49 protein-coding genes (2 of these 49 cut by a window edge) are annotated in these 57,671 nt (G+C 45.3%); 22 read left to right on the top strand and 27 right to left on the bottom strand.

Going from position 1 to position 57,671, the window contains the following annotated elements; genetic code table 11:
• Window positions 1-942, top strand: partial view of an AEC family transporter gene (locus tag PK654_RS17335; protein ID WP_271700279.1) — the 3' portion only. It extends 24 nt beyond the left edge of the window; the window shows 942 of its 966 coding nt (coding positions 25-966); its start codon lies beyond the left edge, outside the window; its stop codon occupies window positions 940-942.
• A 210-nt stretch (window positions 943-1,152) separates the two neighbouring features.
• On the opposite strand, the gene PK654_RS17330 is transcribed toward PK654_RS17335, so the two are convergent.
• From PK654_RS17330 to PK654_RS17315, 4 genes are all read right to left on the bottom strand, one after another.
• Window positions 1,153-1,602, bottom strand: coding sequence for a MuF-C-terminal domain-containing protein (locus tag PK654_RS17330; protein ID WP_271700277.1), 450 nt, complete (start codon window positions 1,600-1,602; stop codon window positions 1,153-1,155).
• A gap of 220 nt (window positions 1,603-1,822) precedes the next feature.
• Window positions 1,823-4,003 carry a 1,4-alpha-glucan branching protein GlgB gene (gene glgB, locus PK654_RS17325; RefSeq protein WP_271700275.1) on the bottom strand — a complete coding sequence of 727 codons (2,181 nt, stop codon included), beginning with the start codon at window positions 4,001-4,003 and terminating at the stop codon, window positions 1,823-1,825.
• 307 nt (window positions 4,004-4,310) lie between these two features.
• Entirely contained in the window at window positions 4,311-6,491 is a 2,181-nt protein-coding gene (gene malQ / locus PK654_RS17320; protein ID WP_271700274.1) for a 4-alpha-glucanotransferase, read from the bottom strand.
• Between the two features lie 148 nt (window positions 6,492-6,639).
• Window positions 6,640-9,093, bottom strand: coding sequence for a glycogen/starch/alpha-glucan phosphorylase (locus PK654_RS17315; RefSeq protein ID WP_271700272.1), 2,454 nt, complete (start codon window positions 9,091-9,093; stop codon window positions 6,640-6,642).
• 566 nt (window positions 9,094-9,659) lie between these two features.
• On the opposite strand from PK654_RS17315, the gene malT reads away from it, so the two are divergent.
• The 5 genes from malT (at window position 9,660) to PK654_RS17290 (ending at window position 15,476) form a co-directional block, all read left to right on the top strand.
• Entirely contained in the window at window positions 9,660-12,368 is a 2,709-nt protein-coding gene (gene malT / locus PK654_RS17310; protein WP_271700270.1) for an HTH-type transcriptional regulator MalT, read from the top strand.
• Window positions 12,369-12,891: 523 nt separating this feature from the next.
• On the top strand, window positions 12,892-13,806 hold the full coding sequence (locus PK654_RS17305) for a DUF368 domain-containing protein (protein WP_271700269.1): 915 nt from the start codon (window positions 12,892-12,894) through the stop codon (window positions 13,804-13,806).
• A gap of 142 nt (window positions 13,807-13,948) precedes the next feature.
• Entirely contained in the window at window positions 13,949-14,386 is a 438-nt protein-coding gene (locus PK654_RS17300) for a hypothetical protein (RefSeq protein WP_271700268.1), read from the top strand.
• Window positions 14,383-14,994, top strand: coding sequence for an SCO family protein (locus tag PK654_RS17295; RefSeq protein ID WP_271700267.1), 612 nt, complete (start codon window positions 14,383-14,385; stop codon window positions 14,992-14,994). The genes PK654_RS17300 and PK654_RS17295 overlap by 4 nt, the downstream gene beginning before the upstream one ends.
• 35 nt (window positions 14,995-15,029) lie before the next feature.
• Entirely contained in the window at window positions 15,030-15,476 is a 447-nt protein-coding gene (locus PK654_RS17290) for a copper chaperone PCu(A)C (RefSeq protein ID WP_271700266.1), read from the top strand.
• A 215-nt stretch (window positions 15,477-15,691) separates the two neighbouring features.
• Here the strand turns inward: PK654_RS17290 and PK654_RS17285 are convergent, their stop codons facing one another.
• Window positions 15,692-16,162, bottom strand: coding sequence for a L,D-transpeptidase family protein (locus PK654_RS17285; RefSeq protein WP_271700264.1), 471 nt, complete (start codon window positions 16,160-16,162; stop codon window positions 15,692-15,694).
• A 451-nt stretch (window positions 16,163-16,613) separates the two neighbouring features.
• Between PK654_RS17285 and PK654_RS17280 the strand changes: the two genes are divergently transcribed.
• Window positions 16,614-16,991, top strand: coding sequence for a hypothetical protein (locus PK654_RS17280; protein WP_271700262.1), 378 nt, complete (start codon window positions 16,614-16,616; stop codon window positions 16,989-16,991).
• A 160-nt stretch (window positions 16,992-17,151) separates the two neighbouring features.
• Here PK654_RS17280 and PK654_RS17275 read toward each other — a convergent pair whose 3' ends face one another.
• A complete protein-coding gene (locus PK654_RS17275) occupies window positions 17,152-18,009 on the bottom strand; it encodes a LysR family transcriptional regulator (protein ID WP_271700261.1) in 858 nt (285 codons plus the stop codon).
• Window positions 18,010-18,170: 161 nt separating this feature from the next.
• Between PK654_RS17275 and PK654_RS17270 the strand changes: the two genes are divergently transcribed.
• The 3 genes from PK654_RS17270 to brnA all read left to right on the top strand — a co-directional run bounded on the left by PK654_RS17270 (window position 18,171) and on the right by brnA (window position 19,844).
• Complete coding sequence (locus tag PK654_RS17270; protein ID WP_271700259.1) at window positions 18,171-18,410, top strand: hypothetical protein; 240 nt, start codon at window positions 18,171-18,173, stop codon at window positions 18,408-18,410.
• Window positions 18,400-19,038, top strand: coding sequence for an HAD family hydrolase (locus PK654_RS17265; RefSeq protein WP_271700257.1), 639 nt, complete (start codon window positions 18,400-18,402; stop codon window positions 19,036-19,038). Before PK654_RS17270 ends, PK654_RS17265 begins: the two co-directional genes overlap by 11 nt.
• 557 nt (window positions 19,039-19,595) lie before the next feature.
• Entirely contained in the window at window positions 19,596-19,844 is a 249-nt protein-coding gene (gene brnA / locus PK654_RS17260; RefSeq protein WP_271700713.1) for a type II toxin-antitoxin system BrnA family antitoxin, read from the top strand.
• Between the two features lie 109 nt (window positions 19,845-19,953).
• Here brnA and PK654_RS17255 read toward each other — a convergent pair whose 3' ends face one another.
• On the bottom strand, window positions 19,954-20,565 hold the full coding sequence (locus tag PK654_RS17255) for a TetR/AcrR family transcriptional regulator (RefSeq protein WP_271700255.1): 612 nt from the start codon (window positions 20,563-20,565) through the stop codon (window positions 19,954-19,956).
• 143 nt (window positions 20,566-20,708) lie between these two features.
• Between PK654_RS17255 and PK654_RS17250 the strand changes: the two genes are divergently transcribed.
• Window positions 20,709-20,846, top strand: coding sequence for an entericidin EcnAB (locus PK654_RS17250; protein ID WP_271700254.1), 138 nt, complete (start codon window positions 20,709-20,711; stop codon window positions 20,844-20,846).
• Window positions 20,847-20,955: 109 nt separating this feature from the next.
• Here PK654_RS17250 and gnd read toward each other — a convergent pair whose 3' ends face one another.
• From gnd to zwf, 3 genes are read right to left on the bottom strand one after another with little or no spacing between them, the layout of a single operon-like run.
• On the bottom strand, window positions 20,956-22,404 hold the full coding sequence (gene gnd, locus PK654_RS17245; protein WP_271700253.1) for a decarboxylating NADP(+)-dependent phosphogluconate dehydrogenase: 1,449 nt from the start codon (window positions 22,402-22,404) through the stop codon (window positions 20,956-20,958).
• Complete coding sequence (pgl, locus tag PK654_RS17240) at window positions 22,404-23,129, bottom strand: 6-phosphogluconolactonase (RefSeq protein WP_271700252.1); 726 nt, start codon at window positions 23,127-23,129, stop codon at window positions 22,404-22,406. The genes gnd and pgl overlap by 1 nt, the downstream gene beginning before the upstream one ends.
• 3 nt (window positions 23,130-23,132) lie before the next feature.
• Entirely contained in the window at window positions 23,133-24,653 is a 1,521-nt protein-coding gene (zwf, locus tag PK654_RS17235; RefSeq protein ID WP_271700251.1) for a glucose-6-phosphate dehydrogenase, read from the bottom strand.
• 635 nt (window positions 24,654-25,288) lie between these two features.
• Here zwf and PK654_RS17230 point away from each other — a divergent pair.
• The 3 genes from PK654_RS17230 to PK654_RS17220 all read left to right on the top strand — a co-directional run bounded on the left by PK654_RS17230 (window position 25,289) and on the right by PK654_RS17220 (window position 29,491).
• Window positions 25,289-26,629, top strand: coding sequence for a dicarboxylate/amino acid:cation symporter (locus PK654_RS17230; RefSeq protein WP_271700250.1), 1,341 nt, complete (start codon window positions 25,289-25,291; stop codon window positions 26,627-26,629).
• A 181-nt stretch (window positions 26,630-26,810) separates the two neighbouring features.
• A complete protein-coding gene (locus tag PK654_RS17225; RefSeq protein WP_271700249.1) occupies window positions 26,811-27,515 on the top strand; it encodes a DUF445 domain-containing protein in 705 nt (234 codons plus the stop codon).
• A 311-nt stretch (window positions 27,516-27,826) separates the two neighbouring features.
• Complete coding sequence (locus PK654_RS17220) at window positions 27,827-29,491, top strand: methyl-accepting chemotaxis protein (protein WP_271700247.1); 1,665 nt, start codon at window positions 27,827-27,829, stop codon at window positions 29,489-29,491.
• An 83-nt stretch (window positions 29,492-29,574) separates the two neighbouring features.
• On the opposite strand, the gene PK654_RS17215 is transcribed toward PK654_RS17220, so the two are convergent.
• Window positions 29,575-30,957 carry a sodium-dependent transporter gene (locus PK654_RS17215; RefSeq protein ID WP_271700245.1) on the bottom strand — a complete coding sequence of 461 codons (1,383 nt, stop codon included), beginning with the start codon at window positions 30,955-30,957 and terminating at the stop codon, window positions 29,575-29,577.
• A gap of 264 nt (window positions 30,958-31,221) precedes the next feature.
• On the opposite strand from PK654_RS17215, the gene PK654_RS17210 reads away from it, so the two are divergent.
• On the top strand, window positions 31,222-32,439 hold the full coding sequence (locus PK654_RS17210) for an aromatic amino acid transport family protein (RefSeq protein ID WP_271700244.1): 1,218 nt from the start codon (window positions 31,222-31,224) through the stop codon (window positions 32,437-32,439).
• 89 nt (window positions 32,440-32,528) lie between these two features.
• Here the strand turns inward: PK654_RS17210 and PK654_RS17205 are convergent, their stop codons facing one another.
• The 3 genes from PK654_RS17205 to fusA all read right to left on the bottom strand — a co-directional run bounded on the left by PK654_RS17205 (window position 32,529) and on the right by fusA (window position 36,583).
• Entirely contained in the window at window positions 32,529-33,212 is a 684-nt protein-coding gene (locus tag PK654_RS17205) for a DNA-3-methyladenine glycosylase I (protein WP_271700242.1), read from the bottom strand.
• Window positions 33,212-34,438 carry an alpha/beta hydrolase gene (locus PK654_RS17200; protein ID WP_271700240.1) on the bottom strand — a complete coding sequence of 409 codons (1,227 nt, stop codon included), beginning with the start codon at window positions 34,436-34,438 and terminating at the stop codon, window positions 33,212-33,214. The genes PK654_RS17205 and PK654_RS17200 overlap by 1 nt, the downstream gene beginning before the upstream one ends.
• Before the next feature lie 126 nt (window positions 34,439-34,564).
• The gene (gene fusA / locus PK654_RS17195) at window positions 34,565-36,583 is read right to left on the bottom strand and encodes an elongation factor G (RefSeq protein WP_271700238.1); all 2,019 of its coding nucleotides are present in this window, start codon (window positions 36,581-36,583) and stop codon (window positions 34,565-34,567) included.
• Window positions 36,584-37,025: 442 nt separating this feature from the next.
• Between fusA and PK654_RS17190 the strand changes: the two genes are divergently transcribed.
• Entirely contained in the window at window positions 37,026-38,009 is a 984-nt protein-coding gene (locus PK654_RS17190) for a Gfo/Idh/MocA family protein (protein ID WP_271700236.1), read from the top strand.
• A gap of 74 nt (window positions 38,010-38,083) precedes the next feature.
• On the opposite strand, the gene PK654_RS17185 is transcribed toward PK654_RS17190, so the two are convergent.
• Window positions 38,084-40,069, bottom strand: coding sequence for a peptidase U32 family protein (locus PK654_RS17185; RefSeq protein ID WP_271700235.1), 1,986 nt, complete (start codon window positions 40,067-40,069; stop codon window positions 38,084-38,086).
• Between the two features lie 161 nt (window positions 40,070-40,230).
• On the opposite strand from PK654_RS17185, the gene PK654_RS17180 reads away from it, so the two are divergent.
• From PK654_RS17180 to PK654_RS17170, 3 genes are all read left to right on the top strand, one after another.
• Window positions 40,231-41,061 (top strand): AraC family transcriptional regulator, encoded by an 831-nt coding sequence (locus tag PK654_RS17180; RefSeq protein WP_271700233.1) that lies wholly within the window; start codon window positions 40,231-40,233, stop codon window positions 41,059-41,061.
• Window positions 41,062-41,130: 69 nt separating this feature from the next.
• Window positions 41,131-41,892, top strand: coding sequence for an AzlC family ABC transporter permease (locus PK654_RS17175; protein WP_271700232.1), 762 nt, complete (start codon window positions 41,131-41,133; stop codon window positions 41,890-41,892).
• Window positions 41,889-42,200 carry an AzlD domain-containing protein gene (locus tag PK654_RS17170; RefSeq protein WP_271700230.1) on the top strand — a complete coding sequence of 104 codons (312 nt, stop codon included), beginning with the start codon at window positions 41,889-41,891 and terminating at the stop codon, window positions 42,198-42,200. Before PK654_RS17175 ends, PK654_RS17170 begins: the two co-directional genes overlap by 4 nt.
• 301 nt (window positions 42,201-42,501) lie before the next feature.
• Here PK654_RS17170 and PK654_RS17165 read toward each other — a convergent pair whose 3' ends face one another.
• On the bottom strand, window positions 42,502-43,452 hold the full coding sequence (locus tag PK654_RS17165) for a sensor domain-containing diguanylate cyclase (protein WP_271700229.1): 951 nt from the start codon (window positions 43,450-43,452) through the stop codon (window positions 42,502-42,504).
• Between the two features lie 306 nt (window positions 43,453-43,758).
• Between PK654_RS17165 and PK654_RS17160 the strand changes: the two genes are divergently transcribed.
• Window positions 43,759-44,109, top strand: coding sequence for a c-type cytochrome (locus tag PK654_RS17160; RefSeq protein ID WP_271700227.1), 351 nt, complete (start codon window positions 43,759-43,761; stop codon window positions 44,107-44,109).
• A gap of 57 nt (window positions 44,110-44,166) precedes the next feature.
• On the opposite strand, the gene PK654_RS17155 is transcribed toward PK654_RS17160, so the two are convergent.
• Both PK654_RS17155 and dhiT read right to left on the bottom strand, forming a co-directional pair.
• Complete coding sequence (locus tag PK654_RS17155; protein ID WP_271700226.1) at window positions 44,167-44,862, bottom strand: DUF2442 domain-containing protein; 696 nt, start codon at window positions 44,860-44,862, stop codon at window positions 44,167-44,169.
• A complete protein-coding gene (dhiT, locus tag PK654_RS17150) occupies window positions 44,859-45,125 on the bottom strand; it encodes a type II toxin-antitoxin system toxin DhiT (RefSeq protein ID WP_443088760.1) in 267 nt (88 codons plus the stop codon). The genes PK654_RS17155 and dhiT overlap by 4 nt, the downstream gene beginning before the upstream one ends.
• Window positions 45,126-45,274: 149 nt before the next feature.
• Between dhiT and PK654_RS23050 the strand changes: the two genes are divergently transcribed.
• A complete protein-coding gene (locus PK654_RS23050) occupies window positions 45,275-45,391 on the top strand; it encodes a c-type cytochrome (RefSeq protein WP_443088759.1) in 117 nt (38 codons plus the stop codon).
• A gap of 107 nt (window positions 45,392-45,498) precedes the next feature.
• On the opposite strand, the gene PK654_RS17145 is transcribed toward PK654_RS23050, so the two are convergent.
• Window positions 45,499-46,047 (bottom strand): helix-turn-helix transcriptional regulator, encoded by a 549-nt coding sequence (locus PK654_RS17145; RefSeq protein ID WP_271700225.1) that lies wholly within the window; start codon window positions 46,045-46,047, stop codon window positions 45,499-45,501.
• Between the two features lie 566 nt (window positions 46,048-46,613).
• Window positions 46,614-47,678 (bottom strand): PLP-dependent cysteine synthase family protein, encoded by a 1,065-nt coding sequence (locus PK654_RS17140; RefSeq protein ID WP_271700711.1) that lies wholly within the window; start codon window positions 47,676-47,678, stop codon window positions 46,614-46,616.
• A 472-nt stretch (window positions 47,679-48,150) separates the two neighbouring features.
• On the opposite strand from PK654_RS17140, the gene PK654_RS17135 reads away from it, so the two are divergent.
• Window positions 48,151-50,292 (top strand): CHASE3 domain-containing protein, encoded by a 2,142-nt coding sequence (locus tag PK654_RS17135; protein ID WP_271700224.1) that lies wholly within the window; start codon window positions 48,151-48,153, stop codon window positions 50,290-50,292.
• Window positions 50,293-50,382: 90 nt separating this feature from the next.
• On the opposite strand, the gene PK654_RS17130 is transcribed toward PK654_RS17135, so the two are convergent.
• The 7 genes from PK654_RS17130 to PK654_RS17100 form a co-directional block, all read right to left on the bottom strand.
• Window positions 50,383-50,802: a helix-turn-helix domain-containing protein gene (locus tag PK654_RS17130; RefSeq protein ID WP_271700222.1), complete on the bottom strand. Its 420-nt coding sequence runs from the start codon at window positions 50,800-50,802 to the stop codon at window positions 50,383-50,385.
• Window positions 50,803-51,012: 210 nt separating this feature from the next.
• Complete coding sequence (locus PK654_RS17125; RefSeq protein ID WP_271700221.1) at window positions 51,013-51,714, bottom strand: HNH endonuclease family protein; 702 nt, start codon at window positions 51,712-51,714, stop codon at window positions 51,013-51,015.
• 448 nt (window positions 51,715-52,162) lie between these two features.
• Entirely contained in the window at window positions 52,163-53,227 is a 1,065-nt protein-coding gene (locus PK654_RS17120; RefSeq protein ID WP_271700220.1) for a hypothetical protein, read from the bottom strand.
• Window positions 53,190-53,882 carry a pilus assembly protein gene (locus PK654_RS17115; protein WP_271700219.1) on the bottom strand — a complete coding sequence of 231 codons (693 nt, stop codon included), beginning with the start codon at window positions 53,880-53,882 and terminating at the stop codon, window positions 53,190-53,192. The genes PK654_RS17120 and PK654_RS17115 overlap by 38 nt, the downstream gene beginning before the upstream one ends.
• 7 nt (window positions 53,883-53,889) lie before the next feature.
• Window positions 53,890-56,502 (bottom strand): TcfC E-set like domain-containing protein, encoded by a 2,613-nt coding sequence (locus PK654_RS17110; protein WP_271700217.1) that lies wholly within the window; start codon window positions 56,500-56,502, stop codon window positions 53,890-53,892.
• An 87-nt stretch (window positions 56,503-56,589) separates the two neighbouring features.
• Window positions 56,590-57,042: a hypothetical protein gene (locus PK654_RS17105; RefSeq protein WP_271700216.1), complete on the bottom strand. Its 453-nt coding sequence runs from the start codon at window positions 57,040-57,042 to the stop codon at window positions 56,590-56,592.
• 101 nt (window positions 57,043-57,143) lie between these two features.
• Window positions 57,144-57,671 carry the 3' portion of a hypothetical protein gene (locus PK654_RS17100; protein WP_271700215.1) on the bottom strand. It continues 57 nt past the right edge of the window, so only the last 528 of its 585 coding nucleotides appear in the window; its start codon lies beyond the right edge, outside the window — the gene reads right to left on this strand; it ends in the stop codon at window positions 57,144-57,146.

Genomic DNA, 57,671 nt, shown 5'->3' with positions numbered 1-57,671 from the left:
CAGTTCTCTGCTTCCATCACAGGCCCTATCTGCCTGATGCTTTTGCTAGGCGTAGTTCTTAAGAAAATCTCATTGATTAATGATGAATTTATCGATATAGCCTCAAAGCTTGTTTTCCAGATAACCCTGCCTGCGCTGCTGTTTCTGAGCATTGTGCGCTCAGAGCACGACTTTACCAGCAGTGCCCCGCTTATCCTGTTTGGACTGATTGCCAACCTGCTGTTTTTTATCTCGGTTTTCTGGATAAGCAGACGATGGTTTAAAGTTGCCCGCGACCGTGGAGTGATTATTCAGGGCAGCTACCGCGCCAACACAGCCATTATTGCCCTTGCTTACGTCGCCAACGCTTATGGTGATTCAGGAATTGCACTAGCTGCGGTTTATGTGGCACCCATGACACTTCTCTATAATGTGCTGGCGGTGATAGCCCTGAGCCAGTCTTCGGAAGCCAACACTCAGGGGGCGGCTCATGCTATTAAAGTGATAGTGAAAACCCTTACCCGCAACCCGCTGATTATCGCTATTCTGATTGGTCTGATTTTCTACGCCTTATCTATTCCTGTACCTGAAATGGTGCTGGATGCCGGCCAGTACTTTGCCAATATGACGTTGCCGCTGGCACTGCTCTGCACCGGTGGCTCTCTTAATATCCGCTCCCTAAGGGGGGATAAATACGCCATGTGGTTTGCCACCAGTAATAAGTTGCTGATTGCACCGCTGTTAATCACCGGAGCAGCACTGTTTGGCGGGTTCAGGGGAATGGAACTAGGGCTGATCTTCTTTATGAGTGCCGCACCTACTGCCGCAGCCAGCTATGTAATGGCCAGAACCATGGGGGGGAACTCTTCTCTTGCAGCCAATATTATCGCCCTGACCACGGTCGCCTCCCTGATTACCTGTACTGTGGGGATTTTTATACTCTCATCACTTTCGTTGATGTAGCGCTCAAAAGTTCGCCATAACAAAAACTGATTGTCCTTGGCTTTCTGCTTGAATATGAGGGGCTTGCCAGCTTCACTGGGCAAACGTAAAAAAACCGCTACAGTGAGCGGCTTTTGAAAGTTGCGATAGATAATATGACATTTCAGCTCTAATTGCTTGGTGTGAGGGATTACCTATCTGTGTTCATGGTAAGTGGTATTCTTTTTGGTGTCAAGGAGCCTCCCATATTAAGAGGTTGCTCGCTTTCCATTTTTCCTCTGGGTTTTGTCCCTCTTTTTGGTACATGCTTGTGACGAAATTATAGAACTTACGACCAGCTTGCATGTTCTGCCTGACAGATACCACTATTGGGTCTCCATTCTTTAACTCAAAGGTCAGAACCACAACAGAATCCACAAAGTTGGGGTTGGCAGATTTAAAAAGGCACTTTGGGGATGCAACTATATCAGGAATTCGTTTAATAACGGATGTTGCAATACCATGGTCAAAACATATCTTGCTTAAAGTGCTGGCTTTAATGGCGAATGGAAGTTGAGGGAAACCACACTCAGCTACAAGAAGGTCGGGTGTATCACCTAGCTCCAGGATACGTTCATGGTTCTGGATGCCTCTCATCTCATTTTGAATGAGAAGATCAACTAATGTGGCATAGTTGCTCAAGTTAAACCCCGATAGGAACAAACAGTAACATGCTATAATACATAAGGAATTACATCTGAAAATGTCTGTTACAAGGTTACACCACAGCAGAAAATTAGCTCTGGCTTCATGCCCATTAAGATAAAAAGCAGCCTAATTTCATACTCTGGAACAAAGAAAGCCCCGCAGCTTATCCAATAAGTTGCGGGGCTTTAACTTTATAACAAAAAACTGAGCGCGATTAAGCTAGCTTATAGAATACCGTTGCCAGTGGCGGAATACGCAGATTCAGCGACTGAGCCAGACCTTCACTTCCAATATCTTCGCTGTTCAGCGATTTAATCACTTCATAACCGCTACCGTGGTACTGCTCATCATCACTGTTTAGCAGCAAGTCGTATTTGCCTTTGTGAGGCACACCGATACGGAATGAGTCGTGAGGAACCGGGGTAAAGTTGGTTACCACCAGAATCCTCTCTCCCGACTCACTGATGCGCTCATGAGCCAGAATACTGTGGTCATTGGCATCCTGCAGACGCCACTCAAACCCTTTCGGCTCACAATCCAGCTCATGCAGGGCAGGTTCATTGCGGTAAAGGAAGTTCAGGTCACGAGTCAGGGCGTAGATCCCCTGATGGCGTTCATAAGCCAGCAGGAACCACTGAAGCTGATCATCATGGTTCCACTCTGCGGTCTGACCAAACTCTGTTCCCATAAAGTTCAGCTTTTTGCCCGGCTGACCGTACATGTAACCAAGATAGGCTCTCAGGTTAGCTGTCTGCTGCCACTCATCACCCGGCATCTTGTTATGGATAGAGCGTTTGCCATACACCACTTCATCATGGGAAAGAGACAACACATAGTTCTCGCTGTGAGCATAAATCAGCGGGAAGGTAATGGTGTTGTGATGATATTTTCTGTGTACCGGATCTTCCTGAACATAGCTCAGGCTGTCATGCATCCAGCCCATATTCCACTTAAAGCCGAAGCCTAGCCCGCCCATAAAGGTTGGTGCAGATACGCCCGGGAATGCCGTCGACTCTTCAGCAATGGTCATGGCGTTCGGGAAGTGCTTATACACCTCTTCATTGACCCACTTAAACATGGCAATGGCATCATAATTTTCATTGCCGCCATCACTGTTCGGAATCCATTGGTCATGGCTGCGCGAGTAATCCAGATAAAGCATAGAGGCCACCGCATCAACACGGATACCATCAATATGGAACTGCTTAAACCAATACAGGGCATTGGCCACAAGGAAACGTCTTACATGCTCACGGCCGACATCGTAAATAAAGGAGTTCCAGTCCTGATGCCAGCCACGGCGTGGATCCGGATCGTGGAACAAAGGCGTGCCATCAAAGTTAGCCAGACCATGGTCGTCAGACGGGAAGTGAGCCGGAACCCAGTCCAGTACAACACCAATGCCTGTGGCATGACACTTATCAATAAAATACTTAAAGTCATCGGGTGTACCGAAACGGCTGGTTGGCGCAAACAGACCTACCGGCTGATAGCCCCATGAACCGTAGAACGGATACTCAGAAATCGGCATTAACTCAACATGGGTGTAACCCAATTCAGTCAGGTAAGGTACCAGTTGGTCAGCAAGGTCGCGGTAACCTAAGAAGTTACCTTCGCTATCGCGCTTCCATGAACCGACATGCAACTCATAGAAAGATAACGCCTGCTTCGTCTTTTGGGTAACTGGACGGTTCTGCCACTCTTTATCCTGCCACTGGTAGCGGTCGTGGTTATAGGTAATGGAGGCAAACGAAGGGTGCTGCTCTGCATGGAAGCCCCAAGGGTCGGCTTTATGAGGCAGGCTCTCACCGTGCGGGCCTTTTATCTCATACTTATACTCGGCACCTTCTTCCATTCCCGGAATAAAGATACCCCAGATACCGTAATCCAGCCGCTGCATCGGCGTTCTGCGGCCATCCCAGTAGTTGAAGTTACCAATCAGGCTGACGGCACTGGCGTGAGGAGCGTAAACAAGAAAACGAACACCGGAAACCTGCTCACCTTCACGCTCAACGGAAACAAACTGTGCGCCCATATGGTGGAACATCTGAATCGGGGTATGCAGTTCTTCAAACTCTTTATACAGGGCATGATACTGGTATGGATCATCGATAATCTGCTCTGTGCCTTTCCAGTCAACGGCTAACTTATAACGGCTAAAAGTAAGGTCGCGATCCTGACGAAGGACAAAACCACCATCCTGCAACTTCTCCAGTTCTACTCTCGGCTCATCCGCGACGACAAGTTCAACCTTGCACGCGCCCGGCATCCAGACCCTGAGTGAAACCTTTTCGGCCCTGTGATAAGGCCCTAAAAATGAAAACGGATCAGAGCAGGCAGCCTGTTCCAACTGCGAAAACTGTTCTGATTCTTTAGAAAGATTACTCTTTTTCAACTGGCGTCTCCCGAAACATCTATAAATAAAACAACACATCCATTGTGCTTATTTCAATAAGCTGACCCTGTTACCGGATGGTCTGAAATCTGATATCAGCTATCCACGCTCCGGCGATTTGCCATTCTGCGGTTCTAATCTGTAATTCACTAATATTACCCCGATAAACCCGGCACTTAAATGACCTAAGCGCTGCTTTATAAAGAAAAAAACGATATTTTTCCTGTTGGCCGCTGATTTGGATTTCAACAGATAAAAATACCCGCCGGGGCGGGTATTTTACTGATTTATAAGTCAGTTACACTGCTCACTTACTGCTTGCTTGTCGGCGCACTTCTGTCAGACGCTTAGCAATGTGGTTTACCTCATCTCTGGCGAAAATATCATCCAGATTTACCGACAGCTTACGGCGCCAGTTCGGATACTCGTCAACGGTGCCCGGAATGTTGACCGGCTTGTCCATCTCCAGCCAGTCCTCAAGCTGAACACTCAACAGGGCAGATGATCCCGCAGCAAGATGAAGCTGCAGTGCTTCACTCAGGTAACGATCCATTGGCACCAGTGTAGCGTCCCTTCCTACACCATCCGGCAGGAAGCCATGCCACTCAACACTATTAAGGATCTCCTGCTTGCACTTAAGGCGGTCATCAAACAGCCCTTTCAGCTGCTCTTCATCAGGATATAGCCCTAATTCACTGCCGGTTTTCAAATCGTCACAGTGCCAGAAGCCACGCAGTGTCGGCATATCGTGAGTACAAAGGGCAGACATAGACTGCTCTGTGTAGTGTTTCGGCGAGTAGTAACCACCATCTTCTGCAGTTTCGAAGAAGAACACCTTGTAGGAGTGAACACCTGCATCGGCCAGAATTTCCACAATCTCATCAGGAACCGTACCAAGGTCTTCACCAATGACACTACACTGATAACGGTGAGATTCCAGCGCCAGAATCGCCAGCATATCTTCTACCGGATAGTAGATATACGCGCCGTCTTTAGCACCTTCACCCTGCGGAATCCACCACAGACGCAGCAGGCCCAGTACATGGTCAATTCGCAACGCACCGCAGTGCTTCATATTGGCGCGAAGCAGCTTAATGTAAGCATCGTAACCGGTCGCCTGAAGCACCTGCGGGTTTAGCGGAGGCAGACCCCAGTTCTGTCCCAGCGGCCCCAGAACATCCGGCGGCGCACCTATGCTGGCGTCCATAATCAGGTTGCCTTCATCTGCCCATGTTTCTGAGCCGGAGTTAGCAACACCTACCGCAAGGTCACGGTACAGGCCTACTGACATGCCTTTCTCTTCTGCCAGTGTCTGAGCTTCATTAATCTGTCCGTCCGCAATCCACTGCAAATACAGATACAGCTGAACATCATCTTTGTGCTCTTCAATAAAAGTCTTAACAGCCGGATTATGGAAATGACGATATTTCTCGGGGAACACCGGCCAGCCCCAGACAGAGGCGTCTTCAGCAAACAGTTTTCTATGTAGTGCATCGAATGTCGCCTGATGCATCAGGCTGTCTCCGCCCTGCTCAACAAAATCAAGGAAGGCTTTTGCCCTGTCGGTCATCTTATCCAGATGGCGGGTCTTAAACTCTTCAAACAACAGCGGCAGTACACTCATCTTAAGCTCTGACACTTCTGAGTAATTCACCCAATGGGCATCACGTACCTTATGTAAACGCTGCTGAAAATCACTGTTGCCGACAATCTGCTGTGCTTCTACACTCAGTACAAACTCAGGTACCGAGCTGACATCAATATAGAGAACATTCAGCCAGCGACGGGAAGACGGGCTGTAAGGGCTGGCACCTTCCGGGTTTGCAGGGAATAGTGAATGAATCGGGTTCAGGCCGACAAAATCACCACCACGGGAAGCAATTTCTGCAACCAACTGCTTCAGATCACCAAAGTCACCGATACCCCAGTTGTGCTGTGTACGCAGGGTATAAAGCTGCACACTCGGCCCCCACAGTTTGCCACCCTGCTCAAGCTTATCCTGCTTATAACAAGACGACGGAGTAACAATCAGTGTCATTTCGTAAGGTGTTTTACGGCGCTTACGGTTTACAATCAGCTTATGGTAGCCCCACTCCAGTTTTGGCAACTGGAATACCAGAGGACCACCATTTTCACGCTCATCCCTGACAATCTGCGACTGAAGGTAGCCCTCCAGAGTAGCGCCTTGTTCTGTTTCCAGTTTCCAGCTAAATTCACTTTCACGGGCACTGACACCCAGATTCAGCTCAATTTCGATCGGCTGTTCGCTGTCACGAACCACCAGAACCGGCGGCAAAACATCCGTCTTATGTTTCTTCTCTGCCGATTTAAGCAGCGCTTCATCGCTGCTGGTATCATAACCAAGAGAGCTTAGTAAGCGTCGAATCGTCTCCTCTCCAACACTGGCGGGTTCTCCCCATGCACTGACGTAGCTATCTGAAATTTTTGCCAGATCAGCGACCTGCTTTAATGCTGATTGTTGCTTCATTATTTTCTCCGGAGGTGCCATCCACCTTCCAAATTTATAGGGCTTTTGTTCGTGTTGACCAAATCTGGTCGCTCTCTTTTTTGTTATTTTCAAAAAGCGACCGGATTGAGTAAAGCCGGAACCTAAGTTCCGGCTTAAATCCACACTGTTAGCGTTTAACGGCTTCCAGCTTCCAGATGTTATTGACATAATCTCTGATAGAGCGGTCGGAGCTGAACTTACCGACCAGTGCCGTGTTAAGAATCGCTTTACGCGCCCAGCCAGACTGGTCACGGTATTGCTGATCCATCGCTTCGTGTGCTTTCACATAAGAGGCGAAATCGGCCAGACAGAGATACGGGTCACCGCCGTCAAGCAAGCTGTCGTATACAGCGCGTAGTTTGCCCGGCTCACCCGGAGTAAACTCATCACCAAGCAACAAGTCCATGGACGCTTTCAGCAGATGATCGGCGTTATAGTAATCAAACGGGTTGTAGCCACGTGCTCTAAGCGCTTCGACACCTTCTACTTCAAGACCGAAGATATAGATGTTTTCATCACCCACTTCTTCACGGATCTCAACGTTAGCACCATCCATAGTACCTATGGTCAGGGCACCGTTCAGAGCCATCTTCATATTACCGGTACCTGATGCTTCTTTACCTGCCGTAGAGATCTGCTCAGAAACGTCCGCTGCCGGAATAATGATTTCTGCCATACTGACGCGGTAGTCAGGGATAAACACCACTTTTAGTTTGTGGTTTACGCGGTTGTCGCTGTTGATCTTCTCTGCAACCTTGTTAGTTGCGTAGATGATCTCTTTGGCAAGGTGATAACCCGGTGCCGCCTTAGCAGCAAAGAACACAACGCGGGGCGCCATATCAAATGACGGGTCAGTCAGCAGGCGGTGATACAGAGACAAAATGTGCAGCAGGTTCAGGTGCTGACGCTTGTACTCGTGCAGACGCTTAATCTGAACATCAAAGATAGCATCGGTATTCAGTTCAATACCCATGTTGTCCTGAACCCATTCAGCAAGACGTACCTTGTTGGCTTTCTTAACTGCCATGTACTCTTGCTGGAATTTCTCATCGTCAGCATATTTAGCGATATCCGTCAGCTTATCCAGATCAGCCGGCCACTTGTCGCCGATCTTATCGGTAATCAGCTGAGAGAGACCCGGGTTACAGAACTTCAGCCAGCGGCGCGGTGTTACACCGTTAGTCACGTTTTGCAGTTTGTTCGGATACAGCTCGTTAAACTCAGGGAACAGGTCGCGTTTAACCAGCTCGGAGTGAAGTGCCGCCACACCGTTTACCGCATATGAACCCACCACACACAAGTTAGCCATACGCACCATACGGTGGAAACCTTCCTGAATAATTGACAGCTTACGTTGCTTATCAACATCACCCGGCCATTTAGCACGAACTTCCTGCATAAACAGGTGGTTGATATGGTAGATGATCTCCATATGACGCGGCAGCAGACGCTGGATCAGTGACTCACTCCATGTCTCTAGTGCTTCAGGAAGCAGGGTGTGGTTGGTATAAGCGAATGTCTTGCAGCAAAGTGCCCATGCATCATCCCAATGCCACTCCTTCTCATCCACCAGCACACGCATCAGCTCAGGAATGGCGATAGTCGGGTGAGTATCATTCAGTTGAATAGTTTCGTACTTAGCCAAATCTTCCAGCTTATGGCCTGCTTCTTCATGACGACGCAGAATATCGGCAATAGAGGCGGCACTGTGGAAATACTGTTGCATCAGACGAAGGGTCTTGCCTTTCTCATGGTTGTCGTTCGGATAAAGTACTTTAGTAATGTTACCGGCATCAATCAGCGAGTGCTGTGCTTCAAAGTAATCACCGTTGTTAAAGCTTTCCAGTGAGAATGGCGCAATCGCCTGACATTCCCACAAGCGTAGCGGATAAACCGTATTGCTTTCATAGCCGACAATCGGCATATCCCAAGGCATGGCTTTTACGCTCATACCCGGAACCCAACGGCGCTTCTCTTTGCCATCTTCATGAACCACTTCAACGTGGCCATAAAAACCAATGGTCTGAGCGAGATTAGGGCGGGCAACTTCCCACGGATAACCTTCTACACCACGCCATGCGTCCGGTGCTTCTTTCTGATGACACTGATCAAAAGACTGTTTAAACAGGCCATATTCATAATGAAGGCCATAACCTACTGTCGGAAACTCTTGTGCTGCACACGAATCCATAAAGCAGGCAGCAAGACGGCCAAGACCACCGTTACCCAATGATGGATCGCGCTCTTCTTCAAGCAGATCGGTCAGGCTCTGGCCCAACTCTTTCATAGCACCGTCAATCTGCTCGTATAGCCCCATACTGATCAGGTTGTTACCTGTCAGGCGGCCAATCAAAAACTCAAGAGAAAGGTAGTTGACGCTTTTTGCATTTTTAATGGCTGCGTCATTTTCTGTCTCAAGAAGATCAAAGGTGGTGAACTCTGCCAACGCGCGTCCCATTGCCAGATACCATGCTCTCGGACTTGCTGTCTCTACGGTTGTTGCGTAGGTCGCGGTCAGGTGCATCTTTACATCTGCCTGGAACTGCGCTTTATCAAACTTCTTTTGTTGACTCGGTTTCATAGTGAAATCTCATAACTGTTTCGAATTATCTACGGCATATCCTGCATCCGGACGAAAAGCAGAACATCCTCCTAACTAAAGGGAGTAGTAGGATGAGTCCCTAGGGCGTAGACCCTCCTCTCCCGCACACAAGGTGATCAAGAGCACATAAGTACCTCTCTCACCCCATCTCTTAACGACTTAGATCACATAAAACTTTTATTCACCGGCTGAATTCACAATAGGATGAAAATTTAGAAATCAGAATGCATCTACCAAAACACAGTGCTCATCACATATTTATTCTAAGTAACGGTTTTGAAGGTCAGTGCACCTCTGCTTTTCCGTCCACAGCTGACGTTATTCAGCCTACGAATCTTTCGTTTCATATCCATTAATATGTACAGCTATCGGTTAATTTCCATCCCACGAAGGCATTAATTGTGACGAACAACACAAAACAAGGGCGTAGATAGCCATAACTATGCGGCAGATCATACATATCAGAGCTAGATCATTTTTTGTAGAGATTGGCTTAACGTAGGATTAAGCTTGATTCGTACACTCAGTAGCAAAGCAAGATATTTATGTGGATTCCATCTAAGTTAACCCGTCCCGGCAGACTGCATAACGCCATTGTCAGACCAAGAGTACTTGACCTGTTACAACAGGCTCCCTGTTACAAGCTGGTGCTTTTCCGCTCGCCTGCCGGCTATGGTAAAACCACCATGGCAGCTCAGTGGCTGTCAGAGAAAAGCAATGTTGGCTGGTACAGCATTGACGACAGTGATAACGATAGCTTCCGCTTTGTTAACTACTTTATTCAGGCCATTAACCGCGGCACAGACAATCAATGCCCGAATGCCCAGACACTGGCGGAAAGACGCCAGTTCTCCTCTTTAAAAAGCCTGTTCGGCGAACTGTTCTCTGAACTGGCTGACTACTATAATGAGTGCTATGTCGTTCTGGATGACTACCACCTGATTGCTGACGATGAAATTCATGAAGCGATGCGCTTTTTCTTAAAGCATATGCCGGACAATATTACCCTTGTGGTCACCAGCCGTTCTAATCCGCCGTTGGGTACCGCTAACCTGCGGGTCAGGGATTTGATGATTGAGATAGGCAACGACTTACTTGCGTTTGATACCGAAGAAACCACCCGCTTTTTCAATCAGCGTGTTTCTGAAGGGGTCGACAACACAACAGCCGACAACCTGCGTGCCTATGTTGAAGGCTGGCCGTCTGCCCTGCAGTTAATTGCCTTACAGGCACAACACCAGAAACGCACTCTGGCTCAGTCAGCCGAATCCGTCTCTCAGTTTAACAATGCTCATTTATGGGATTATCTGGTTGAGGAGGTGTTTGATCTGTTGGATCAGGAAACCCGGCATTTCCTGATGCAGTGTTCTGTTCTGGAAACCTTTAACGATAAGCTGGTTAGTGAGCTGACAAACCGCGACGATGCCCTGAATATGATTGAGTCGCTCAACCGGTTCGGCCTGTTTATTTACCGGTTGGAAGGGGAACAGAACTGGTATCGCTTCCATCATCTGTTCGGTGAATTTCTCGCCCATGAACGAAAGGCACGTATTCCTCAGGAAGAGATACAGCTGCACAGAAACGCCGCTAAAGCATGGCTGAATACTGATATCGCCCATCAGGCACTCTCCCATGCCCGCCAGTCGCAAGACGGCGATTTAGTTGCTCAGATTCTGGCTGATCATGGCTGGCGTATGTTTAATCAGGGTGAGCTCAGGGTGATGGAAGATGCCATGAGTCAGCTTTCGGACGATCAACTCTACAGTGAAATGAAACTGCCCCTGCTACAGGCATGGCTGGCGCAAAGCCAGCATAAATACAACCTGGTAGAGGGAATGTTGGCGGAGTCCGAACAACAGATGGTGAAAAGAGATATAGAGATCACCACTGGAGAGAAGGGACAAATCAATGCCCTGCGCGCTCAGGTTGCCATTAACCGCAATGACCCTGAAGCCGCTCTTGAACTTGCCGAGCTATCACTTAGTCAGCTAGATACCACCATTTACCGCAGCAGGATTGTTGCTACATCCATTATGGGTGAAGTCAGCCATGTAAATGGTGAGTTGGATCGCGCCCTCTCCCTGATGCAGCAGACAGAAAAACTAGCCAGACAGCATCAGCTTTACCATCAGGCACTTTGGGCACTATTGCAGCAAAGCGAAATACTGATCGCACAAGGGTTTGTACAAGCCGCGTATGAGATTCAGGACAGCGCCTTTAAGCTGATCGAAGAGCAAAAGCTGCAACAACTGCCGCTGCATGAATTTCTGTTGCGGTTACGCTCTCAGGTGCTCTGGTGCTGGAACCGCCTTGATGAAGCAGAAGAGTGCGCCTATAAAGGCATTGATGTTCTGGGCAAGCATGATGAAAGTAAACACCTGCACTGCTACTCGCTGCTGGCACGTATTGCCATCGGCCGTGGTGAACTGGATAAAGCAGGTAAGTTTATTGAGCAGATACAGCACCTGCTACAGCAATCAAATTATCACCTCGACTGGAAGGCAAACGCCTCCCTGTCATTATTGCTGTTCTGGCAGGCCAAAGGTGATACTGACTCTATTCAACGCTGGCTGGATCAAGCAGTGAAGCCCTCTTCTGCAAGGAACCATTTCTACCAGCTACAATGGCGTAATATAGCCCGTGCGCAAACCTATACAGGACAATTCCAACAGGCTGAAGAAAGCCTTGCGTTTTTGCAGCAACAAGCTGAGGGTTGCCATCTGGTGACGGATATAAACCGTAACTTAATTATTGAAGCGACTCTTCAGGTTAAACAAGGTAATGAAGCTCTGGCTAACGACAAGCTGAAGCAGGCGTTAAGCCTGACCAACCAGACCGGTATAATCGGCGACTTTCTGATTGACGGCAGCAGTCTTGATCATCTGCTACAGAAACTCAGTAGCTATACCAGCCTCGGCGATCTGGAGAAGCACCGCGCCCAGCAACTGATTAAAGATATCTCCAGCAAGCAACGTAGCCGCTCCGTGCACTTTGACGAAGAGTTTGTTGATAAGCTAGTAAATCTGCCTAATGTTCCTGAACTGGTGCGTACCAGTCCTCTTACCCAACGTGAATGGCAGGTGCTGGGGCTAATCTATTCAGGCTTTAGCAATGAGCAAATTGCACAAGAACTGGATGTGGCCGGTACTACCATAAAAACTCATATCCGCAACCTGTATCAAAAGCTTAATATTGCTAACCGAAAAGAGGCAATCACCACGGCGGAGAATCTACTAAGCCTGATGGGGTATTAACTCAACAACTAACATGAGTCCGGATTAAACACGAGTCACCAAAGCCGGTCAGCAAAACTGACTGGCTTTTTGATATGCAGATGCTGAACGTAACTCTAACTTACCCGGCTTAAGAGCTAGAATTACAGGAAAAGTCACTGAAAAGTTTTCTTTGGACAAAAAAAGAGCCAATCGCAATAATTGCAATTGGCTTATAGATAGTGTGAACAATAAATATTCACTAACAACGTCAGTTGGCTAGGTGACCCTCGGCTTTAAGAAGGGTCGCTAGTATTAAAGCACAATGCGTGCCAACTTGAAAGAAATATATATTCTCGCTTTTTAGGGTCTTTTTTGCACAAAAGTACAACTTTTCCATCTGGCAATTGCATTTTGCAAATGCAAATTGCAAACACCATGCAAAAAGCTATGACATTAATTGCACTAAACCTTATTGATAAGCATGCTAATTTGCCCGTTTTTATATTTATTTGACCTGTTTTTTGTATAATTCCCCTTCCTGAACAATCACACAGATACGTTAATGAACTATTTGACCACTTTCCTTAAAGGAATCGCTATGGGAGCCGCAGATGTGGTACCGGGCGTTTCCGGCGGCACTATCGCTTTTATTACCGGCGTATACGACACCCTGCTAGAGAGCATCAGGCGGGTAAACCCAAGCCTGATAAAGGTTATCCGTGAACAAGGTATAAAAGCCGCCTTTAATCATATTAACGGTCTGTTTCTGATCGCCCTGTTTGGCGGAGTCATCTCCAGCATACTGACGCTGGCAAAACTGATTTCATGGCTGCTGGTGACTCACCCCATTCCGCTCTGGTCATTTTTCTTCGGCCTGATACTGGTTTCTGTCTATCACGTTGTCAGGCAGGTAGATGAAAAAGACGTTACCAGATTCATCTGTACTGTTATCGGTATTGCCTTTGCCTACGCCATTACCGTGCTTAAACCGCTGGAGATGGATCCAACCAATTTCAATATCGTCGCAGCCGGTTCTATTGCTATCTGCGCTATGATTCTTCCCGGTATTTCCGGCAGCTTTATTCTGCTGCTGCTGGGTATGTATGGCCCCATTCTTGCGGCGGCCAAATCATTGCAAATCGATGTGCTATTGCTGTTTGTAACCGGCTGTGTGATAGGTCTTCTCAGCTTTTCTCATCTGCTTTCATGGCTGCTTAAAAAACACCGCAGCTCCACCCTGATGTTTCTTACCGGACTGATGATTGGAACACTGCCAAAAATCTGGCCGTGGAAAGAGACAATAAGCTGGAGAATCAACTCTAAAGGTGAGCAGGTTCCTCTGCTGCAGGAAAACATCTCTCCATTTGAGTATGAAACTCTGTTTTCTCAGCCAAATCAGTTGCTACTTGCCGTTGTGATGATGTTTGTCGCGATTGGCGCAGTGCTGTTGCTAGAACGAGTTGCAGATAAAGACTAATAGTTTTCTTGTCAGATATTTAAGCCAGCAATATGTTTGCTGGCTTTTTTATTTGTAAAATTTTACAGTCATCGATCTCCATCACATCTCAGCATTGAATTCGTGTTAACATTTTAACTTATTGATAACCTTTCGCCCTGTTATGAAATTATTACAAATTGCACTTTTATGTGTGGCCATTGCGGCCGGATTCTTTGCCCAGGATCTGCTTCAGACAGCTAAACCGGCGGATACTAGTACGACTTCTGAGTTTGATAAAGAGAAGTACTGTTTCTTGTCTACCAGCGAATGTCAGCAAGCGGAAGTCAGTATGTTGCTAGACCGTGACGTAGCAAAACCTTTGACTGAAAGCCTGATTACCATTAAATGGGATAATGCTGAAAACGATACTCTCTCCCTGAATCTCAATGCTCTTGAGATGGATATGGGCACGGTAAAATATCAACTGAAAAAGCAACAAGATGGACTGTTTACCGCGAAAATTATGCTTCCGGTCTGTGTTCAGGACAAGATGACCTGGCTTGGCGATTTATCAGACGGAACTACCACAGTGCACCCGGCAATTAGGATGGAAAGATGAGTAAAAATTGGTCACTGGCACTGGCTGTCGCCTTTGTTCTCGGCTACGGCCTGAAAGTGTATATGGACAGCCAGTCAGAAATAGAAGCACAAAAGCAGCAACAAGCTTCCGAGCAGATCGCTAAAAACCCGACCTTCACAGGAAAAGAGAACCAATCGGTAGAGATTTTCGATACCAGCGACGACAGAGTTCGTGTGGTTTACTTTGGTTATACCCGTTGCCCTGATGTCTGCCCGACTTCTCTGGCAATGCTTTCCGGCGCGTTAAGAGAGTTCGAAGAAGATCAGTTAACGGCTTTACGCCCTATGTTTATCTCCATTGACCCGGAAAGAGATGAACCGGACGCGGCTCATACCTACGCCCAGTATTTTCACCCATCTATTGAAGGCTTATCCGCCCCGCTTGAGATCACCAAACCAGTGGCAGATCGCTATGGTGTGATTTTCAGAAAAACGGAATTGGAAGATTCCGCTATGGGTTATGTGGTCGATCACAGCTCTTACTTCTACTTCCTACAGCCGGACGGAACTCTGATTACCAAAGTACCTCATACCCTTGACCCTGAACCTATCGTTCAGGCGATAAAGACCACACTGAATATTAAATAACAATAGCAACGGAACAGCCCGAAAAAGGAACAAACATGAAACAACTGCTACTTCTAATCACCTTAGCCCTGACCAGCACCTTTGCCTCTGCCGGCGGCGATTTGATGATGCACAATCCATACGCCCGTGCAACGCCGCCAAATGCTCCGGCCAGTGCCGTGTTTTTAACCATAATGAACCACAGTGATAAAGAGCGCACTCTTGTCTCTGCTTCAACACCTGCGGCTGGTAAAGTTGAACTGCACGACCATATTATGGAAGGCGACGTAATGAAAATGCGTCAGGTTAAGAGCATTGTGATTCCTGCTAACAGCAAGGTTGTACTTAAGCCGGGCAGCCTGCACATTATGATGTTTGAACTAAAGCACAACTTTACCGAGGGCAGTGAAATTGAAGTAACCGCAAACTTTGCTGACGGTGAAAGCATCACGTTTAAAGCGCCGGTGAAGAAAGTAATGGCCGGTATGAAGATGAAGCACTGATAAGTGCAGTCACACTAACTGATTTATAAAGGCTGACAGGAGAAGTTCTGTCAGCTTTTTTCTTTTATATAAGAGCGACATCCGGCTCCTTCCATCGTTCCTCACGCTCCAGCGTGGGTATGTATACCAGAGTTAGACAGACATAAGAATCCACTTAAGGCTTAACGCAATTAGAGAGCCTCCTAAGCAGGAAAAAGTAACACTTACCGCAACAACTACCACTCTATAACGATGGTTGTACCCACATCCACCAAACTTAAAAACTCGTCCATTTCTTTATTGGTTATGGCAATACAGCCATCTGTCCAGTCCATTGTTTGTGTAAAGGAGGACAACCAGCCAAAACCATTTTTTTGCCCATGTACCATAATAAAACCACCCGGACTAACCCCCTTTGACTCTGCGTGAAGCTTATCCGTCTGGTTAGGGTAACTAATATGCATTGATCTGTAGTATGAGGACTCTTCGTTGATGTAATCCAGAATGTACTCACCTTCCGGTGTTTTTTGATCACCTTCCTGCTCTTTATGCCCTTGAGGATTCCCCCCTAAGGAGATTGAGTACTCTTTTAAAGTCGCTCCGTTCTCAATTAAGTACATTTTTCGTTCAGATTTATCCACTTTAACCAAATCTACAGCGGAATAAGCCATAGACGGTACAAGCAGAATAAGCAGCAAGGCTCTCATACTCACTCCTCAAGAGTTAATAATTAAATATCGTGCGTGGACGAGCTTATCCATTGAGCATAGTTAAAGATAGTCTTTCCGCTATAGAGGTTTCTCTCCCTTCGGGGAGCGAATACCTGCTTCGTCTTAAGCGAAAAGCAGGCAGTAGGAAACACTACCGGCTAGTTGTGATGCTCTTGCGTTGCATACCAGACTTTGGCTGGCTATAGAACTGGATTAAAGCTTGAAATACACTTTCCACTATAGGTGGTTTCGCAAAGGCGGTAATATGACCGTCAATATCTTTGCAATATCCCACCATATGTCCCCAATCCCTTTTCTGAACCGTTATGTCCTAATTCCGCATACTATTTTATGACTTCAGTTTGCTAAGCACACCAACCTTGTAAACGAGACAGTTACCACGTAAGATTCTAATTTTATTAATAATATCAAGCTAAACCTGAGATTTATGATGAAGTCACTTAAATTCACATCAATGCTTATTATTTGTATTTTATTAAGTGGTTGTGCTGCTGGTTCACGCGGGTGGGACTCTAATAAATATGAGGGAAAATATTGGTCTGTCAGTAAAACATCAAGCGATGAATACTCTGGATATAAAAAAATCCTGCAGGACATGAATCACTCTGAGAGATTCAGTAAGTTTATACAAAATTACGGCCTTCCCGATTACATTTACCCAATCGGTCTTTGGAGAGTTGAACTAATATACTTTGAGTTAAAAAGAGTATATATGTGGGACACCCATAGAGGTTCAGAGGGCGGCCTTATCGAAAGTTATGATCTATCGGAAAAGAGAATATCAATTGATATGCGAGAACATTAAAAAAGAAAATAGAACAGTTAAATTCAAAGACTGTTTATCCCAATTTTGTTTAACTGCCTTGTTTTGAGGTTCATAATATAGCAAGCTCAGTTTTGTCACACCTGAGCCTTTCACTAAGAATGAAAACCTAAATGGCTTACTCAGCCTACGGCCATAGAGATTAAGAACACACTAACTGTACAAAATAATCCCGCACTGGGTTTTCTATTTCAGGGTTCCAGATCATCCCCACTTGCCAGTGAGTATTCAGATCATCCAATGGTATATATCTGACCTTTTCGCTACCTAGATATTGAGTGCTTTTCGGCACAATGGAATAGCCCAGATTTGCTGAGATCATGGTATACAGAGTAAGAATATCATTGGCTTCACGCTCAACCGCTAGTTGACGATTGGTCTCATTCAGATATCTATCCACTAAGTTCGAGTAACCAAGACCGCGGGCAGGATTTAACCGCATATAACTGGTGTCAGTTAAGTTTTTAAAAGGATCGTTATCCAACTCAACAGAATGATGCACCGCAAGCACTAGCTCATCATTAGTCACAACCTTGGATTCAAGTTCTCCGGCTATAGCTAAACGGCTAAAGCTGATATCAAGCTCACCTGACAAAAGCATTTCTCTTTGCAACTGAGATGGGATGTCGTCCAGAGAAATATGTATCTCCGGATTGGCATTGGTAAATTCGGCAATAATATCTGTTGCTACATCGTAGCTGGATATGCCAAATCCAATCTTCAGAAAGCCTGTTTTACCGGCCACTGCCTTTTTGGTCAGCTTAGAGAATGTATCAAAGTTATCAACTAATCTTCTTGCTTCAGGTAGCAATACAGCTCCTAGTGGAGTAAGGCTTGCCCCGCCCCTTCCCCTGTCAAATAGCTTTGCACCAATCATATGTTCTAAACGCTGAATCTTCTTAGTCAGTGCTGACTGTGTAATGTAAAGATGCTCTGAGGCTGCTCCATAGTGCTTTCTCAGTGCAAGCTCACAGAAAGCTCTCAGCAGATCTATTTCCATTCCAAGTACTCATCGTAGATTGAATATCTTTCATTATAAGGAATAAAAAGAAAGTACTAAAGTGACTTCATATCTGAGGTTAAAGAATAGCCATAGGTAACGACAGATTAGTAGTCTGTCCCAATAACAACAATAACACCAGTTCAGAATAGGAGTTACAAATGAATAAATCACTATTTGCCTTTATCAACTGCAACGGCCAAATTATCGCTCAGAATATTGACCATGAAGAAGCAGGGGTGGTGGTACAAAGCCTGCTAAAACAAAAAGCGGTAATACTTCCTGTTACATGTAATGCGGCAAACTCAAGTGAAGCCCTTGAAATATTTAATGACAGAGTTCAAGACAATTTACATATGTTGGATGTGTTCGGGAAAAAGGAATCCACCCATGTTAATTGACTATAAAGCGGTAATTTTCGATATGGATGGGACTCTAATTGATTCCAGAAATACCATCGAAAAAGCGTGGCTAAATGCCGCTAAAACGGTTGGGGTAAGTATTCCGGCTAAAGACATTGAGCCGCATATACATGGCCGAAGCGGAAGCTATACGCTCGATTATTTTTTTAAAGACCTATCAGAAGAGGAAAAAACTGATATAAAAAAGCTGGTTGATGACTATGAAGAAACCGCTGACACACCAATGATAAATGGTGCAAAAGAGCTACTTCAGAAACTGAAATCTAATAGCATAAAAGTTGGCTTGGTAACCGGAAGTTGGCCTGCCCGTGTCCAATATATTTTCAACCTTCACGGACTACACCATTATTTCGACATAGTTATAAGCCGCGAGGACGTCACCGAAGGAAAACCAAATCCGGAAGGTTTTGAAAAATGCGCAAAACTTCTGAATACAAGCGCAAGTGAATGTTTGATCTATGAAGACTCTCTAAGCGGTTTACTTGCGGCAAAGGCGTTTGGGGCAAAATGCATTTTGGTTGGTAACAACAAATTACCCTCAGATATAGAAGCAGATGGAGCTATACCAGACTTTAAATCGGTTAACGTAAAATGCGAAGTGGTTTAATTGCTAGCGGTTATTCCGAACTTAGCGTTGTAGTCGAAAGCAATCCGTTAGCCATCCGCATTGACAATACAGGGCTATAAGTTACCACTATCTGGGGTATACGATTCACAACTCTGTCAGTAAATATACGCTCAGGTATACACTCCAACGCACAGCATTGGAGCGAGTTCTTGCTAGCTCTAATAGTTTTGTCGTGTTTGAGCCTTTCACCAGAAAGGCGAGTTACAAAACGGTGGTGAATAAGCCTATAACGACAAAGAAAACCACGGCTCTTTTGGTGACTTTTGCAGCCGCAGGCAAAAGTTACTCGCCCGGGCAGGGGCGAAACTAAAAGGTCGGAAAGAAGAACAGGCTTAACCAACGTCCGACAGTAATTTTGAGATCTGGTATACACTCCCACGTGCAACATGGGAGCGATCACCAATTAATCTGCCTGTATTTCATGTTTCACCACTAGAGCAAAAATCTGAGCTGAATTGATATACGAGTAATAATGGTATAGATTTTACTCATGGTTACATTTGAATTCGACAAGAGAAAAAGCAAATCGAACAGATATGAAAGCGCATGATTTTGATAAAAAATTTGAAAGTGATACTGATGTAATTGATGATTTGGACCTTTCTAAAGCTAAGCGCCCGATGCAAAAACAGAAGCGTGTCAATGTTGATCTCCCTATGTGGATGCTGGAGTCGTTAGATCAGGAAGCTAACCGAATCGGCGTTACACGACAGTCAATTATTAAAATTTGGCTTGCGGAACGGCTTGAAACTGTTGCTCGTCACCACAACTCAACCAATCCGTGATTTTAGCTGTACTAATAGAACACTTTTAAGCATCTTAGAAACTATTGAGCATGAATATTCTTGAGAACTGGACAACTGAGCCGACAGTGCATTGAATAGTCCGTATAACTTATTTCTTCTGTTCTGATACTTCAAGCAGATGATCAATCACCCTGAACACCACTTGCAAACTTGCCTTAGGCTCAAATGATTTTTTGGTCGCTGCGAGGGAGAGTAAACCTTCCATCATCAGATTAAAGCTGCTAAAAACGTCTTCCACATCGACTTGTGTCGGCAGATCGTATTTTTCCTTTATGGAACGGGTTACGCTCTGACGGATGAACTCTGTGGTTTGATCAAACTGCTGCTGTAAGGCATCACTCTCTGACATCTCTAAACAGACATAGTACATACGGAAAAAGCGAATCATCTCGTCCAGTGTAGATGTAAGTAGATTTTTGATTTCCGTCAGGGGATCGTCCGCAACCGAGACTCGCTCAAAGTCGGCGGTTATTTTCTGGTCAAAATCGAGAAATATAGCGTTAAAGATCTCTTCTTTACAGGAAAAATAGTGATAAATCGCGCCTTTAGAAAGGCCGGTGGATGCCACAATTTCTTTCATAGTGGTATTGTGGTAGCCCTTGTTGAGAAATACCTCCATCGAACAGCTTAAAATTTGTTCCCGTCTCTCCTGCTCTGATTTATGTTTGGTTCCCTGCTTTTTCTTCACTACTTCGCTCATATCTTTTTGCTTTAACGCTCAACAATAAACTCTTGTTTTGGCACACTAGAAGGTTCTCGATCATAAGTAAAGTGGAATATAAACTCTTTAGCTTTTGCGCAGTTTTGTTATAGTCATCAGATAGCTTAGACGGAGGTAAATAAATGAGAGCTGCATTAATTTTAACCACACTTGCCCTGTTCATTGGTGGTTGTTCAAACACATGGGAAGGTGTTAAAGAAGATTCTAGTCAGGTCTGGCAAGACACTAAAAAAGCGGTGCATGACGCCACGGCTGAATAACAAATCATTACCTGAATAAATAACGGCCACCATGGTTAATATGGTGGCCGTTTTCTTTTGTCTGAAAGACTCCCTCTGGTGAGAGAGCTTTCAAAATCAGCGCAGCAAGTTAAACATCATAAGTAGTTGATGCTGTATCGCCGCCGGTGCCTGTCCAGTTGGTATGGAAGAACTGACCCTTTGGCTGGTCAACACGCTCATAAGTATGGGCACCAAAGTAATCACGCTGTGCCTGAAGCATATTTGCCGGAAGGCGGGCGGTAGTATAACCATCAAGGAAAGTGAGTGCCGATGTCATGGTAGGCATAGGCAAACCGATCTCCAGTGACTTAGCCGCAACTTTACGCCATGCCGATAGGCTGCGTTGCAGAATATCTTTAAAGTAAGCATCCGAACCAAGGAACTTGATATCCGGGTTAGTCTCATAAGCATCACGGATATTGCCAAGGAAAGCACTGCGGATAATACAGCCTCCGCGCCACATTAGTGCCACGCTACCGTAGTTCAGTGACCAGTCATACTCTTCTGACGCTTCACGGATCAGCATAAAGCCCTGTGCATAAGAGATAATTTTTGAAGCCAATAGTGCCTGACGAAGGGCATCTACCCACTCTTTCTTATCACCCTCCACCGGCTGAATGGTTTTAGCAAACTCAGCTTCTGCGGCTACGCGTTGATCTTTCAGTGCTGACAGGCAACGGGCAAAAACAGACTCAGTGATCAGAGTAAGAGGAATACCTAAGTCCAGTGCATTAATGCCCGTCCATTTACCGGTACCCTTCTGACCGGCGGTATCAAGAATCTTCTCAACCAGCGGCTCGCCGTCTTCGTCTTTATAGCCAAGGATATCCGTCGTAATATCAACCAGATAACTGTCCAGCTCTGTGCTCTTCCACTCTTCAAAGATGGCTTGCATCTCATCGTGTGACAGCCCCAGACCTTCTTTCATAAAGTGGTAGGCTTCGCTGATAAGCTGCATATCACCATATTCAATACCGTTGTGAACCATCTTAACAAAGTGGCCTGAACCATCTTTACCAACCCAGTCACAGCAAGCTTCACCACTGTCAGTCTTGGCGGAAATGGCCTGAAAGATCGGTTTCACATGTGGCCATGCCTCAGGAGCACCACCCGGCATAATAGAAGGGCCGAAACGCGCACCCTCTTCACCGCCGGATACACCGCTGCCTACATAGTGAATGCCCTGCTCTTTCAGCGCAGCAACACGACGGTTGGTATCAGGGTAGTTTGAGTTACCGCCATCAATAATAATGTCGCCTTTGTCCAGCAGAGGAACCAGCGCATCAATAAAGGAGTCAACCACTTCACCGGCACGAACCATCAGCATCACTTTACGCGGGCTTTCCAGTTTCGCCACCAGATCTTCCAGCGACTCTGCACCGATAATATTGGTTCCCTTTGCAGCGCCCTGCAGAAACTCCTCAACCTTGGATACGGTACGGTTATAAGCAACGACTTTAAATCCGTTGTCGTTCATATTAAGGATCAGGTTCTGACCCATTACCGCTAAACCAATTACACCAATATCGCCTTTCATTATTTCTCTCCTTTAACAAGCAAGCTTGCTGCCTGTGCATCCACAAACCATTCGGTCTGGCCGTGGAGTGATTTAATCTTTGCAGCCGGATAAGGCAGTTGCTCTGCCGGCTGTTGTTGAATTTGCTTTAGTACTTCCGCTTTACTGTCACCCAGCACCAGATAAGTGATGCGTTTTGCGTTTTGCAGCAGACGGGCAGACTTAGACACCCGTAACTGACCGCTTTCAGGGTGCGCTGCCACCAATGCAATAGCTGGCTCATCATAGTTGGTCTGGTTAGGGAACAGCGAAGCTGTATGCCCGTCTGTACCCATGCCCAGCATAATCCAGTCAAAGGCAGGTAATCCGTTTTCTGCCGGAATTAGCTGCTGCATCTCATCAGCAAATCTTTTTGCTTCCGGTTCTGGTGAGTTCTCGCCGAGAATACGGTGAATGTTCTTCTGTGGAATATCGATATGCTTAAACAGCAACTCATTGGCTTCACCAAAGTTGCTTTCTGCATCTGTTGGTTCAACACAACGCTCATCCCCCCACCAGAAGTGCAGATTAGCCCAGTTTATTTTTTGCTTATAAGGCGCTTGCGCCAAAGTGCGGAACAGCAGTTTAGGCGAGCGGCCACCGGAAAGTGAAATATGAGTCTCTCTTTCCTGCTCGCTCAGTGCCAGCATATCTTCAGCCAGAGCAGTAACCACCTGCTCTGGTGTTTGAAATATCTGATAGTTCATTTTCTATAACTCACAATACTCGGTATTAGTCAGGTTTTTACACGGGAAGCGCCAGTCGCGGCCATCATTGGTCAGCAGTTCATCCGCCTCTTTCGGCCCCCAGGTTCCCGCCGCGTAACCAAACAGGTGCTCAGGATTTTGTTTATGCTTTAATATAGGCTCGACAAATTCCCAACAGGCACGCACTGCATCGGTACGGGCAAACAGGGTGGCATCGCTCTTCATACAATCCAGAATCAGGCGCTCATAAGCCGTCAGCATATTGCTCTCTTCCAGATCGCCGTAACGGAAATCCATTGATACTTCTTTCGCTTTAAAACCGGCTCCCGGCTCTTTAAGGCCAAAGCTAAGCAGAATACCTTCATCAGGCTGAATACGGATAATCAACTTATTTTCTGGTGCATTGACACCAAATACCGGATGTGGGGTGTTTTTGAAGTGAATTACCACTTCCGTTACCCGCGTCGGCAGTCGCTTACCGGTACGCACATAAAACGGCACTCCGTTCCAGCGCCAGTTATCGATAAACATCTTAAGGCCGACATAGGTTTCTGTTCTGGAATCATCAGCTACCCCTTGCTCCTCACGGTAACCGGGTAACTCTTCACCACGCACATGGGAATGAGTGTATTGGCCCAGTACCAGATTTTTTTGCAAATCGTCGTCCGACAGCGGGCGGAAACACTGCATCACCTTGACGGCTTCATCACGCATGGAATCGGCATTGATAACCGAAGGGGGCTCCATTCCCACCATAGCCAGCACCTGCAACAAGTGGTTCTGGAACATATCGCGCACTGCACCAGCGCAGTCGTAGTAACCACCACGCTCTTCAACACCGAGGAACTCAGCTGCGGTGATCTCGACATGATCGATATAGTTGCGGTTCCACAAAGGCTCAAACATAGCGTTGGAGAAGCGCAGTACCAGAAGATTCTGTACTGTCTCTTTACCTAAATAGTGGTCAATACGGTAGATCTGATGTTCCTGAAAACAAGCATGTATCTGCTTATCAAGGTCTTCGGCAGATTGAAGATCGTAACCAAACGGCTTTTCAACAATCAGGTTCTTCCAGCCGTCTTCTTCTTTATTAAGACCGTGAGCGGCAAGACATTCAGGAATGACGCCATAAAGGCTTGGAGGCGTAGATAAATAGTAAACGGTGTTACCACCAGTGTCGTGCTTATCGCTAAGCAACTCCAGCCTCTGTTTCAATACACCATACTCTTCTACAGAGGAGGTATTCAGCGGCTGGTAATAAAGGTGCTGTATAAAGGCATCGAGGGTTTCGGGCTGCACTTTTTCATTTTCAGTCAAAGCTTGCTTCATTTTTACCTGAAACTCATCATCGCTGAATGCTGTCCGGCTTACGCCTAATACGGCAAAGTTGTCCGGCAACATATCATTTGCGTACAGATGGTATAGAGCAGGGATCAGCTTCCGGTGCGTTAAATCACCAGAAGCACCAAAAATGACAATCAGATTGTTCTCGGGGCGAACGGTACTTTCTTCTATATTATTCATATTGTTCTCACACAGTGGAATGTGTTTTGTTTGTCTGAGGAGATCACTTAGCAATAAGAACCTGTCAGGCGGAGATAACTTTCATCTCTTTTTCAACAGAATCTGGAATCACTCAGAATCCGTATCATAACGCTCTGATCGGCTGCTGGATATAGCGGTTTGATGTAATTTATTCGATTAATCTCTTTACCTTTTTTCATTAAAAGAGGCAGTTTTAACAGAAAAAGTCGATAATGGCGAGAATCAGGGAGGCAAAAGGGGCGATTATGCGTGAAAAACGTATATACAAACCTTACTCAGCTCACATTATTCTAACTCTTTTGAAAATATTCCCTCAAAACTGGCGTGTTAATCAGTCATTAATAGCAGCCAACCGGTTACTTTTTGACCACCTCAGACATCAAACTAAGTAACTTTTGGTAAGTGACTGATATTTATGTAAATATCATATTTGAATCAAGTTCAAATTTTTAGATTGCATATGACATAAAATTGCCAACATTCATTAACAAATCAGAAACATTCACTCTTTTTAACAAAAAATGACTATATTGCGCTGCTTTTGTCAAGATTGTCGGAACAAAAATTTTACCTTATTCTGCTCGGCCGAAATAAAAGATGTTTAAGGTGAAATAATGGATGGAAATTCTAATAAGCTGTCCCTGACTAACAGAGTCATTCTGGGGATGGTACTTGGCATTCTCACAGGTTTAGCTATCCGAACATTTTTCGATGGTAATGCATTTATCGATACCTACGTGGTAAACGGCTTTCTGGATGTTGGCGGCAAAATCTTTATTGCCAGCCTGAAAATGCTGGTTGTTCCTCTTGTCTTTGTCTCTCTGGTCTGTGGTACCAGCTCTCTTAAAGACGTAGCAACACTAGGCCGTCTGGGCGGAAAAACCCTGCTTTTCTATATCACGACCACGGCAATTGCTATCTCTTTGGCACTGTTTATGGGCACCATATTCCAGCCGGGGGCAGGTGCAGACCTGACTGCCGCAGGTAGCTTTGTCGCCAAAGAAGCGCCTTCGCTAGGCGACGTGATTATTCAGATGTTCCCGACTAACCCGATCAGCGCGATGGCAGAAGGTAAGACACTACAAATCATCGTATTTGCGATTCTGTTTGGTATCGCTATCAGCCTGTCTGGTAAAGCGGGAGAACAAGTCGCTTCTATGTTCAAAGCTTTGAATGAAGTGATCATGAAGCTGGTTGCCCTGCTGATGAACATTGCCCCTTATGGTGTGTTCTTCCTGATGTCTAAGCTATTTACCGGCTTAGGTCTGAGCGCCATCGTTAATCTGGCTGAGTACTTTGTGGTTCTGGCGGCAACGCTTCTGATTCACGGCTTTATCACTTACAGCTTTATGCTGAAAGTGTTTGGTAACCTGAATCCTGTTACCTTCCTGAAGAAGATGAAAGACGCTGTGATGTTTGCTTTCTCTACCGCTTCTTCAAACGCCACTATTCCTGTAACTATGGAAACAGTGACTAACCGTCTGGGTGTGAGCAACAAGGTAGCGTCATTTACAGTTCCTCTGGGTGCAACTATCAACATGGATGGTACTGCCATCATGCAAGGTGTTGCTACCGCATTTATTGCTCAGGCGTTTAATATCGACCTGACTCTGGGTGACTATCTGACGGTTATCTTCACAGCGACATTGGCTTCTGTTGGTACTGCGGGTGTTCCGGGCGTTGGTCTGATTATGCTGGCAATGGTACTGAATCAGGTTGGTCTGCCGCTGGAAGGTATCGCTCTGATTATGGGTGTTGACCGTCTGCTGGATATGATCCGTACCGCGGTAAACATCACTGGTGACAGTGCCGTTAGCTGTATCGTAGCTAAGTCTGAAAAAGAGATGGATCTGAACCGTTTCGCAGACCCGCACGCTGGCGAAAAAGAGGAAGAGATCCACTTCTCTCATCTGGATGAGCAGGAGCAAGAGATGACTCCATCGCGTCAGTCATAATTGAAATCTCACCCTGATAAGTTACTAAGCCGGAAGTTCGCTTCCGGCTTTTTGTTTCTGAGAAGATTATGCTTATCAATAATAGCTCTTTCTTTATATAGGCATTTCAAAGTAACAGACTTCCAATCTCCCCTCATCTTCTCTAAAATTCGCCCACGATTTATATCTGACAACAACCACAATGAACAAAAGCTTTATAACCAATCTTATAGCGCTGGCACTACTAGCGGTCGGCTACCAAACGGATCAGCAGGTACTACTTTATGCCGGTCTATTTGCTTTCTCTGGCGCCATCACCAACTGGCTGGCGATTCATATGCTCTTCGAGAAGGTACCCGGCCTTTATGGTTCCGGTGTTATTCCTGCCCGCTTTGAAGAGTTTAAACTGGCCATCAAATCCCTGATGATGGAGCAGTTTTTTACCGATGCCAATATCGACCGATTTCTTAGCCAGGAGATGGCTGGCGGAATAAAGATTGAACTTGAGCCAGTCATTAACAACATCGATTTTGAACCTACCTTTGAGTCACTGGTCGATGTTATCGCTGCCTCATCTTTTGGCGGAATGATTGATATGTTTGGCGGTCGTGATGCCCTGCAACCGTTAAAAGCACCTTTTGTGGAAAAGATGAAAGAGTCTGTCGTGGATATCAGCCAGAGTGACAACGTAAAAGAGGCTCTTAAGCAACAGCTAGAACAGCCGAAAATGATGGAAGAAATTCAGCAAAATATCGAAGAGATCATCGATCAGCGCCTAAGTGAGCTGACACCGAAACTGGTCAAAGAGATAGTACAGAAGATGATTAAACAGCATCTCGGCTGGCTGGTAGTCTGGGGTGGTGTGTTCGGTGGTGTTATTGGCGTTATCTCCTCTTTTATTGCTTAGTTTGCTAACCTTTTGATTCTAAGCCCCTTCCCGGACTAAACGCCCTGCACTACTGCCGGACAAAACTAACAGGAAATATATGCAAAAAGTCGGATATCTTTGTGATGCCCGACTAGTTTCTCTTCTCCCGGTTATCCCTTTTCCATCCTTTATCCTACGTTTACATAGAAGGTCTTTTGACCTTTCAAGTATATTTTTGCAGCTATTTATGGTGTTTTATACCGCAGCTAATACCAGAGTAGTAGAGGCAAGTAGATACTTGTTGGCTAGACTTAATATAAATATACATATAAAAATTAGGGTAATTAATAATGAACCTGACATTAAAGATTCGGCTTTATATTCTTGCGCTTCTTCCTTTGTTACTCATTTCACTGAGTAACATTTACCTCACCCGCTATGAGCTTAATGACCTTAGCCATTCGCAAATGGAGGCTTCCAGAGAGAGCCTGATTGAAACCAAACAAGAAGAGCTTCGCTCCTTTATGGAGATTGTCGATACGCTACTTACTCCGCTGAAGCAGAGCAACGCCAGCCGCGAAGAAGCTATTGCCTTGTTGTATAACATCAAATATAGCGAAAGCGGCTATATCTTTGGCTATGACTCCAAGGCGATCCGCTTACTACAGGGACAGAGCACTAAGGGGCTGGGAGACAGTTTCTGGAACCTGAAAGATGTAAACGGATTCCTGCTGCTTCAGGACATTATTAAACAGGCCAAAAGTGGCGGCGGCTACACCACCTACTACTTCCCTAAGCCGGGCGAAGATGTCCCCGCTCCTAAGCTCTCTTACTCTATCTATCTTCCTCAGTGGGACTTGATTGTCGGTACTGGTTTCTATATCGATGATGTTGATACCACAATGGCTCGAATGGAGCTGGAATCTCAAAACCTCACCGACTCAGCCCTGACAAACAATAGTCTGGTATCGCTGGCAATAGTGGTGGTGGTGGTTCTGTTCGCCATTATTGTTAATCAAAGTATCATTCGCCCGCTGGAAGCCTTCGACCGCTCTATTGCCTCATTCGCCTCGGGAGATGCCGATCTAACAGCGCGTATGGAGCGTTTTTCTATTCCGGAATTTAACCGCCTCAGCCATAACTTTAACCGCTTTGTAGAGAGCCTTCAGTCCATTGTCAAAAGCGTCACCCAGGTTAGCTCGGAAGTGGCCGGTGAGACCACTAATATGTCTCATCGTGCTGAGCAGGTGGATCAACTTACTTCAGGGCAGCGAAGCGAGACGGAACAGGTTGCTACGGCAATGACAGAAATGACGGCCACCGCTCATGAGATTTCTGATAACGCCACACAGGCGGCTGAATCCGCTAAGGCAGCAGAAGAGAACTCCAGTGAAGCGATGCGAATCGTCACTGCGGCTGCCGGCTCTGTTGAAGCACTGGCGGGAGAGGTGGAAACTGCCAGTGAAGTCGTTTCTAAACTTGAAGGCGATGTGCAGAATATATCCAGTTCTCTGGAAGTGATTCAGGATATTGCTGAACAAACTAACCTGTTGGCGCTTAACGCCGCCATTGAAGCCGCCCGTGCCGGTGAACAGGGACGGGGCTTTGCTGTTGTTGCTGATGAAGTGCGCCAGCTAGCCAGCCGGACTCAGGACAGTACGCTGGAAATCCATAAGATGATTGAACAACTTAAAGCCGCATCTGATGCCGCCGTTCAGACCATGGATAAGAGTAAACAGCGTAGTAGCCAAACAGTGGAAGAGGCCAATGCCGCTGCAAGCGCTATTGTGCAGATTCAGGAGTCTATTAACGTCATAATGGATATGAACTCACTGATCGCCACCGCAACAGAAGAGCAGAGTCAGGTGGGTAATAACATCTCTCAACGGGTCGAAGTGATTACCGAACAGAGCCATCAGTCAGCCGAGCTGGCGAATGAAAACCGCAATGCCGGACAGCAGCTTAATAGCAAGGCACAGGAGCTGTCAGAGCTGGTCGGCCGCTTTACAGTGTAAAATCAGGCCGCATTGAACAAGAAACAGAAAGGGTAGCTTTAACTAGCTACCCTTTATATTTTGAGTGAGAAAATGACTCGCACTTAACCCAGTGACGCCCACAACACCGTTGCTACCAGTAACGGGCAAACGAACTTCACATACAGAGGCCAGAGGCGGCCGAAGACGGTTTTCTCGAAATCTTCGCTGCCTTGAGATAGCTCTTTAAGCTTCGCATTACGGTTCCACACCCAGCCACCAAACAGGCAAAACATCAGCGCAGCTACCGGCTGAAGGTATTGAGTTGCTACTGTGGCAACTAAGCCAAACATGGCGGAAAAGTTATAGACAATCAGCACACTAAATAGAGCAATAAGGCCACCAATAATCCATGAAAGAAAGCCACGTGAAGTATGTGTGCGCTCACCAACTAATGCTACCGGACATTCCAGCATAGAGATAGAAGAAGTCAGTGCAGCAATGGTCAGCAGAAGGAAAAAGATAACCGCAAAAATCTGCCCAATAAAACCAAGGCTCTCAAACATTAACGGCAGTACCGTAAATACTAAAGTATCAGAGCTAAGTAATGAGCCGTCCTGTGCATAGATCTCAACCCCTTTCTGCATAGCGACAAACATAGCAGGTAACACTACAAGACCAGCAATAAAGGCCACCGCGGTATCAACCAGAGTGACACTCATGGCCATTTTAGGCAGGCTCTCTTTTTTACTCAGGTAAGAGCCATAAATCAGCATTGAGCAGCCACCAATAGTTAGTGAGAAGAAGCCCTGCCCCATTGCCGCCAACAGCAACTTGCGGTCAAACACCTTAGAGAAATCAGGAACAAGATAGTGCTTTAGTCCTGTCATGGCACCATCCTGACTCATGATATAGATAAACAACAGGCCAAACAGCGCAAACAGAGCCGGCATCAGGCGGGTTGACCACTTCTCAATCCCCTGCTTTACACCCCCCTGAACAATCAGGATAGTCAGAACATAAAACACTAAAGTGCCAAACAGATTACGCTCGACACTGAAGCCTTTAAACCATGATGCCGCAGACTCCATACCCATTAACTCTGCGGAAGCCCCCAGCAGAAAGCAGATCAACCAGCCACCAACAATGCTGTAAAAAGCCAGAACTGCACATGGCACACTTAGTCCCAGCCAGCCTACCGCAGCCCCGGTTTGTTTAGCCAACGGATTTAAAGAGAGGGATTTCATACTGTCAACAGGGTTTGCCTGACCATAACGACCAATAGCCATCTCCACTACCAGCATAGGAAATGCCACCAGCAGTATCATCAGCAGGTAAACAAGCAGGAAGGCACCACCACCATTACTGGCAGCTTGTGTGGGAAAGCCCCAGATATTGCCTAGTCCGACGGCGGCACCAGCGGCCGCTAAAACAAAGCCGATTCTAGAACTAAAGGTTTCACGGGAAGGAACGGATTGAGCTGCGCTCTGGGTAATTGTCTGATTCATCTACACTATACAACTTATATCAATAAACTAGCGAACTAGTACACTAACGAATCATAAGCTCAGACTCCAGATAGCCTTAAAATCTAAAACCGCTCACCACGTACATTATTGCTTACACTAATGGTAATTTATTTTACAGATAAACTTGATCCGCAATCTTAAATGCTACAGAATCCACAAACACCGTTAGATATAGCCATATCCTTGCTATTTTCCGGATTAACACACTGTTAACACAACGCAAACTGTAAAAGATTATATACAATGACAAAATCCAAAGTTTTAGGCAGTACTTTGATTGTTGCGGGTACCACCATTGGTGCCGGCATGCTGGCCTTACCCCTTGCTTCTGCAGGAATCGGTTTTTTCACCTCACTCGCCATTATGGCTCTGCTATGGGCATTAATGACTTATACGGCACTTCTGATGTTGGAACTTCATCAGCATGCACCGGCAGACGCAACCTTGCACACTTTGGCTAAACAGTTTCTTGGCAAAAAAGGTAAGTGGATTGCCAGTTTTTCCATGATGTTTCTTTTTTACGCCCTTTGTGCTGCCTATATTGCCGGTGGCGGCTCGCAATTTGGTCAGCGTATTGTTCAACTGACAGGCATTGAACTGGGCAGCTCTGTAGCGACCATACTGTTTACTTTTATTGTGGCACTGGTTGTCACTATCGGGACAGGCACCGTTGATCGTATTAACCGCTTACTGTTTGCCACTAAGCTGATTGCGATGGTGGTGGTGCTGTTCTTCCTTGCACCAAATGTAACAGAATCTTACCTGCTGAACATGCCGCTGCAGCAGGGCCTTATTGTGGCGTCCATTCCGGTGATCTTTACTTCATTTGGTTTCCACGGCAGCATTCCGGCTATTGTTAACTATCTGGAAGGAGATACCCGCTCACTGAAGAAAGCCATCATTATCGGTTCAGCCATTCCTTTGGTTATCTACCTGTTCTGGCAAATCGTAACGCTGGGTGTTGTCAGCCAACAGGAACTGACAGAAAGTCAAGGCCTGAGTGCGCTGATTGCCTCTCTGGCTACTAAGGTTCACTTCAGCCAGCTTGGCCAGATTATAGGCCTGTTCGCTGACCTTGCCCTGCTGACTTCTTTCCTTGGTGTAAGTCTTGGTCTGTTTGAATTTCTTGGCGATACCATGAAGAAAGGAACCGGCAGTAACAACCGCGTGGTATCCGCTTTTGTTACCTTCCTGCCGCCAATGTGTTTTGCTCTGTTCTACCCTCAGGGCTTTATTATGGCGCTGGGTTACGCCGCGATTGCTCTGGCTGTTCTGGCAATTTTCCTGCCAGTCGCTATGGTAAGAAAAGCGCGTCAGGATACTTCTCTGCCACTTGCTGGTGAGGCGGGATATCAGGTAAGAGGCGGGCAAATGAGTCTGGCACTGGTGACATGTGTCGGTGTATTGATTGTTGCCGCTCAGTTTATGATTACCTTCGGTTATCTGCCTTCACTAGGCTAACCCCTTTAGCCTGAAAGACTTCAAATGCAGAAGAGGAGGTATGAGACCTCCTCTTCTTGTATCTGTGCTAAGCGATTAAAATATTGAGATTACTGTACCCGGTTATCCCCACAGCTGTAGGCGATAATCTGGCTAATCTCGGTCAGGGATCGCTGCGATTCCTGTTGCCACTGGTTAAAGGCTTCTGTCGCAGCTTTCATGACCCTTTTTGTTCCTCTGCCGGAATCAATAATGCCACTGTTTCTCAGGTAACTTTCAACATCCGAAGAGAGAATGAAGGTGTCCACACCTAACTGCCTTAAAGCGTATGGGCCGGTATTGCCACCCAATCTTTTACCGTGTTTTTTCAGATACTCCCACAAACCGGTAATGTCCTCAGCTGGCCACTCTGCCACCATCTGACCAAATGAACCGTGGTCAACAGAAGCGCGGTGAATCATATGAGCATTATCCTGAATCGACATCACTTTGGTCAGGTGACGGATAATACGGGTATCTTTGGCTTTATTTTCCCATTGCTCTTCAGACAGCATCAACAGTGGTTCGACCTTAAAACCGAAAAACAGCTCTTCAAATCCCGGCCACTTGTTTCGCACCACCTGCCATGAAATACCACACTGAAACACCTTCATACTAAAGGCTGACAACCAGCGATCATTACTGATAGCAGCAATCTCTTCCCTGCTCAGAGGCTGACTGACCAGCTCTTCCAGCCGGCTTTCGCCTCCTTTACGCTCTGCTGCCCTGTGATAAATCGCTTCAAACTTTTCCATTACTGCTCTCTTTTCGTCAATGTCAGGCCAGCCTCGTGTGAAGCAGCCTGTACCTGCCTGATATAACGGCTCATCTTGTTAAAATGGGGATTAAAGGTTAACCGGGCGTGGATTTTCCCCGGCTCACGGTAACCATAGGCAGAATACCAGACCTCGGCTCCGTTGCGACATTTTTCTCTGGCGGCTTCTTCTTCACCGTTACGGCACATACGGTAGCTACCATGTTCACCGTAATAAGGGTTATCTTTGCGGAACAACAAGCTCATATGAGAAAAGTTACTGATCCTGTAATCAGGTAACCTGCCTTTAAAGCTGACCACCCTGCTATCCTTACTTTGTGGATCATTGCCATACCAGATAAAGCGACTTGCCGGATGAGTAAAGCGGCTCTCAAATAGACTCAATACTTCCCTGACATCCACCACACTGTCACTTTCAGTTACTGCAAGAAAAGCAGGACGGTCAAACACCTTGTTATCCAGACGCTTCTGAACATCGGCGCTGGTCCAGTAATACTGAGCAAAGCCGTTCATAGGCACTGTATTATATCGTGCTGTATTGGTGTGGCTGGCAGGATCACCCTGATAAATCCAGTCAATCATGGAAGCACTTAGCGGTGCCAGGAAGTCGATATTGCTGTCGGATTTAAAGGCCGGTGAAAACAGGTAAAGGCTTTCGATTTCGGGGTCATCAATAGCATATTCCGTCACCAGATTTGCTCCGGTAGAAAACCCGCCAAGGGAGACATGCTTTACATCTGCCTTCATCAGTTTTACCTGATAACGCACCAGATTCTTCCAGTCATCAACATCGGCGTTAATCAGATCAGCAGGGCGGCTACCATGTCCCGGCAGTAACAAGGTTCTGACCAGATATCCCTGAGAAGCAAACTCCTGCGCCAGATCGATAAAAGACCATGGAGAGTCACCCAAACCATGTACCAGAATGACTCCTTTTTCAGGCACTGTTCCGTTTTGCGGTTTTAATTCAAAGGGCGCGTTTCTATCCAGTTCCTGCTTAGCATCACCGTTAAGCATTACCCGGTTCTGCTTTAACCATTCACTTATCCCTTGTTGATACAGAGCAAAAGATGCAAATTCCTGAGTGGGAAAGTCGCTGGCTGAGGGTACAAACAGCGGATGCTGTTCAGTTTTATCTGCAGAAGAGCAGGCGGTTAGCAATGCTGTTACTGCCACCAATAGCAGATAGCGGAATCTGTTTGTCATTAACAAAGCCTTGTTTATAGAATTTTGTTAATAGGACTGTTTCTCATTAAAAGAAGTTCAATAGAAAATAAAAAAGCCCCCGGACAACGGTACCGGGGGCAAACGTGAAACAAAACACAGAATATCTTATTCAGCAGCAGCGGCTTTGCACACCTCCTTCTGCACTGCCGGTGGCGCTGGTTCATAGTGACTCAGAGTCATACTGAAGCTGCCTTCACCACCTGTCATCGCTTTCAGCCTGCGGGCATAATCCTGCAGCTCATTAATCGGTGACTTGGCTTTCAGCATAGTAAAGTTATTCGGCTGTGACTCGCTGCCTTCAATCAGGCCACGGTTACCGGACAAGTCACCTGAGACATCACCCACTGCCTGCATCGGAATATGCAGTTCCATCTGCACAATAGGTTCAAGCACAATTGGCCCGGCATTATTTACCGCATCTAAAAATGCTTTCTTACCGGCAATAACAAAGGCAATCTCTTTCGAGTCAACAGAGTGATACTTGCCGTCGTAAACGGTGACTTCGATATCCTTAATCGGGTTACCGGAAATGGCACCTTCATCCAGTGCCTGACGGATACCTTTTTCAACCGCAGGGATCAGTGCAGTAGGAATGGCGCCACCAACCACCTTGTTGACAAACTTAAAGCCTTCGCCTCGCTCTAACGGACGAACCTTAAGCTGCACTTCACCAAACTGACCGGCACCGCCACTCTGTTTCTTATGACGATAATGGCCTTCAGCCGGTTTAGTGATCGCTTCGTAGTACTCAACACTTGGCTGAGAGGTTTCAACCACCAGTTTGTAAACAGACTCCATCTTCTCTAGAGCTACTTTAAGGTGGAACTCACCCTGCCCACTCAGCAATGTCTCGTTAGTTCTGGTTCTATGCTCAATACGCAGCGAAGGATCTTCTGCCACGATACGGTGCAAGATTTCAGAAAGCTTCTGCTCATCACCCCGTTTGGTTGGTTTCAATACCTGACTGTACATGGACTCAGGGAAAGAGAGAGTACGCATATGCACGCCGTCTTCATCATGGGAGTCATGAATCACTGAATCAAACTGAAGCTCATCAACCTTGGCCAGCACGCAGAAATCACCAGCGATCGCCCTGTTTATCTCAATACGTTTTTTGCCTTGTAGCTGGTATAAATGACCGACTTTAAAGGCTTTATTACTTTCGCCCACATACAGCTGACTACCGGCATTAATCTCGCCCTGAAATACCCGGATGTACGCCAGTTTACCCATATAAGGGTCAACGCTAACCTTATAAACATGAGCCACGGTATGCTCCAGCGTATCGCAGTCCACAGGAACCTGCTTGCCGTCTTTCTCCAGCAGTGGCGGGTTGCCTTCATAAGGCATAGGCATAATTTCAGCCAACGTTCTCAGCAGTAGGGAAACACCAGCGCCGCTTTCAGCTGAAACAAAGCAGACCGGGATGATATGCCCAGTACGCAATGCCTCTTCAAACGGGTCATGTAGCTGGTTAGGGCTTAGCTCTGAACCCTGCTCAAGATAGAGTTCCATCAGATCTTCATCGACTTCAATAACTTGATCAACAAGGCTTTCATGAGCACTGGTCACGTCATCAAACAGAGTAGCTACGTCATATTGGGGTTCAAAATAGCAGTCAACAACGCTGCTGCCGTCTTCTGATGGCAGATTGATAGGAAGACAGCAATCGCCGAAATGTTCTGTTATTTCTGCCATCAGCTCAACGACTTTATCCGGATTCTGATCGATCTTGTTTACCACAATCATCTGGCACTTTTTCTGCTCTGTGGCAAAGGCATGCAGACGGTCAGAAACCTGATTGAGCGGGGTATTTGCATCCACCACCATAGCGGTGGTTTCTACTGCAGGAAAAACACTAAAAGTACGCCCCAGCAGCTCGGTCTGCCCCGGAGTGTCGATATAGTTCATACGGTGTTTATTCCAGCTTAAAGTCACTGGAGTGGCTTCAATACTATGGTGGTAGTGAATAGATTGGTCATCAAAGTCGGTGACGGTATCGCCTTTTTCGACGCTACCGAGATGTGTTGTGGCTTCAGACTCAAAGAGTAACCGTTCGACGAGGCTGGTTTTGCCGGTACCACTCTGCCCGACAAAGGCGATATTGCGGATTTTATTTGGCATATTAGACTCCTAAAAAATTACCGGAAAAGAATTCAAAACATCTTCTGAGTTGGCGGGCTCAACCGCCTACTCGTCTTCCAGGTCATTTTTCGGATCCGTCTATGCAAGATTATTCCTTAATCCTTATTCATTAACGATATCTAAAATGCGACTTCACTACTACACTAGAGTTATTAGAGTGCGCCTAAATCCTTATAAATAATGTGATTTATTTCATAGCTAGGTGAAGAGTATAAATTAACCATTAAAAACCGGAAGCAAGTACCAGTTTTCAGTTCAACTAGCAAAAAAATCCTCTTCGAACTTGAATTTTCATCATCTTGTACTTCAAAAAAAATACGCTATAAAATAACCATTTATCATAAACCGTTACTGTGACTGCTGTTATTTTTGGTGCTAGAATTAATCCACTCCAACTCCATTCAGATTTAGGCAGAGACTCATGATCAATTTAGCAGTAATCGGAACCAACTGGATCACAGAACGATTTGTAGAAGCCGCTATTGAAACCGGCCGTTTTCAGCTAAGCGCAGTTTACTCCCGCGCTATAGATTCAGCCGAAGCGTTTTGCACCCCCCTACAAGCCGTAGGCTGCCATTACTACGACAACCTTGATGAGCTTGCGGCCGATACTAATGTCGACGCTGTTTACATCGCCTCTCCGAACAGCCTTCACTGCCAGCAGGCTTGTCTGATGATGGAACATAAAAAGCACGTCATTTGTGAAAAACCTGTCGCCTCTAACTTTGAGCAGGCACAACAGATGTATGCTACGGCAGAAGAGAACAACGTTGTGCTGTTTGAAGCCTTTAAGACAGAGTTTCTGCCAAACTTTGAGGAACTGAAGCGCAACCTGCCAAATGTCGGCAAGCTAAACAGCGTTTATCTAAGCTACTGCCAATACTCATCCCGTTACCAGAAATACCTGAACGGTGAAAACCCGAACACTTTCAATCCGGCTTTCTCCAACGGATCTATTATGGATATCGGCTACTACTGCGTAGCGGCTGCGGTGTCACTGTTCGGTAAGCCGGAACAGATTCAGGCCAGCGCCAAGCTTCTCTCCTCCGGCGTTGACGGCCACGGCCTTGCTCTGCTCAGCTACCCTAACTTTATCGTCACGGTTCAGCACTCTAAGGTATCTGACGGCTATGTTCCGAGTGAAATTCAGGGTGAAGAGGGCGTAATTCTGCTGGATCATTTCTCCGAATGCAGCGGCTTTACCCTGCAAAAAAGAGGCGGGCAGCGACAAGAATTCAATCTGCCTCAGGCAGAAAACACCATGAGCTATGAAGCGGATGTATTTGCCGATCAGATAGAACAAGGATACACATGCTCGCACTGTAAGCAGCGTTCGCTGGAAGTCGCTGAAGTGATTGCGGAAATAAGAAAGCAGACAGGCGTTGTTTTTCCGGCTGATCAATAAAACTAATTTGCAGAAAAACAGAGGCTAAGTGAGCAACCCACTTAGCCTTTTTTTATCACCTTAGTTCAGGTTACCTATAACCCTTTGCGGTACTGGTTATCCATGGTCGGAGAAACCTGCTGCCTGATTAGCTCAGCCGAGCCTTGTTCACCTTTTATCAGGGAACGGACACCACCAATCAACTCATCATGCTGCCACTTCTGGCTGGTCATGGTCTCAATCGGTCGTAGATCCAACAGGTAATCACTAAACAAGCCCTTGAGATCAGAAACCACATCGGTATTCAGGTAATGGAACTCCGCATACAAACTGTTGTAGTGACCGCGCTGCTTATCGACGATATAAGGGTTATCCTTCAGGTTGATAATCGATGTGTGTTTTTCGCACCTTGGCATACAACCTTTGTTAATACGCATCTTCTTACAGCCGATGCTCTGCTGGAACAGACACTGACGGCTGGTCAGCAGATTAACGGGATGGTAGACGCTATAAAACAGGCGGAAGTCCTCAGGTCTCTTAATCCGCTGCACCTGAACCTTGTTTAACTCGTTAGAAATAAAGGCGCCAACACAGCCAAACTCTTTTCTCAGACACTCAATAGCGTAAGAGTTAGTCACGTTCATCTGCGGACCGGCAATCCAGTCGATACCCTGCTGCTGCGCTACCAAACCAATTCCGCTGTTGTTTGTTACCAACAGCTTTGGTTTGACGGCTTCAATAAAATCGACCGCCATCTGGAAATCCTGTTCAATCAATACAGCAGGGAACCAAGGAACAAGAGACGGATTCTCCCTGAACAACTCAACATGATCGTCAAAAGAGCGCGCCATAGACACAGGCAGTTCAAAATGCATTGTGACATTGTCACGAGATACACTATCTAATTGCTCGGCTTTGGACAACAGAACGGATAGCTCTGCCTCGCCTTTGTACTCTGAATGAGGAGCAAGCTGGGGAATATCATTTACACCACCACCTTTAAGGCTGGTAACTTTACTTGTTTCCTGCTCCGGCATCAGGTTTTTGGTCTTCTCTTCCACCAGCCGGATGATTTCGGTTTTCTTATCATAAAGCTGCTGCTTAACCTTCTGTACCTCTTGCGGCGAATGGCAGGCGTGAATTTCAGTAAAGTGCTTAGCGGAATGGTCACGCGGATTATTGATAAACATATCCTGATGGATATCTGCCTTAAGGTAACCGTTAGAAAAATCACGATTAAATACGGTATACAGCTCGCTGGTGTCTGTCAGCAGCTCATCGCCATTACAGTAAGCATCTATTTGTCTGCGCCAGTTATCGACCACGGTATACACATAGTGGGATTTCTTTATGCGCCCTTCCACTTTCAGTGAATAGACACCTGCATCGGCCAGCTCTTTCAGATCACCAAAAGCGGAGTTATCTTTCATATTCAGGGGATAATCGCTGCCCGCTTCTGTTGTCTGATACTGATCACGACACGGCTGGCTGCAACGGCCACGGTTGCCCGATGCACCATTTCTCACTGAACTGATATAACACAAACCAGAGAAGCCGATGCAGTAAGAGCCGTGAACAAATACTTCCATTAGCACGTTATGCTGCAGACCAAATTTCGCCAGTGTTTTAATCTCATCAATATTGAGTTCACGGGACAGGTTTACCCGGCTGACACCAAGCTGGTTTAGGAAGCTTATCTGCCCTTTATTGTGGGTGTTCATCTGCGTGGATGCGTGCACATCCAACTGAGGAAAGTGATGCTTCAAAATGTAGGCCAGACCAAGATCCTGCACAATGACACCGTCAACTTTAGTACTCAGCAGTTGACGCAGCAGGCGGGTAATGGCCGGTATTTCGTTTTCCAGAATCACAATATTCAGGGTGAGGAATATCTTGCAGTCGTGCTGATGGGCGATATCAATCACCTCATTCAGATTATCCAGAGTCAGGTTTTCCGCGCGGTTGCGGGCATTAAACCGATCCAGACCGCAATAAATGGCGTCGGCACCAGCTACAATGGCGGCTTTTATCGACTCTATATCCCCACCGGGGGCTAATAATTCAAACTGTTTACTATCCACGACTTGCTCAATATTTACTGGCTACACTTTTCAGCCGCGTATTCTACTTGTTAGCCGCCGCTTTTTCCTGTTTATTGTTAAACAAAAAAAGCAATTTTGTACAAAACAAAGCTGCCCCATAAAGTAAACTTATAAAAACACCCGAAAAATCACTCTTGTATATGGCTAAGAAAAAAAATGCAGAACAGGCAAATTTCACAGTCGCCGATGAATTCGGCGGCCTTGAGATACTTGATGCCAAATACGAGAAACAGAACTTCTCCATGCACAGCCATGAAGGTTATACAGTAGGCGTAATTGAAAAAGGGGCGCAACGCTTTTACCGCACGGGCGGTCATCATATCGCGCCGAAAGACACCATTATTCTGGTTAATGCCGATCAGGTTCATAGTGGTCACTCGGCATCAGAAGGCGGCTGGCAATATAAAGCCATGTATCCGCTTCCGGAGCAGTTTGAAGGAATAACCCGAGAGCTTAACCTGCCAAACTATGGTGCACCCTATTTTAGCCAGCCGGTAGTTAATGACCCCGAACTGGCCAATCAGTTGCGGCTGGTGTTCGATACACTGGAAAACTCAGATAATCGCCTGCTGCGGGAGACTTTGCTGTACAGAACCTTTGTCAAACTTATCGCTAAGCACGGTAAGTCTTCCCTGACAGTAAAAGATGCCCGGCATCCGAAACGCCAGACTCATCTGGTAAAAGAGTTCCTTGATGATTTTCCGCAAACGGATGTGTCGCTGGACGATTTGGCAAAGCTGGCTAATCTTAGTCCTTACCATCTGGTTCGATCCTTTCAGAAAGAGTATGGCTTGCCACCGCACGCCTATCAGATTCAGTCCCGTCTCAGACTGGCAAGAAAGCTACTAAAACAGGGGCATTCCATTTCGGATACTGCACAAGAATCGGGCTTTCACGATCAAAGTCATTTCCACCGTCACTTTAAACGTGCCATGGGCTTTACCCCCGGCCAGTACCTGAAAATGATCTAAACCCGCGCAAATTTATACAATCCCCATTGAGCACTCTCTTCTAATTTGGTTAGAAAAAGAGGAGATTGTATGAGTATTGAGTTCACCGACACGCCCGCGCAAATAGCGCATTCCGGCAGGCAACAGTTGCTAAAAGGCATTCTGGCAGTAATGCCCCTGTGTATTGCCGTAGTTCCATGGGGAATACTGGCAGGATCCTTTGCTATTGAAGCCGGTCTATCCACATTTGAAGCGCAAGCCATGTCTGCCATTCTGTTTGCAGGGTCTGCACAACTGGTTGCCGTAGGTATGTTTAAAGCCGGAGTCGGTATCGGTACACTGCTGCTGACCACTTTTTTTATCACTTCAAGGCATCTGCTCTACAGCGTATCCCTGCGTGACAGAATCAGCACTCTGCCGCTTCGCTGGCGTCTGATACTGGGCTTCTGGCTGACGGATGAACTGTTCGCCGTTTGTGCAAATCAATCACAAAGGGAGTTTAACAAGTGGTATGCGCTGGGAGCAGGAGGTGCTTTCTATGTTGTGTGGAATCTGGCCACCTTTGCCGGCATAGTGGCGGGAAACTATATCCCCGGCCTGACTGAAGCCGGATTAGACTTTGCTGTTGCCGCTACGTTTATTGCGCTGGTTGTCCCCGGAGTTAAAAGCTATCCGGTTCTGGCGGCCGTCATTGTGTCACTGGTTATCTCTGTGCTCTGTACTCACTACCAGATCGAAGGAGCCCTGATGATCGCCTCAATAGCCGGAATGCTAACCGGCTACTGGTGTGAATCTGTTACTAAGCAAAAACAAAACTCGACTGACCATTCCACAGAAGGAGAAAAACAATGATTATGCTATCCATACTTGCTATGACAGTGATTGTGTTTCTCAGCCGTTATCTGTTTCTGGAACCTGCCATACCATTAAGGCTTAACCCAACTGCACAGAAGATATTGAACTACTCCAGCCCTGCCGTTCTCACCGCCATCTGGGCACCTATTGTCTTTCTGCCGGGGGGAGAGCTGAACCTGAATCCACTAAACCCTTATCTGATAGGAGCGCTGGTTGCTGCGTTGGTGGCATGGAAAAGCAAAAATGTTATCGCAACCGCCGGTATCAGTATGGCGCTATTTCTGCTATTAAAATGGCTGCTATAAAAAAAGCCGCAAACTAAGCCACAGAAACAAGTAAGCCGTATAAGAGTAAGAACATTCGACTCACTCTTATACGGCTTTACTTTACGGATTAGTGTGCGGTTATGCGAAAGCAAATACTGACATTAATACGGTTACAGACAGAATACAGATACGTTCAATAACACCAACCGAGTTCACTTCAATCATTTCAGGTTTCATAGATACCTCCAAACAGAATTACAATGTATATACATTGTAATTCCAATTGAATAACATGTCTAGTTTGAAAATGATTAGTCTGTTTAGCTTGCTGCTTTATTAATCAAACCTTTGCATTGGCTTTTTCTGAATAATTGATGGCAGAGCTAACGATACGGTCACGACCGCCATTTTTAGCCTGATAAAGCAGCTTGTCAGCGAAGTCGATAAAGGTATACATATCCGTATCCGGAGTAGGCTGCGTAGTAGCAAGGCCAATACTGATGGTCACAGGTTGACTAAACTCAGGGCTATCTTTTACAAATGAGTAATTACGGATTTCACTTTGAACTCGCTGTGCTATTTTCCGTGCCTGCGACAGATTTGTATGACTCAACAACAGCATAAACTCTTCTCCGCCATATCGTGCACAGATATCATATGGCCTTCTGGCGAAGCCCTTCAGGACACTCGCCACTTCCACCAAAACTTGATCTCCGGTGGGATGACCGTAGTTGTCATTGATTAACTTAAAGTGATCAATATCTATAAAAATCAACGAAAGCGATTTCTTGCTTCTCGCTAATTCCCGCCATTGAAGCGCCAGATACTCATCAAATTTTCTCCGGTTAGCAATGCCGGTTAACGGGTCAAGCACCGCTAACTCAGCCGCACGTTGCTCAGCAAGTTTGCGCTTAGTAATATTCTGATGGGTAATTACAATACAGCGAGAGCTATCTGTATAAAATGGCACCGCCCTCATCATAAACCAACGTTGCTCTGTCGGGCTATGACAAGGATACTCAAAGTAGAAAGAGGCCATCTCAGAGCTGATTAGCTCGGTTAACCCTTCAACAACGACTTTGGCATCTTCGTCTCCGGCTTTGGCCGCTTTCTCACAAGTGGTGAGATAATTTTGATTTAACCATGACACTTTTTCGTTGTACTCATTACAGTCACCAAAGTGCTGCCAGCTATCATTTACGTAGATTATTTTTCCGGAAAGGTCGATTACGGCAAGCTGCTCAGGCAACGAGTCAAGAATTGAATAATAAAAGGCTTTTGACATTTCCATTTAACCTACCTTCTTCCTCTCTCGTTCGTCACCTTTCCAGTAAGTTTAGATACCTCTAAAGTACTAGTTGAATCTAACTAAACATAGTAGTTCAATGGAAGTGTGTCTAATTTCATATTAGATAAAAGAGATATACCTCTACGTGCCATTTTATTCGGCCAGACAGGGAGAATTTCAAAAGCTGGCTCATGAAGAGTATTACCGCCAACATTAGCTGATAATCATACGGAGATAGCTTCACATTTTATCCACGCCAGTCTCACTACCATGCTAATCATCAATAACAGAATAAGTGAAAGTGAAGCTATGAAGTCTCTTTTTAAAACTGCCGCAATTAGCCTGATACTGATGTCCTCAACGAGCTATGTACAGGCTGGTATCGCTCAGACTGGTATCAGCAACGGCAAAACAAAATATACTCAGTACTGTCAGGTGTGCCACGGTGTTTCAGGGCATGGCGACGGTACTGCGGCGGCGACCCTGCCAAACCAGCCTTCCAATATCGCCAAAAAACTGAACAAATTGTTCGCCTCAAAAGAGAAGCTGGCGGGCAAAGTCCTGAACGGTAAAGTGGATAAAGGCATGCCCGCATGGAACGGCATTCTGAGTAAGCAGGACACTCTTGATATCTTTGCTTATATTCAGTCGGTGCAGTAGTGGATTTGCAGGGTAATATTTTGAACAGTGTTACTTTCCAAAGCACAGTTAACCTGATTAACTCCTGTTATTGCTACTTAATGGATTGTGAGACTTTATTAACTGAGACTCCATTTGCATGGGGTTGTACTTCTTAAAAATATACGGACTGTTTTTGCTGATCAGATTATTTTCTCCACAAGCTAAACTAGCAGAGTACTCATGTTTAAGCTGGTTAGCAGCATCTGTGTTCCCACCAACAGATTCAGCAAGCATATTATAAACACCATGAGCCAGCTCGATTAAAGTACTAAATTTAGGGGAATTTTTGTTGTGCAAAGACTTATATATGCTGGGGCGGCTCTTTATTGAAGTGACTTGCTGAACATTAGAAACACCAAGTTTATCAACAAAGCCTTTAATCGCTGCCTGAAAAATATCTGGGCGTTTCATGGTCACAGAGTCCCATAAAGCTTGTTTAACTACTGCTTCAAAATCATCAGGCATAGGGGGCATTTCAGACTCACTAACAAGTTTATAGCGTCCTTTAAGAACGGTGAGATCATGTAATGACTGATTTTCCAGTTTTACTCCGTTCGCCCAATAAAGTCCGTCATCTTCTAGTGAAAAGTGACAAAACTCTTCTTCTGGCAACCCTTCATTTAAAGCAGTAGTAAAATAGGAAGTTAAGTCAACTTTACCCTGAAGACCATTGGAAAATTGAAGTTCTAGTTCGAAGCCTTGTTGCCAATCTACATCAACGATTTTAATCATGGTTCAATCATTCTCACTGGTTCACCGTTAACGGCCTTATTCCATTGCTCTAAAAGAGCACCTTGATGGTTTTCAATGTAATCTAATGCTTTTTTAAGCTTTTTTGCGGGTAAATAGCCAGCTATAGCTTCTATGTTATCTATAGCAATAGAAATCTCGTACTCACCAAATTTGACGTGTATATGGGGGCGATGATGAGGTTCATGTCCTTCAAACTGCATTCTGAAGATCATTCCGAGATATCGTCTCAATATTTCCGGCATAGTTAGATTCTTTGACAAGACTACACTTGTATCCTTTAGGATACAAGTAAACATATTGCCCTATTATATCTAACAGAGAAAAAGGATTTTGAACTAGTATTGTTAAGTCATTCTAAAACTTACATAATTTGTCGGGACACACACCTCAGATGTTGGCGACCAAAGTCCTGAACGGTAAAGTGGATAAAGGCATGCCCGCATGGAACGGCATTCTGAATAAGCAGGACACTCTTGATATCTTTGCTTATATTCAGTCGGTGCAGTAGTGATAGGAAGGTTTGAGAGCATGATTAGCGGGTAGTACCCTCTTTGTCATCAATAGACAATGCAAGACCCGCATAATCATCGAAAATGCGGGCCTGATTAAATCTCGTTAACTGGCTTGGTGTAGTTTGCCAAGTAGTTCTTTAGCGTTCTGATAAAAAGTAACATTACGCATCTGCAAAGATACATTGATGGTTTCAGTAAACTCTGCACTTCTGGCAAGTTCTTCACTTGCCTTACCATGAGCATTTAACCAAGCAGCAATTTCAGACCATTTCCACAAAGGGTTTTTGCTATCAATTTTACGCTTTGGACTAGGGAACCCTCCGGAACCACGATTGCCTTTCGAATAACGTGATAGTGTTGATTTAGTTATTCCGGATAAAATCGCCGCATCCGTTAGCCCAACCCACTCTCCTGCATCGACAGACACAACACGTAAAAAATCTATCTTTTCAATATCTTTCAATGCGCTAATTACTGCATTTTCATAGCTGTTTGATTCTCTATCAAACGTTACATACAAAGTTCCATTCATTACAGCAACAGTCCCGTCATCACAACCAGCTTCATAAAGCAGATCAGATAGCTCAAACAACTGCTCATCAGTTAAAACATCGGTCTTATTAGTGATTAGGTGAAAGTGGTAGTGTCTCATACGTCTCCTCCCTTACTCTGATTCTAAAGAGGTATAAATTTGAGATAGCAAAATAAACACCAGTTAATAGTGATTATTAGCCTTAGGGGCACTTGGAAGTTTTACGCCTGATATCTTTGGCATGATTCTCCATATTTTTAGGAGTAGACCATACTGAGAACATATGTTCTGTATGACCTAACTTGCATTTTAAGCGTCCCTTACAATGCCCTTTAGGACTTGGAAACCATTCCCAGCCATTACTAACAGCTTCTTCAATAGCTTGGTTGATTTCCTTATTCTGATGGTAAGTACCCAATAAGAAATTCCTCCGAAAACAACGTAAGCTGCGCTACCTCAAATTTTAAAGAACATGTTGCCCCGACCTGTCAACAAGTGTAACCACTCATTTAGCAAGCGTCAACAAGTGTTGCCACATGCTCTTAATTTAGCGCACAAGAAACTGTGCATGAACAATCTAGGGTTGCAACATTTGAGAGCTAATATTTATCAGAGTTGCGAGTGACTTATAGATATTCACCTGGATCCTTTTATCCATAATACTTAGCTGCTGATGGTCATTAGTACTACAAACGGCCTGCACCTTCAAAAGTCTCAAGTTTGTCCATATATGGCTGTATATCACCGACATTCTTATTTACCCACTCAGGGTTGTAGTAGGTGTCTAAGTAACGGTCACCACTATCGCACAGAAGGGTAACAATGGAACCTGTCTCACCGCGGCTTTTCATTTCAGCGGCTAACTGAAGCGCACCATAAACATTAGTACCTGTTGAGGCTCCCACCCGGCGACCAAGGATTTTTTCCAGCCATAGAGTTGTTGCAATAGAGGCTGCATCGGGGATCTTTCGCATCTCATCAATCACCCCGGCAATAAAGCTTGGTTCCACCCGGGGGCGTCCTATTCCTTCAATTCGGCTGCCCTTATCTGAGGTTATATCCCTATTGCCATTTTGATAGTAGTCGTAAAAAACTGAGTGTTCAGGATCGACAACACACAGCTTAGTATCATGCTTTTGGTAACGGATAAAGCGGCCGATAGTGGCAGATGTGCCACCGGTGCCAGGGCTCATAACAACCCAAGCCGGAACCGGATGTTCTTCCAGTGCCATCTGGCTAAAGATAGAATCAGCAATATTGTTGTTACCACGCCAGTCTGTTGCGCGCTCAGCATAAGTAAACTGATCCATATAGTGACCATTCAGCTCTTTCGCCAGACGATGAGACTCGGCATAGATCTGATCAGAACGGTCAACAAGGTGCGCTTTACCTCCGTAAAACTCTATCTGCTCAATCTTACGTTGTGCAGTACTTTTCGGCATCACGGCAATAAAGGGCAAGCCGAGTAAGCGGGCAAAGTAGGCTTCTGACACCGCGGTACTGCCGGACGAAGACTCAATAATAGTGGTTTTCGGGCCAACCCAGCCATTACAGATAGCAAAAAGAAACAGAGAACGGGCAAGGCGGTGTTTTAACGATCCCGTAGGGTGTGTGCTTTCATCTTTCAGGTAGATATCAATGCCATCTATACAAGGCAGGTCAAGTTTGATCAAATGGGTGTCGGCTGAACGTTGGTAATCCGCTTCAATTTTACGCACCGCATTATTTATCCAGTCATGGTCTTTGTGCATCATCGATATCTCTTTAATTGGCTGTGTAGATAATTTACCTACCTGGAGAGAGAATTCCTTTGCTAAATTCACACTAACTTCACCAGAACATAGAATTATATTACTCATCACGGCCATTTTAAGGAAATTATTTCTCCTGACATTGGTAAGGTTTTTCCGCAAATATATAGTCTACCCAGCCTCCTCAGCCTGTTAACTCAATCTCTTCACGCTTAACTTATTCATTTATCTAACAAAGTTTCTCCAGACAAATTATGCTAGCCAAGATTCTGGCTGTATTTGAGTTTCACTAGCGCAGAGATAGTTACAGGCAGAGAAACAGGGAGGGCAACTTGGCCGGAAAATAACTTGTGAACAATAAACTCTGAGAGATAGTGAAAGTTTGATCAACGTAGGATTTAAATACTCATTCTTTACTAATATTTTTGTTAATAACGATTTTCTAATACTTGGTTTTATTAGGAGAGATCACATGAGTATAAATCTTAGTTTCAAAGGCAAATTGCTGTCTAGTTATGCGTTGATTCTTGGTTTAATGCTGATAGTAACCACCACAGTATTCTTCAGCGTTCAATCTCTCGACAACAATTTCAAATGGGTTAACCACACCCACAATGTTCTTGCTGAAGCGTCCAGTATTGAGGCTGCAGCTGTGGATATGGAGACGGGTATGCGGGGCTTCCTGTTGGCAGGTAAAGAGAGCTTTCTGGCCCCTTATAATCAAGGGGGGGGAAGGTTTACCTCCCTTGTCCGCAAACTACGCAACACGGTATCAGATAACCCACAGCAAGTCGGTTTGCTTGATGATATTAGCAACACCATTCAACAATGGCAGACAAACGTCACTCAGCCCACCATCCAACTGCGAAGAGACATTGGCGATGCGCAGACTATGAATGATATGGCGGCCTTGATCAGGCAGGCAAAAGGTAAAGTCTATTTTGATAAATTCCGTCGTCAGATGGCTACTTTTATCGACAGAGAGCAGACCCTGCTGGAGCAGCGTCAGGCTCAGGCGAGTCGCAGTAACGATTTAAGTGAGATCCGCCAGCTAAACGACTGGGTTGAGCACACTTATAAGGTGATTGGGGAGGCGACCTCTTTAGTGCTTGCCGCCGTCAATATGGAAACCGGTATGCGGGGATTTTTGCTGGCCGGTCACGAAGACTTTCTGCAACCGTTCAATCAGGGGAAATCAGATTTCTATACCATTATCAGCCAACTGAGCAAAACGGTCTCTGATAACCCTCAACAAGTCAGTTTATTAGCCGAGACAAAAGAAACTATTGATGAATGGATTAACCAGGTGGTGGAACAACAGATTGCCCTCCGGCGTGACATTGGTGACGCAAAAACGATGGATGACATGGCAGATACCGTCGCAGAAGCCAAAGGTAAAGTCTATTTCGATAAGTTCCGCGAGCAGATAAAGCTCTTTAAAGAGAGAGAAAGCAGCTTAATGAACAAGCGGATGGCATTACTGGAAAGCACAGAAAACACCGTTCTGTTGGTTTCTACACTTGGTACCATCATAGCGATAGTTATCGGAGTTTTTGTTGCACTGTTTCTGACTAAACATGTTATGGGTGTACTGGGTGGAGAACCCACTTTTATCGCCGAAATGGTAAAATCTGTTGCGCTGGGCAAGCTCAATGTTGCTAACAAGTCCGGAGCTAAGGCACAAGGTATCTACGCTGAAATGCTTAATATGGTGAAATCTCTGGATGACAAGGCTCATCTGGCGAAAAACATCTCAGCTGGTGAACTAAATCATAAAGTGACATTAGCTTCAAACGATGACCTGTTAGGTGTTGCCCTTAAAGAGATGAACCAGAATTTAAATGATGTCCTGTCCGAGACACAACACGTCAGTAGTGAAATCACTCAGGGCAGCGGAAGTGTATCTGAAACAAGCCATAGCTTATCTGAAGGGGCAACTCAGCAGGCGCAAAGTCTGGAAAGCATCTCTGCTTCCCTGAACCAGCTCGTCACTCAAATCAACAGCAACGCCGGTAATGCCGAACAGGCTCAGACTTTAACAGTGAATGCCCGCGACATTGCTGATACTGGTAAGTCTCAAATGAACAGTATGGTTCAGGCTATGAGTGAGATTTCTGAAGCGAGTGAAAGTATCTCTGAGTTTATAAACACTATCGACGATATCGCAGATCAAACAAACCTATTAGCGTTGAACGCCGCAATAGAAGCAGCCCGTGCAGGAGAACAAGGCCGCGGGTTTGCAGTGGTGGCAGATGAAGTGCGCGAACTAGCAGCCCGAAGCAGTAAGGCAGCAGAGCAGACTTCGAAACTTATCGCCAGCTCCGTAGACAAAACCGCTAACGGCAGTCAGATTGCCAGAGAGACAGAACAAAGTCTGGAAGAGATCTTTAAAGGCATTAACCAGACCGCCGAACTTGTCTCGGAGATCGCCAGCGCCTGCAGAGAACAGGCCATCGGCGCAGAAGAGATCAATAAAGGCATTTCAGATATAGATACAGTGACCCAGCAAAACAGCGGTATCGCTCATGAGAGTGCCGCAGCCGCAGAGCAACTTGCTCAGCAAGCTCAATCACTGGAAAACATTTTGTCCAAGTTTACCTTAATGCAAAAATAGAAATAGGATAGAGCGGCCGCAGTAAAAGCGGCCTTCTAAATCCAGAACCTCTAACAAGCTTAATAAGTTCTTCGCTGTGTTGTTCAGGAATCAGAAAAACAGAGATGGATTTATACCAAACCGCTCGGATAAGGCTGCGATATGTTTTTTGGTTAGGTTCTTTTTACCGTTAAGGATCTGAGAAACAAGACTCTTTTTTCCAATCTCATTTTCAAAATCGTGCATTTTCAGCTCGTGCTGCTCCATAAGAACGCGCAACATTGCGATACCGCTATCCAGCCCCTCCTGTACTTTATTAAACTTTTCAAACTCAAGAGCCGAATCTTCATACCGTTCAATGGCAAGGCTGAGTAACTCGATAAGCGTCAGGTTGTTATCGTAGTCTTCAATCAGCTCTTCCACTAACGCGAGCGCCTGTTCGTGCTCCTCTTCTGAATGAATAGCAGAAAGAAAAGGGATACTAACCTGAAGTTCCTGCATTAAAGAACTAACCTTTGCTGTATTAAACATGAGTAACTCCTATGACTTCGAGTAGCGTTTACAGAGCTTGTCGTATTCCGCATGAGAAACTATGTGTTTGACTACATTCGACTGTGCCTGAACTACTTACGTTTACAACAAGTAAACTATGAAGTTTGCCAAAACTACGAGTGACTTCTAACCAAATAGGGGCGATATTTCTATCTGCCCCTACGCATTTCAGGTTCGAGTAACAAAAGCTTATTTACAGTATCTCTCTTTCAGGCTGGCCAACTGTTCCGCTTCTTTGCGGGGAACAATAACCTGATACTTCTTCACGATTCGGTTAAACCTAAGAATATATTGGCACTGGTTATCTGGTGGTAGCCATTCGGCCGGCCCTTTTGCCCCTTTTTGCCGGTTAAGGGAGGCTTCCACACTGATCAGGTTGGCCGGATCATTAGCGAACTCGACTCTTTTTACTTTACTCCATTGGCCAGCACCGCGCTCCCATGCCCACTTCAGAGGCACCACATGGTCGATATCAACTTTTTTGGCATCGTATATGGTTTTTCCGGTAAACAGAGAAACCCACTTACCTTTTTCCACCAGACATTGATCGTCTGATTTATAGCTGACTAATGCGATAGATTGCTCAATCAGAATTTCCGCCCGGGTATTTTGGCAGTCTTTGTCTTGATCCGCCCAGCCATGGCCAAAGTAACTACGCTCGTATTTGCCCGTTTTTACCTTGTTTGCCTGCTTGGGTTTTGCCTGATTTTTTGGCCGCTTACCACCAGCGGCTAAACACTCATTTAGTGTGGCAAAAGCCGTAAAGTTCTTGGTTCTTTTATAGCTGGCTGAATCGCTGGTGTGGCAGATTTTACTGGTACTCATTTTCACCACGTCAGTAGCATTAGCACTGAAGCTCAGTACGCTAAATAGAATTAAAAGCCATTTCATTGGATTATCCTTTTAGTTTTACAGTACTTTATACCGATAAAACTAACTGAAAAACAACCCAATTTCAGTTGAAGATTGCTTATTTCTTATTTGTGATTACTTGCGTTCCACTCAGCCTTAGAACCAAATGACTATCCTCAATCCTTCCTCACACTCATACGCGGGAGTGTATAACTGAACCAATTACCTATTGTCGAATCAGAGCCTCTTCCAGAAAGGCGATTTACAAAGTGAAGGGAGCGAAACTAAGAGTAGGGGCTGAATGGTGTGTACTATATCCATCAATTAAACAACTCTTAGGTATGACGAAATCAGAGTCTGGTAAGCACCGAAAAAAGGGAACTCACAGCCGTAGTTAAGCGTGGGAGCACGAATCTCAAACACAAAAAAGAGAACCCAGTTAAATAGGTTCTCCTTGTTTATTACTAGCTAGATAAATGAATTTCGTCTACATATCCAGTCCAAAGCGCACGGTTACAATATCCTGGTACTTTCCTTCTCCAACCGTTCCGTACTTCAGGTTTTCAAAAGAGAAAACCAAATCGAAATCGACACCTTTACCGGGGTTAGAAATTTTTGATATTTTTTGCTTTAAATTTCCTGCTTCTACTACGTTTTTTTTATCACATTTGGTGCATAACAGGTTATATGGAATGGTATCGGACGAACTTGCCCCTATTAGGTGAAACTTACTTTTATCTCTCGCAGATTCAAACTCCATTTTAACTCCCGGTTCCAGTTCCCCAGAGATCCTGACGTGATATGTGGTCTTTCCCGAAACGCTATTATCTGAAGTGTCGTATTCGAGAGTAAACGTCCCGTCTCCGAGAACAGTCACTTCATCGAAAAAATACGGAGTATAATCAATGGAAAAAATAATTTTGGTGTTGTAAGTTTGATAAGTTGTCGCCGTATCGTATTTCATATAATAAGTAAGCGGCAGATCGATAGCGGCGAAGTAATATCCGGCAGGTGCACCTTTAAACTCCTCAACGATATTGTTCATTTGAAATATGCTGCGATAAAAGTCAAATGGCGGGTATTTAGCTTTCGCTTTTAAGTCTAAGTTTGCCATGCATAACGAACCCTCCAGCTCCCGCAAGGTAAACTCAAACTGGTTGTTTCTTGAGCTCACATGAGTACATATGTTGGCAACGGAGTTTACTTGTCGTCCGGTAAAGTGACTACCTGCAATAAACTGAACTCCGATATGATCAAACGATACCTCTACCTCATTTCCTTTCGCCGATCTAAACATAATACTGGTTAGCGGGCTCTTCTGAAAAGTTGGAGTCCACTCATAAGTAGGAAATAAGTTAAGTACACTGGCCGGCTGCCAAATCAGCTGTTGGACATAATCTTCAATTTCGTTTGCCGTTATCCAGACCAACTCATCACCAACAATTTTTGCTCTTATATTGTTAGAGGCACAAACAGCATGGGTGTATAAGCTGGCGACAGCAACAATCGTCAGGCTATATAGATACTTGTTCATTAATACTTTCATTTGCATTAATCACTCTGAATGTAATGGTTTCCTTTTCTGCATACTCAGCGGGCAGCTTAAATGTCTTTTCAGCACCGGCTAAAAGCTTGTACTGATAGATACAATCGCTGGAAAAGCCTTTCTTGCAGGTATTTAGAACGGCATTTAACATGGTGTTACTGTTATTACTGAACTTAAACTCCCGCTTATTAATACGGGTAAGCTGGTAATTCAGGTCCACCTCTGAAGCCGGGTCCATAAAATAGATTCGGTATCCAAAAGCAACGGAAACCGCTGAACTTTCGCTATCTTTCACATAGGGGTATGGATTAACATCCACAACATAAACCTGATCTTCACTAAACCGGCAGGATTGCATTGCACAATCATTTCGCATTCTGATGGTACGGGTTTCCCCATCTTTAAGGATAATCTGGCTGGGATTAACAGAAAATGTCCAACTCGCTAAGTTATCTTTATTAACTTTAGTGACCACTTTTTTCCCATTTTCATAGTTCACTTTTGCGATTTCCAGATTAATAAACATATCTTTGCCATCATTATTGGCAATAGAGAAATCAGCAAAGTGCCGGTCATTAGCAACCTCAAACAGGCTACTTACTGCCACAGCGTGAGAAAGAAAGCTGGCGAATAAGGTGATAAATAAAGTGAGTACTCTCATAATCAGGTTACCTGTTCTGGGTCAGTTTATCGGAATCTGAGTTTGATAAGGCATAGTTTTGCAGTTCAAGAATAACTTGCTTGTTATTGGAGGCAGCCCCCTCCTGTAAGGACATCAGTTTTACGAAATAGTGATCATTGCCATTGAACAATATCTGTATAATTTCCATATCCGACATGCTGCTCTTATATCTCTCGATAACGTTGCTATCAAATGATCCAAGATAATAGATACGTTCATCTTTGTTACCCAGACCTTTAATTACAGCCTGCAAGCCTGTTTCGTCTTCTTCAATTTGCGGGAAACATTGGCTTTTACCGTATCTGTTATCCAGATAGCTTTCATGTAAGGCACAAATCTGTTCGTTTGCCGAAAGCTGAAACCTTTTACCTTTTTGTACTGAAACGTTATAGACACCATCACCAACCTTAGTGATAGATGTACAGCCCTGGCAATCGACGTTGTTAATTGGTTGGTTATTGAAGTCTTCAAAAAAGGTCAGAACCGATACTATTTGATCAAAGGTAGTGACGAGTTCTTTAATGGTACCGGGATAACTGAACATATCAGATTGTTCAACTTGCCGGTGTGAATAGCCGCTTAACTCAGTATCAAGCTTAAAACCGTACTCATTATAGGAGTCAAGACCCACTAGGGTATAGTCACCTTTGATGATCTTGCTACTGTCATTCAGACCATTCTTACGCACCTTTATCAGGCCCAAATCATCGTAACGCTTCTTAGCATTAAAGTTATCGTTTCTAACCGCCAGATAAGAGGGAGCTTTCTGTCTTGAGGCGTAAACACTATCCGACGTTATAATTGCTGTAGATTCAATATCCGCAGAAAAACTGTGATAGTCCTGTGAAGTACCATTCGCATAGATATTGGCGTTAAATTTGTTGTTATGGGCATTTCCTTTTAATCCGTAAGCAACCCGAGAGCCAGTACGGTCAATATACTGAGACACATCTGCTCCACCAGACAGCTTCACCCCGTTAACTTCAAATTGTTCGGGGGAGTAACGCAAACTGCTATTTGTCCTGACTTGACTACGTTCTGAATAATCTATACCAGAAAAGAACGACAAACTGTCATTCAGGTTGATTCGAATCCCCAATGAAAAGACGTGTTCATCTAAAGAGCTACCCATAAAACTTTTCTGATAACGGTAACCCACATCAAAAAACACATTTTCGAACAGCTGCTGGTTATATCTGGCTGATAGATTGAAATTGCTCAGGGCTGACCCCGGAGTGCGGCTCTTCTCAATATAACGGTTAGCAAAAATACTCAGTGTGCCGCTGTATATAGCCGACGAGTAAGACGCACTAGCTTGTAAATAATCATTGTTTCCGTAGCGAATGCGACTTAGGGTGTCTGAACTTCCGGTTTGCAGCATTTGATAGTCAAAGCGCAGGTTATCAAACTGAAGACTGCTATTGAAAAGGTAACCATCTCTGAAGTGATTGATATAAGCCCCTAAGGCAAAATCTGAGTCCGAATACTTGGCACCGATACCTGCCGACACACTATTGCCATTAAACTGAGAATTGCCGCCAATCAATAGCCTGTCACTAAGCAGGGAGTAAGTCATACCCAGATCGAAATAGCTTTGTTTATGTTCCTTGTTGTCCCATTCTCTGCTTGATTGCATTGCTGTCATTGTATAGTCGTAGCCACGTAAAGAGGTTTCAGAATTGTTGTTATGTATGATTTTCCTGATGGACTCTTCTGGGAAACCGGTCGGCTTCAATACAATAGTGACATCATAGTTACCCCTTGGCAGATCACGGTAACTGACATTGTGTTGCCCCTTGGAGACAGAGTCGGTATAGATTATCTTTTCTCCCCTGCGTACCTCGATAATGCCTTTGGCCTTCATATCAAAGTAGAGTTTTTTGCTGCTGCCAGTCTGTTTAATTAACAGGTTATCGTTAGAGAAATAGGTAACTCCCAGAGCCTCATCATTACGGGTAAAGTCAAACCCTGACGTTGAGTTTTCTGCAATATCTCCCCTTTGGGTTTCGAATACTTTTAAAGAACGCCCTTCCAAGTCATAGGTATATGAGAACTCCTCCAATTCAACGTCATTATTAGCGTTATCACTGGCATAGGCTGATGCTTCAGCATGAACATGGGCACGACCAAACCCTATAGTCGTGTTGTTGCTTAATGTTGCATTACTGTCATTTTTGTAGTGGTTAGTAAAAAGGCGGTTAGTGGAAATAATCGCCCTGCGGTCTTCACCTAGCTGAGTAAATCCGATACTCAGGATATTTCCCGACAAGTAGCTTGCCGGTACTTCTACCTTGGCTCGTTGTGAAGAGTAGTAATAGGTGAATAACACCGGGCCGAAAACAGAGCTATCGGCAACTGATTGGTAAACGGCCTCAATATACTCTTCAGCTACGCCTGATCTGGCTAGTGCCTGTTTTAGCTTGTCTGGCTCTTCAACCGTTTTTATGCCATCGAAGTTGGCAACAACAGATATGGATACCGTGACATTATTAGGAAGTTCAAATATCACCGGAGTCGATTTGTATTCATAAAAGTGTTCAAAGCCGGGAGGGATAAACTTTTTGCCGGCATAAGCAGCAGAAGTAAAGAGTGTACTCAAAAAGTACAATAACCAAACTGGTAAGAGTAACGCCAAAGTCTGATAGCCCTTGCTTGCGGTATTAGGAAGAGATACACAGGCCATCATTTAGAAGTCCAGCCCGATAGTCAGTGCGATGGCCCCACTACATTTTTTGTCTTTGTTCAGGTTTGCCCGGTGATTAAATGTGACCAGAAAGTTTTTCTTCACCCAGAGATGATTTTTATCCTTTGAGAAATCAGTAAACTTTACTTCTACTCCGGAATCGAGTTTCTGATCACCCAACACGTACTTTGGATAAACAGCGCTTGTAAATTTTCCGTCATGATCAACACATTCACCACCAACAAAACTCGGTGTTATTTTGTACCCGGCATCAAATATGCTCGGAATATCCGTGCTGACAATCAACTGCGTATTCACCGGTTCAAGCTGACCCGTGTTCATATCAATATCTACTCTCAAATCGGGCGTTTCAAACCTGAACTCAGTAATCCTGTATGAAAAAAACTTTTTGTTTTCGATTACTGCTGTTAGAGATAGTTTTTTATCCTCTGTCATCCATGCCGATAACAAGGGAAAAGAGAACAACAGCAGAGATAAAATAAAAAACTTTTTCATAAGCAATTAATGCGGCCTGTTAAAGACCGCATTTTTCAGGTTTATTTAGTTACGAAAGGAACATCTATACGCAGTATGGAAGTAGCAGTAATAACATCTCCGGCAATAACATTAGTCATAGCTCCACCAAAACCATTTCTGATTTTCCATGTGGATTGCCAGGCAGTCGCCGGATCTGTCTCTTTTTTGACCATGTTAGGTCTGATAACTCTGTCGTTTTTTAAGATAAAGACATCCACTCTGGAAAGATCGACGCCTTTTTGGGATACAAATGCGGGTGCACTAACACGGTAGTTTATAGATTGGGGTGCCACACCTGAGCCGGAGGCAGTTTCCGTGCCCACCATAACTGGGGTAGTCGCCTTGCTGGTGGCTTCATCCCAATAACGAACTTCTACCTTCACTGGATCGGATTCAAAGCTACCATTTGCTTTGAGGTTCAGGCCGACACTAGCAATTGACTCTCCCCCTTCTCCTGTAATGGTAATCCACTTTCCATTAACCACTGTCGGGATTGTCGCCTCCCATGTCAGGGTTACATTCGCTGTATCTACGGTATTTGCCGCTGG

Source organism: Vibrio sp. SCSIO 43137, from assembly GCF_028201475.1.
Lineage (GTDB): Bacteria > Pseudomonadota > Gammaproteobacteria > Enterobacterales > Vibrionaceae > Vibrio.
The sequence above is the reverse complement of the archived record's forward strand: the minus strand, read 5'-3'. Positions and strand labels throughout refer to the sequence as shown.

What these genes read in the sequence shown, in the direction of transcription:
- malQ (WP_271700274.1), bottom strand. Translation starts at nt 6,491, where the DNA reads ATGAAGCAACAATCAGCATTAAAGCAGGTCGCTGATCTGGCAAAAATT.
- PK654_RS17315 (WP_271700272.1), bottom strand. Translation starts at nt 9,093, where the DNA reads ATGAAACCGAGTCAACAAAAGAAGTTTGATAAAGCGCAGTTCCAGGCA.
- malT (WP_271700270.1), top strand. Translation starts at nt 9,660, where the DNA reads ATGTGGATTCCATCTAAGTTAACCCGTCCCGGCAGACTGCATAACGCC.
- PK654_RS17305 (WP_271700269.1), top strand. Translation starts at nt 12,892, where the DNA reads ATGAACTATTTGACCACTTTCCTTAAAGGAATCGCTATGGGAGCCGCA.
- PK654_RS17300 (WP_271700268.1), top strand. Translation starts at nt 13,949, where the DNA reads ATGAAATTATTACAAATTGCACTTTTATGTGTGGCCATTGCGGCCGGA.
- PK654_RS17295 (WP_271700267.1), top strand. Translation starts at nt 14,383, where the DNA reads ATGAGTAAAAATTGGTCACTGGCACTGGCTGTCGCCTTTGTTCTCGGC.
- PK654_RS17290 (WP_271700266.1), top strand. Translation starts at nt 15,030, where the DNA reads ATGAAACAACTGCTACTTCTAATCACCTTAGCCCTGACCAGCACCTTT.
- PK654_RS17285 (WP_271700264.1), bottom strand. Translation starts at nt 16,162, where the DNA reads ATGAGAGCCTTGCTGCTTATTCTGCTTGTACCGTCTATGGCTTATTCC.
- PK654_RS17280 (WP_271700262.1), top strand. Translation starts at nt 16,614, where the DNA reads ATGATGAAGTCACTTAAATTCACATCAATGCTTATTATTTGTATTTTA.
- PK654_RS17275 (WP_271700261.1), bottom strand. Translation starts at nt 18,009, where the DNA reads ATGGAAATAGATCTGCTGAGAGCTTTCTGTGAGCTTGCACTGAGAAAG.
- PK654_RS17270 (WP_271700259.1), top strand. Translation starts at nt 18,171, where the DNA reads ATGAATAAATCACTATTTGCCTTTATCAACTGCAACGGCCAAATTATC.
- PK654_RS17265 (WP_271700257.1), top strand. Translation starts at nt 18,400, where the DNA reads ATGTTAATTGACTATAAAGCGGTAATTTTCGATATGGATGGGACTCTA.
- brnA (WP_271700713.1), top strand. Translation starts at nt 19,596, where the DNA reads ATGAAAGCGCATGATTTTGATAAAAAATTTGAAAGTGATACTGATGTA.
- PK654_RS17255 (WP_271700255.1), bottom strand. Translation starts at nt 20,565, where the DNA reads ATGAGCGAAGTAGTGAAGAAAAAGCAGGGAACCAAACATAAATCAGAG.
- PK654_RS17250 (WP_271700254.1), top strand. Translation starts at nt 20,709, where the DNA reads ATGAGAGCTGCATTAATTTTAACCACACTTGCCCTGTTCATTGGTGGT.
- gnd (WP_271700253.1), bottom strand. Translation starts at nt 22,404, where the DNA reads ATGAAAGGCGATATTGGTGTAATTGGTTTAGCGGTAATGGGTCAGAAC.
- pgl (WP_271700252.1), bottom strand. Translation starts at nt 23,129, where the DNA reads ATGAACTATCAGATATTTCAAACACCAGAGCAGGTGGTTACTGCTCTG.
- zwf (WP_271700251.1), bottom strand. Translation starts at nt 24,653, where the DNA reads ATGAATAATATAGAAGAAAGTACCGTTCGCCCCGAGAACAATCTGATT.
- PK654_RS17230 (WP_271700250.1), top strand. Translation starts at nt 25,289, where the DNA reads ATGGATGGAAATTCTAATAAGCTGTCCCTGACTAACAGAGTCATTCTG.
- PK654_RS17225 (WP_271700249.1), top strand. Translation starts at nt 26,811, where the DNA reads ATGAACAAAAGCTTTATAACCAATCTTATAGCGCTGGCACTACTAGCG.
- PK654_RS17220 (WP_271700247.1), top strand. Translation starts at nt 27,827, where the DNA reads ATGAACCTGACATTAAAGATTCGGCTTTATATTCTTGCGCTTCTTCCT.
- PK654_RS17215 (WP_271700245.1), bottom strand. Translation starts at nt 30,957, where the DNA reads ATGAATCAGACAATTACCCAGAGCGCAGCTCAATCCGTTCCTTCCCGT.
- PK654_RS17210 (WP_271700244.1), top strand. Translation starts at nt 31,222, where the DNA reads ATGACAAAATCCAAAGTTTTAGGCAGTACTTTGATTGTTGCGGGTACC.
- PK654_RS17205 (WP_271700242.1), bottom strand. Translation starts at nt 33,212, where the DNA reads ATGGAAAAGTTTGAAGCGATTTATCACAGGGCAGCAGAGCGTAAAGGA.
- PK654_RS17200 (WP_271700240.1), bottom strand. Translation starts at nt 34,438, where the DNA reads ATGACAAACAGATTCCGCTATCTGCTATTGGTGGCAGTAACAGCATTG.
- fusA (WP_271700238.1), bottom strand. Translation starts at nt 36,583, where the DNA reads ATGCCAAATAAAATCCGCAATATCGCCTTTGTCGGGCAGAGTGGTACC.
- PK654_RS17190 (WP_271700236.1), top strand. Translation starts at nt 37,026, where the DNA reads ATGATCAATTTAGCAGTAATCGGAACCAACTGGATCACAGAACGATTT.
- PK654_RS17180 (WP_271700233.1), top strand. Translation starts at nt 40,231, where the DNA reads ATGGCTAAGAAAAAAAATGCAGAACAGGCAAATTTCACAGTCGCCGAT.
- PK654_RS17175 (WP_271700232.1), top strand. Translation starts at nt 41,131, where the DNA reads ATGAGTATTGAGTTCACCGACACGCCCGCGCAAATAGCGCATTCCGGC.
- PK654_RS17170 (WP_271700230.1), top strand. Translation starts at nt 41,889, where the DNA reads ATGATTATGCTATCCATACTTGCTATGACAGTGATTGTGTTTCTCAGC.
- PK654_RS17165 (WP_271700229.1), bottom strand. Translation starts at nt 43,452, where the DNA reads ATGGAAATGTCAAAAGCCTTTTATTATTCAATTCTTGACTCGTTGCCT.
- PK654_RS17160 (WP_271700227.1), top strand. Translation starts at nt 43,759, where the DNA reads ATGAAGTCTCTTTTTAAAACTGCCGCAATTAGCCTGATACTGATGTCC.
- PK654_RS17155 (WP_271700226.1), bottom strand. Translation starts at nt 44,862, where the DNA reads ATGATTAAAATCGTTGATGTAGATTGGCAACAAGGCTTCGAACTAGAA.
- dhiT (WP_443088760.1), bottom strand. Translation starts at nt 45,125, where the DNA reads ATGCCGGAAATATTGAGACGATATCTCGGAATGATCTTCAGAATGCAG.
- PK654_RS23050 (WP_443088759.1), top strand. Translation starts at nt 45,275, where the DNA reads ATGTTGGCGACCAAAGTCCTGAACGGTAAAGTGGATAAAGGCATGCCC.
- PK654_RS17145 (WP_271700225.1), bottom strand. Translation starts at nt 46,047, where the DNA reads ATGAGACACTACCACTTTCACCTAATCACTAATAAGACCGATGTTTTA.
- PK654_RS17140 (WP_271700711.1), bottom strand. Translation starts at nt 47,678, where the DNA reads ATGCACAAAGACCATGACTGGATAAATAATGCGGTGCGTAAAATTGAA.
- PK654_RS17135 (WP_271700224.1), top strand. Translation starts at nt 48,151, where the DNA reads ATGAGTATAAATCTTAGTTTCAAAGGCAAATTGCTGTCTAGTTATGCG.
- PK654_RS17130 (WP_271700222.1), bottom strand. Translation starts at nt 50,802, where the DNA reads ATGTTTAATACAGCAAAGGTTAGTTCTTTAATGCAGGAACTTCAGGTT.
- PK654_RS17125 (WP_271700221.1), bottom strand. Translation starts at nt 51,714, where the DNA reads ATGAAATGGCTTTTAATTCTATTTAGCGTACTGAGCTTCAGTGCTAAT.
- PK654_RS17120 (WP_271700220.1), bottom strand. Translation starts at nt 53,227, where the DNA reads ATGCAAATGAAAGTATTAATGAACAAGTATCTATATAGCCTGACGATT.
- PK654_RS17115 (WP_271700219.1), bottom strand. Translation starts at nt 53,882, where the DNA reads ATGAGAGTACTCACTTTATTTATCACCTTATTCGCCAGCTTTCTTTCT.
- PK654_RS17105 (WP_271700216.1), bottom strand. Translation starts at nt 57,042, where the DNA reads ATGACAGAGGATAAAAAACTATCTCTAACAGCAGTAATCGAAAACAAA.